The sequence below is a fragment of the Proteus vulgaris genome (assembly GCF_033708015.1).
Classification (GTDB): domain Bacteria; phylum Pseudomonadota; class Gammaproteobacteria; order Enterobacterales; family Enterobacteriaceae; genus Proteus.
Map to the genome: position 1 here is coordinate 2,877,557 of NZ_CP137920.1, position 57,671 is coordinate 2,935,227.

General features: G+C 34.9%; 53 protein-coding genes and 2 pseudogenes (1 of these 55 cut by a window edge). 28 read left to right on the forward strand and 27 right to left on the reverse strand.

Annotated elements, in window-relative coordinates; all coding sequences use genetic code 11:
• Positions 1-25 precede the first annotated feature (25 nt).
• The 4 genes from SB028_RS13865 (at position 26) to SB028_RS13880 (ending at position 3,125) form a co-directional block, all read left to right on the forward strand.
• On the forward strand, positions 26-403 hold the full coding sequence (locus SB028_RS13865) for a hypothetical protein (protein ID WP_318859602.1): 378 nt from the start codon (positions 26-28) through the stop codon (positions 401-403).
• 50 nt (positions 404-453) lie between these two features.
• Entirely contained in the window at positions 454-672 is a 219-nt protein-coding gene (locus SB028_RS13870) for a DNA translocase FtsK (protein WP_318859603.1), read from the forward strand.
• A gap of 339 nt (positions 673-1,011) precedes the next feature.
• Positions 1,012-1,869: a hypothetical protein gene (locus tag SB028_RS13875; protein WP_318859604.1), complete on the forward strand. Its 858-nt coding sequence runs from the start codon at positions 1,012-1,014 to the stop codon at positions 1,867-1,869.
• Between the two features lie 218 nt (positions 1,870-2,087).
• Complete coding sequence (locus tag SB028_RS13880; RefSeq protein WP_318859605.1) at positions 2,088-3,125, forward strand: hypothetical protein; 1,038 nt, start codon at positions 2,088-2,090, stop codon at positions 3,123-3,125.
• Between the two features lie 222 nt (positions 3,126-3,347).
• Here SB028_RS13880 and SB028_RS13885 read toward each other — a convergent pair whose 3' ends face one another.
• Entirely contained in the window at positions 3,348-4,073 is a 726-nt protein-coding gene (locus SB028_RS13885; RefSeq protein WP_318859606.1) for a hypothetical protein, read from the reverse strand.
• 657 nt (positions 4,074-4,730) lie between these two features.
• On the opposite strand from SB028_RS13885, the gene SB028_RS13890 reads away from it, so the two are divergent.
• From SB028_RS13890 to SB028_RS13905, 4 genes and pseudogenes are all read left to right on the forward strand, one after another.
• Complete coding sequence (locus SB028_RS13890; protein WP_286138838.1) at positions 4,731-5,057, forward strand: hypothetical protein; 327 nt, start codon at positions 4,731-4,733, stop codon at positions 5,055-5,057.
• Between the two features lie 224 nt (positions 5,058-5,281).
• The gene (locus SB028_RS13895; RefSeq protein WP_286138837.1) at positions 5,282-5,584 is read left to right on the forward strand and encodes an IrmA family protein; all 303 of its coding nucleotides are present in this window, start codon (positions 5,282-5,284) and stop codon (positions 5,582-5,584) included.
• 28 nt (positions 5,585-5,612) lie between these two features.
• Positions 5,613-5,779: pseudogene (locus tag SB028_RS13900) on the forward strand (DnaB-like helicase C-terminal domain-containing protein); the annotation flags it as partial.
• Positions 5,780-5,969: 190 nt separating this feature from the next.
• Positions 5,970-7,325, forward strand: a complete 1,356-nt coding sequence (locus SB028_RS13905) for a DUF726 domain-containing protein (RefSeq protein WP_069730281.1) — start codon at positions 5,970-5,972, stop codon at positions 7,323-7,325.
• Positions 7,326-8,195: 870 nt separating this feature from the next.
• On the opposite strand, the gene SB028_RS13910 is transcribed toward SB028_RS13905, so the two are convergent.
• The 3 genes from SB028_RS13910 to SB028_RS13920 all read right to left on the reverse strand — a co-directional run bounded on the left by SB028_RS13910 (position 8,196) and on the right by SB028_RS13920 (position 10,561).
• Positions 8,196-8,609 carry a hypothetical protein gene (locus SB028_RS13910; RefSeq protein WP_069367786.1) on the reverse strand — a complete coding sequence of 138 codons (414 nt, stop codon included), beginning with the start codon at positions 8,607-8,609 and terminating at the stop codon, positions 8,196-8,198.
• A gap of 367 nt (positions 8,610-8,976) precedes the next feature.
• Positions 8,977-9,864: a PhzF family phenazine biosynthesis protein gene (locus SB028_RS13915; RefSeq protein WP_069367785.1), complete on the reverse strand. Its 888-nt coding sequence runs from the start codon at positions 9,862-9,864 to the stop codon at positions 8,977-8,979.
• A 115-nt stretch (positions 9,865-9,979) separates the two neighbouring features.
• The gene (locus tag SB028_RS13920) at positions 9,980-10,561 is read right to left on the reverse strand and encodes a histidine phosphatase family protein (protein WP_069367784.1); all 582 of its coding nucleotides are present in this window, start codon (positions 10,559-10,561) and stop codon (positions 9,980-9,982) included.
• Between the two features lie 507 nt (positions 10,562-11,068).
• On the opposite strand from SB028_RS13920, the gene SB028_RS13925 reads away from it, so the two are divergent.
• Positions 11,069-12,619, forward strand: coding sequence for a methyl-accepting chemotaxis protein (locus SB028_RS13925; RefSeq protein WP_069367783.1), 1,551 nt, complete (start codon positions 11,069-11,071; stop codon positions 12,617-12,619).
• Between the two features lie 107 nt (positions 12,620-12,726).
• Here the strand turns inward: SB028_RS13925 and SB028_RS13930 are convergent, their stop codons facing one another.
• The 3 genes from SB028_RS13930 to SB028_RS13940 form a co-directional block, all read right to left on the reverse strand.
• Complete coding sequence (locus tag SB028_RS13930; RefSeq protein WP_069367782.1) at positions 12,727-13,305, reverse strand: NAD(P)H-dependent oxidoreductase; 579 nt, start codon at positions 13,303-13,305, stop codon at positions 12,727-12,729.
• Positions 13,306-13,663: 358 nt separating this feature from the next.
• A complete protein-coding gene (yafC, locus tag SB028_RS13935; protein WP_069367781.1) occupies positions 13,664-14,563 on the reverse strand; it encodes a DNA-binding transcriptional regulator YafC in 900 nt (299 codons plus the stop codon).
• Between the two features lie 248 nt (positions 14,564-14,811).
• On the reverse strand, positions 14,812-15,102 hold the full coding sequence (locus SB028_RS13940) for a putative quinol monooxygenase (RefSeq protein ID WP_069367780.1): 291 nt from the start codon (positions 15,100-15,102) through the stop codon (positions 14,812-14,814).
• 296 nt (positions 15,103-15,398) lie between these two features.
• On the opposite strand from SB028_RS13940, the gene SB028_RS13945 reads away from it, so the two are divergent.
• The 5 genes from SB028_RS13945 to SB028_RS13965 all read left to right on the forward strand — a co-directional run bounded on the left by SB028_RS13945 (position 15,399) and on the right by SB028_RS13965 (position 22,815).
• The gene (locus SB028_RS13945; protein ID WP_069367779.1) at positions 15,399-16,559 is read left to right on the forward strand and encodes an MFS transporter; all 1,161 of its coding nucleotides are present in this window, start codon (positions 15,399-15,401) and stop codon (positions 16,557-16,559) included.
• A 1,750-nt stretch (positions 16,560-18,309) separates the two neighbouring features.
• Positions 18,310-19,836 carry an L-lactate permease gene (locus tag SB028_RS13950; RefSeq protein WP_069367778.1) on the forward strand — a complete coding sequence of 509 codons (1,527 nt, stop codon included), beginning with the start codon at positions 18,310-18,312 and terminating at the stop codon, positions 19,834-19,836.
• Between the two features lie 119 nt (positions 19,837-19,955).
• Positions 19,956-20,675 (forward strand): (Fe-S)-binding protein, encoded by a 720-nt coding sequence (locus tag SB028_RS13955; RefSeq protein WP_069367777.1) that lies wholly within the window; start codon positions 19,956-19,958, stop codon positions 20,673-20,675.
• Positions 20,676-20,687: 12 nt separating this feature from the next.
• Positions 20,688-22,109, forward strand: coding sequence for a LutB/LldF family L-lactate oxidation iron-sulfur protein (locus SB028_RS13960; protein WP_069367776.1), 1,422 nt, complete (start codon positions 20,688-20,690; stop codon positions 22,107-22,109).
• A 1-nt stretch (position 22,110) separates the two neighbouring features.
• A complete protein-coding gene (locus tag SB028_RS13965; protein ID WP_069367775.1) occupies positions 22,111-22,815 on the forward strand; it encodes a LutC/YkgG family protein in 705 nt (234 codons plus the stop codon).
• A 123-nt stretch (positions 22,816-22,938) separates the two neighbouring features.
• Here SB028_RS13965 and umoC read toward each other — a convergent pair whose 3' ends face one another.
• Positions 22,939-23,343 carry a lysozyme inhibitor LprI family protein gene (gene umoC / locus SB028_RS13970; RefSeq protein WP_069367774.1) on the reverse strand — a complete coding sequence of 135 codons (405 nt, stop codon included), beginning with the start codon at positions 23,341-23,343 and terminating at the stop codon, positions 22,939-22,941.
• 453 nt (positions 23,344-23,796) lie between these two features.
• Here umoC and SB028_RS13975 point away from each other — a divergent pair, with 453 nt between their 5' ends.
• Together SB028_RS13975 and SB028_RS13980 are read left to right on the forward strand one after the other, a co-directional pair.
• A complete protein-coding gene (locus SB028_RS13975) occupies positions 23,797-24,141 on the forward strand; it encodes a DMT family protein (protein ID WP_069367773.1) in 345 nt (114 codons plus the stop codon).
• A gap of 406 nt (positions 24,142-24,547) precedes the next feature.
• Positions 24,548-24,931, forward strand: a complete 384-nt coding sequence (locus SB028_RS13980; RefSeq protein ID WP_069368025.1) for a YkgJ family cysteine cluster protein — start codon at positions 24,548-24,550, stop codon at positions 24,929-24,931.
• A gap of 473 nt (positions 24,932-25,404) precedes the next feature.
• Here SB028_RS13980 and SB028_RS13985 read toward each other — a convergent pair whose 3' ends face one another.
• From SB028_RS13985 to galE, 10 genes are all read right to left on the reverse strand, one after another.
• Positions 25,405-25,983, reverse strand: a complete 579-nt coding sequence (locus SB028_RS13985; RefSeq protein ID WP_069367772.1) for a DUF1287 domain-containing protein — start codon at positions 25,981-25,983, stop codon at positions 25,405-25,407.
• Between the two features lie 217 nt (positions 25,984-26,200).
• A complete protein-coding gene (locus SB028_RS13990) occupies positions 26,201-27,367 on the reverse strand; it encodes an MFS transporter (RefSeq protein WP_069367771.1) in 1,167 nt (388 codons plus the stop codon).
• 399 nt (positions 27,368-27,766) lie between these two features.
• Positions 27,767-28,594, reverse strand: coding sequence for an alpha/beta hydrolase (locus SB028_RS13995; RefSeq protein ID WP_286138834.1), 828 nt, complete (start codon positions 28,592-28,594; stop codon positions 27,767-27,769).
• 144 nt (positions 28,595-28,738) lie between these two features.
• The gene (locus tag SB028_RS14000; RefSeq protein WP_069367769.1) at positions 28,739-30,778 is read right to left on the reverse strand and encodes an IreA family TonB-dependent siderophore receptor; all 2,040 of its coding nucleotides are present in this window, start codon (positions 30,776-30,778) and stop codon (positions 28,739-28,741) included.
• Positions 30,779-31,029: 251 nt separating this feature from the next.
• Positions 31,030-32,664 carry a sodium/sugar symporter gene (locus SB028_RS14005; protein ID WP_069367768.1) on the reverse strand — a complete coding sequence of 545 codons (1,635 nt, stop codon included), beginning with the start codon at positions 32,662-32,664 and terminating at the stop codon, positions 31,030-31,032.
• Positions 32,665-32,983: 319 nt separating this feature from the next.
• Positions 32,984-33,994 carry a substrate-binding domain-containing protein gene (locus SB028_RS14010; protein ID WP_069367767.1) on the reverse strand — a complete coding sequence of 337 codons (1,011 nt, stop codon included), beginning with the start codon at positions 33,992-33,994 and terminating at the stop codon, positions 32,984-32,986.
• Between the two features lie 183 nt (positions 33,995-34,177).
• Complete coding sequence (gene galM / locus SB028_RS14015) at positions 34,178-35,248, reverse strand: galactose-1-epimerase (RefSeq protein WP_069367766.1); 1,071 nt, start codon at positions 35,246-35,248, stop codon at positions 34,178-34,180.
• The gene (galK, locus tag SB028_RS14020) at positions 35,248-36,408 is read right to left on the reverse strand and encodes a galactokinase (RefSeq protein WP_069367765.1); all 1,161 of its coding nucleotides are present in this window, start codon (positions 36,406-36,408) and stop codon (positions 35,248-35,250) included. Before galK ends, galM begins: the two co-directional genes overlap by 1 nt.
• A 128-nt stretch (positions 36,409-36,536) precedes the next feature.
• Complete coding sequence (locus SB028_RS14025) at positions 36,537-37,592, reverse strand: UDP-glucose--hexose-1-phosphate uridylyltransferase (protein ID WP_069367764.1); 1,056 nt, start codon at positions 37,590-37,592, stop codon at positions 36,537-36,539.
• 45 nt (positions 37,593-37,637) lie between these two features.
• Positions 37,638-38,654 (reverse strand): UDP-glucose 4-epimerase GalE, encoded by a 1,017-nt coding sequence (galE, locus tag SB028_RS14030; RefSeq protein ID WP_069367763.1) that lies wholly within the window; start codon positions 38,652-38,654, stop codon positions 37,638-37,640.
• 539 nt (positions 38,655-39,193) lie between these two features.
• On the opposite strand from galE, the gene ghrB reads away from it, so the two are divergent.
• A complete protein-coding gene (gene ghrB / locus SB028_RS14035) occupies positions 39,194-40,153 on the forward strand; it encodes a glyoxylate/hydroxypyruvate reductase GhrB (protein ID WP_069367762.1) in 960 nt (319 codons plus the stop codon).
• Between the two features lie 80 nt (positions 40,154-40,233).
• Here ghrB and SB028_RS14040 read toward each other — a convergent pair whose 3' ends face one another.
• Positions 40,234-41,148 carry a cation diffusion facilitator family transporter gene (locus SB028_RS14040; protein ID WP_069367761.1) on the reverse strand — a complete coding sequence of 305 codons (915 nt, stop codon included), beginning with the start codon at positions 41,146-41,148 and terminating at the stop codon, positions 40,234-40,236.
• A 534-nt stretch (positions 41,149-41,682) separates the two neighbouring features.
• On the opposite strand from SB028_RS14040, the gene SB028_RS14045 reads away from it, so the two are divergent.
• On the forward strand, positions 41,683-42,120 hold the full coding sequence (locus SB028_RS14045; RefSeq protein ID WP_069367760.1) for a universal stress protein: 438 nt from the start codon (positions 41,683-41,685) through the stop codon (positions 42,118-42,120).
• Between the two features lie 89 nt (positions 42,121-42,209).
• On the opposite strand, the gene eco is transcribed toward SB028_RS14045, so the two are convergent.
• Positions 42,210-42,689 (reverse strand): serine protease inhibitor ecotin, encoded by a 480-nt coding sequence (gene eco, locus SB028_RS14050; RefSeq protein ID WP_069367759.1) that lies wholly within the window; start codon positions 42,687-42,689, stop codon positions 42,210-42,212.
• Positions 42,690-42,953: 264 nt separating this feature from the next.
• Between eco and SB028_RS14055 the strand changes: the two genes are divergently transcribed.
• Positions 42,954-43,169: a DUF465 domain-containing protein gene (locus tag SB028_RS14055; RefSeq protein ID WP_069367758.1), complete on the forward strand. Its 216-nt coding sequence runs from the start codon at positions 42,954-42,956 to the stop codon at positions 43,167-43,169.
• A gap of 109 nt (positions 43,170-43,278) precedes the next feature.
• Complete coding sequence (locus SB028_RS14060; RefSeq protein ID WP_069367757.1) at positions 43,279-43,518, forward strand: YecH family metal-binding protein; 240 nt, start codon at positions 43,279-43,281, stop codon at positions 43,516-43,518.
• Positions 43,519-43,635: 117 nt separating this feature from the next.
• Here SB028_RS14060 and SB028_RS14065 read toward each other — a convergent pair whose 3' ends face one another.
• Positions 43,636-43,881, reverse strand: coding sequence for a DinI-like family protein (locus SB028_RS14065; protein ID WP_036934877.1), 246 nt, complete (start codon positions 43,879-43,881; stop codon positions 43,636-43,638).
• A gap of 177 nt (positions 43,882-44,058) precedes the next feature.
• Between SB028_RS14065 and SB028_RS14070 the strand changes: the two genes are divergently transcribed.
• Positions 44,059-44,409: a nitrous oxide-stimulated promoter family protein gene (locus tag SB028_RS14070; protein ID WP_069367756.1), complete on the forward strand. Its 351-nt coding sequence runs from the start codon at positions 44,059-44,061 to the stop codon at positions 44,407-44,409.
• Here the strand turns inward: SB028_RS14070 and SB028_RS14075 are convergent.
• Both SB028_RS14075 and SB028_RS14080 read right to left on the reverse strand, forming a co-directional pair.
• Positions 44,387-44,944 carry a GNAT family N-acetyltransferase gene (locus tag SB028_RS14075; RefSeq protein ID WP_069367755.1) on the reverse strand — a complete coding sequence of 186 codons (558 nt, stop codon included), beginning with the start codon at positions 44,942-44,944 and terminating at the stop codon, positions 44,387-44,389. The genes SB028_RS14070 and SB028_RS14075 overlap by 23 nt on opposite strands.
• Before the next feature lie 81 nt (positions 44,945-45,025).
• Positions 45,026-45,541, reverse strand: a complete 516-nt coding sequence (locus SB028_RS14080) for a bactofilin family protein (protein WP_128860467.1) — start codon at positions 45,539-45,541, stop codon at positions 45,026-45,028.
• A 1,184-nt stretch (positions 45,542-46,725) separates the two neighbouring features.
• Between SB028_RS14080 and SB028_RS14085 the strand changes: the two genes are divergently transcribed.
• Both SB028_RS14085 and SB028_RS14090 read left to right on the forward strand, forming a co-directional pair.
• The gene (locus SB028_RS14085; RefSeq protein ID WP_069367753.1) at positions 46,726-47,562 is read left to right on the forward strand and encodes a helix-turn-helix transcriptional regulator; all 837 of its coding nucleotides are present in this window, start codon (positions 46,726-46,728) and stop codon (positions 47,560-47,562) included.
• A gap of 84 nt (positions 47,563-47,646) precedes the next feature.
• The gene (locus SB028_RS14090) at positions 47,647-48,522 is read left to right on the forward strand and encodes a T3SS regulon anti-activator ExsD domain-containing protein (RefSeq protein ID WP_248619862.1); all 876 of its coding nucleotides are present in this window, start codon (positions 47,647-47,649) and stop codon (positions 48,520-48,522) included.
• A gap of 58 nt (positions 48,523-48,580) precedes the next feature.
• Here the strand turns inward: SB028_RS14090 and SB028_RS14095 are convergent, their stop codons facing one another.
• Together SB028_RS14095 and SB028_RS14100 are read right to left on the reverse strand one after the other, a co-directional pair.
• Positions 48,581-51,283 (reverse strand): hypothetical protein, encoded by a 2,703-nt coding sequence (locus SB028_RS14095; RefSeq protein WP_069367751.1) that lies wholly within the window; start codon positions 51,281-51,283, stop codon positions 48,581-48,583.
• Between the two features lie 5 nt (positions 51,284-51,288).
• Positions 51,289-51,792, reverse strand: a complete 504-nt coding sequence (locus SB028_RS14100) for a hypothetical protein (RefSeq protein ID WP_248619863.1) — start codon at positions 51,790-51,792, stop codon at positions 51,289-51,291.
• Positions 51,793-52,229: 437 nt separating this feature from the next.
• Here SB028_RS14100 and SB028_RS14105 point away from each other — a divergent pair, with 437 nt between their 5' ends.
• The 3 genes from SB028_RS14105 to SB028_RS14115 all read left to right on the forward strand — a co-directional run bounded on the left by SB028_RS14105 (position 52,230) and on the right by SB028_RS14115 (position 54,006).
• On the forward strand, positions 52,230-52,778 hold the full coding sequence (locus tag SB028_RS14105) for an NAD(P)H-dependent oxidoreductase (RefSeq protein ID WP_318859612.1): 549 nt from the start codon (positions 52,230-52,232) through the stop codon (positions 52,776-52,778).
• 504 nt (positions 52,779-53,282) lie between these two features.
• Positions 53,283-53,492 (forward strand): sigma-S stabilization anti-adapter protein IraP, encoded by a 210-nt coding sequence (locus SB028_RS14110; protein WP_069367749.1) that lies wholly within the window; start codon positions 53,283-53,285, stop codon positions 53,490-53,492.
• 310 nt (positions 53,493-53,802) lie between these two features.
• Positions 53,803-54,006: a hypothetical protein gene (locus SB028_RS14115; protein WP_069367748.1), complete on the forward strand. Its 204-nt coding sequence runs from the start codon at positions 53,803-53,805 to the stop codon at positions 54,004-54,006.
• Positions 54,007-54,414: 408 nt separating this feature from the next.
• On the opposite strand, the gene SB028_RS14120 is transcribed toward SB028_RS14115, so the two are convergent.
• Positions 54,415-55,965, reverse strand: a complete 1,551-nt coding sequence (locus SB028_RS14120; RefSeq protein ID WP_318859614.1) for a methyl-accepting chemotaxis protein — start codon at positions 55,963-55,965, stop codon at positions 54,415-54,417.
• 439 nt (positions 55,966-56,404) lie between these two features.
• The gene (locus tag SB028_RS14125; protein ID WP_069367746.1) at positions 56,405-56,887 is read right to left on the reverse strand and encodes a GNAT family N-acetyltransferase; all 483 of its coding nucleotides are present in this window, start codon (positions 56,885-56,887) and stop codon (positions 56,405-56,407) included.
• Between the two features lie 153 nt (positions 56,888-57,040).
• On the opposite strand from SB028_RS14125, the pseudogene SB028_RS14130 reads away from it, so the two are divergent.
• Positions 57,041-57,106 (forward strand): annotated as a pseudogene (locus SB028_RS14130) (integrase); the annotation flags it as partial.
• Between the two features lie 185 nt (positions 57,107-57,291).
• Positions 57,292-57,671, forward strand: the 5' portion of a protein-coding gene (locus tag SB028_RS14135; protein WP_069367745.1) for a DUF2251 domain-containing protein. 25 nt of this gene lie beyond the right edge of the window; only the first 380 of its 405 coding nucleotides appear in the window; the start codon lies at positions 57,292-57,294; the stop codon falls past the right edge of the window.

Genomic DNA, 57,671 nt, shown 5'->3' on the forward strand with positions numbered 1-57,671 from the left:
TGATTATTTATTAAGGATTATAAAAATGAAAACAATTTCTGCTTTATCATTTCTAACACTATTTATATTAACAGGCTGCGATGCTGGAACACCAAAATGCAATAGTGAAGACGCTCGTGAATTGGTCGTTAAAATTGCCCATGAGAATCATGGACAAAAAGCATTATATAATGCGTTGGTAAGAATGGGACTTCCTGTTGGTACTAAATTTAATGATGTCAATTTTTCAGTAATAAATATCAGAACAACGGGCAATAATTCGCAATTAAACATTTATCAATGCGCGGCTGATTTAGAACTTTCGCACAGAGCTGCTCGAGAAAAAAGAAGCATCCCAATTACATACCAAATACAGAAAACTGATGATAGTAATCAGTTTTATATCAATGTATACGGACTGTAGTGTTTTCACCCGTTTAGATTCAGGAACAATTGAATAATTGAGAGTGAATTATGCATAGTCTTCTAAAACTTATGGAAAAACATGATCAGCAAGATTTTTTAATGCAATCAGCTAGGGAATGGATAACTCAAAATCAGTTTACTGATATCTCTATTTCTAAAATACAACGGCATTTTCGTATTGGTTACAATCGTGCGGCTAATATCCTTGATATGCTAGAAAGAGAGGGCCATATTAGAAATAAATTCATGGAGGATAATTATGAGTAAAGTGGCACAGGAGGCATCGCTGATGCTATACCTTATTCCTATTCTATTTCGGTAGAAAAACATCGCTCAAAAAATTGCGACAAGCAGATACAACAAATTAATAAAAATAGATGAAATAGATTCGACTATTTAAATGTCGTTCAATCGGTATTTAAAAATTATCAATCTTTTATTGCGAAAATTAATATCAGAACTTGAGATTAATTAATAGAAGGCTATAACAGCGATTTTTTGTGTGATCGCCTGATAAAATAACAAAAATGAGATCTCCATCACAATAGAAAAACCCATCTAACACAGTAAACTATCTTCAACTATTTAAGATGATGTGAGGATGTGATGGCGCTACCAGAAAGACACTACTACCCATTAGCTATAGCAGCTAAAAAGTTAAAATGTGATGTAGATGACCTTCTCCATTATGCAGGTATTGGTTTACTAGAATTATGCATTTTAGCACCTAAATCTGAGTGTTCAGTTGAGGAATTAGAGAATAATGATGAATTAGTAAAAAAATGTTTTTCTCCTTCAATAAATTATATTGATAAAAGTATACCGAATGAAGATAAAAAGAAAGATGAAGATGAAGATGAAGATGAAGATGAAGATGATTACGACAAAATGATCAGCGTGATATATAAAACAGTTAATACAAAACTATTAACTCGGTATGGTCCTAAAAGCAATAAAATAGGTAGAACTACCATTACAGGTCTTCTAGCCATACCTTTTTTTGATGTAAAAAATATAGATTGCTCCGATAAAGATTTCATACAGCCAAATTATCTATATTTGCCAAGAACAAAAACAAAGTTCACTATCACAGAAAATATAGAAATAAATAACATTTATTTAAATAATGAGCTTACAATATGTCAGGAGCAATTTTTAATTACAGCAGAAGAATTAACTCTATTAAATAAAGGAGGTGAATTAATTGAGGACAAACGCCCCCTAAAAGCCAAACACGCTGACAATTCTGAATATTTCAATAAATCTCCTAAAGCTGAATCTAAAAAGTCTGAAAATTTAAAATCAGAATTTATTAAAAATCTATTATTAGTAAAATATGGCGATAAAGTAGCAGAAAATCCTCGCCCTTTCTTAGAAAATACCCATAGTGCTATCCGGAGAGACTTTGAAGAGAAAGGACTAATCCCGCCAAGTGGGGTTACAGTAAGTGAATGGTTAAAGTGACCTTTTAGCAAACTTAAAATCTACCTATGCAAAAATGATGATATTTTAATCAATATGATAGTATGCTAAAAACGAGAAATAGGCATTTTGTCGCCATCGTTATAACCTGGATGGCAGAGAGTATCGACGGATGGCTGTAAAAACGACTCAACTATCCTCACTCCAAACGCCTTACTAATGTATTTTAAGTTCATTATTTTGATAATTGGAAACTATTAATGGCAAACGAGAAAGTATTACCCACACTAGATGCAGAAAAATTACGTGAAAACGCTCTGCTCTCTATACAACTTGGTATAGAGGATTTTGAGCTATCCCAGCGAAAAATTGAAGATGGTGGAAATCCAGCACGAGCATTGTCTTCTGTAAGAAATCTGTTTGCAGGAATGCTTCTCTTGTTCAAATACAAAATCGCAACATCTGTTGATGAACCGGAGGATGCCTATACCCTGATATATAATCCACCGAGAATACTTCCTCGATCTGATGGTAATGGTGGTGTTGAATGGACTCCAGATGGCAATTTTAGATCTACTACAATTGATACAGAAGCAATCAGGCATAGATTCAAGGGTTTTGATATTGAGGTGGATTGGAAAGCAATCAAGCAACTTCAGGATTGCAGAAATGATCTTGAACATTTGCATCCAGAAAATACTTTGGGTGAAATTGCTGGATTTGTTGCAGATCTTTTCCCTGTGCTTAGTGACTTCATTACACAGCAACTTGGAGAAGCACCACTCCCATTACTAGGTAGTTCTTGGGAAATTATGCTTAAACATAACTCTCTTTACGAGGCTAAACGCAAAGAATGCAATGTGTCATGGTCTTCTGCCGATATTCCTAAACATATGGAACGTTTCCTACCAGAATGCAAATGCAACATGTGCCATTCAGATTTACTTGCTGCTTCAAACGATAGTCTTGACGGTGGGTACAGTGTCGAAAGCAACGAGGACGAATTTAAATATAGATGTCTTGCCTGCGGGTATACAGACCTTATCACACCATTACTCATGCAAGCACTCTATGATGAAGACGATTATGACTGGCGAAGTGGTCAGGACTCGAATATTGAGAGTTGCTTCCAATGTGGACACGACACATTTTTAATCGCAGAACAAGTATGCGTTTGGTGCGATGCGACTTTAGACTATGAAGAATGTAGTATCTGTGGTGAGCATTTGAAACAAGACGATCAAGATAATAGTGGTTTATGCAGTTATCATTATCATCTTCATACAAAAGATGACTAAGCCGTAACAGAAACTTACTTTATATGTATTACCCACGACTTGATGTCACAATGCCTACTATAAGACACGATGAAACCTGACTGTTCTGTCATAATCAGGTGTAATCGGCCTCTTAACTTTCTCCCAATGCCAGAGTCCAGCTAAACCAAACTAATACTCTAGCCCATGTTTCTGTACCAGAATAAGCTGTAATTACGTCTCAAATGAATCAAAAATCCTAGGTCATTCTTTCTTCCAATACACTGTTGGATCGATAGCAAATGGATTAGGTTTTAATCTGACCATTTTTCGCCCATCGGTATTATCGAACCATTTATTCAATCCAGCAATTTGAGACGGAGTCAATGCTAGTTTCTCATGAAGATAACTCCGCAGACTTTCAACATAGCTTAAATCTTTTTCCTGATTATCTTGAATAAATTGATTGATCCAAAATTCGCATGCATAAAGAGCCTGCAAATTTTTAAGCGAATATTCTGGAAAAGAGTTACTGCCTATTAATTTTTGCAGAAAAATAAAATCGCTATCTGTTAAGCTAGCCAATTGGTATCGCTTATAAATAGCATCGAGTTTACTGTATTTAATTTTAGGGATACTTTGAAGTTTTTTAACACGCAATAACAGATATGCGATGGCGTTTTGTTTGCCACGTTCATCTATTGTAGAAGCAGCTCTCACTCTCCCGTCGTTACCTTTAAGCCGAGAACTTGATGCTGCCCCATCATCTTCACTGTCAGGTTCTAAACATCCCTTCGTCAGATCAGGAACTTTTTCCTCTGGATTACTAACATAATCAGGATTGCGCGCGCAATTAGGACCAGAGAACCCTTCGTTACCTTCATTATCAACAACGACATATCCCTTACCTGATGTGATATAGTGCGTCTTGCTACCGAAAACACAAGCACAACGCTCAGTGAAATCAATACGAACAACTTTCCATAGCATAGAGCTGCTCCCATGGTAATAGAATTCTTGCCTTAGATATATTCAACCTACATTGCTATAAACAAATAATTAATAGAATGATACCTAAAACCTTGAAGAACCCAGACCTGCGGCGACTGACGAGGTTCAGCCAGAAGCTATATTTAGAGCGAACCAAAATGTAATTCAAGGTTTCTTCTATTATAATTATAATACCACTATCATTGTAGAATATGGTTTCATAAACAAAATTCAAAGCAATATCAATACACATTAACTAAATTCATCATACATTTCTTGCATGCTTTTTTAAACAATCATATTGATGATTTTGAGTTATAGTTATACGTTTAGTTATACAAATAAAGTTGAACTTAAAATTAACAATTAATATCAATAAATTAAAAATTAAATTCAACTTACGCCAGCCACCAAATTATCTTCTAAGGACGTCCAAAGAAGACTGAAAAGCCCGCTAACTCAATGAGTTGCGGGCTTTTTTATGTCCTGCGCAGTCTGATGTCACCTAATTAAATCCAGTCATCTTAGGCACCTTGATAGGCACCTCGTTAACCTTTATCGTTTTTGAGGCGCCTAAATCAAAAATAGCAAGACAAACCAAACCGTTATCAGTAAAAGAGAACGACGTGGCAAAGCTAAAACAGTAGTTGTAAGATCGTGGGCTCAACCAAGCATTATGTTGCTGTACTGAATCATAAATCCGCATCAGGTTGCGCATTTGGTGATTTTTATATCGTGGCAAGAACTGGCGGAAACTGGCAACAACGCGATACGGGCACTTGTAGCCCGAATGCCTACGTTCAAAAAGGAACCATTAATAATGGTCAGTACTCTTCGGTCGATATTGGTGTTGGCGGGACGATTGTAGCCCGTTACCCCATTGGGTATTGGAGTATGCAAAAAGAGTTCTCAGGCAAGAACCGACCACGCTGGAAAGAAAAAGACCGTACTAAAGGTGGGTTGCAACCAATCAACAATAAATAATATTCTCGCTGCCATCAATGGCGGTAGCGAGAACGATAAAAGGTAACTGAAGATAACGTAATGAATAAGATAAAAAGCCTATTTGCGATAGGGCTATTGGTAGTGAGCACATTTAGCTTGGCTGAAGAGCAACAGTGTTATGCAAGTATCACACATACGAGCTCAAATTTTATTAACCAAGGTTACTGTAGCTACTCTTTACCCTCGATAATGGCGGTAACCATATGGTTCTAGACCACGCGGAGTTTGGTGCGCTTGAGATAACCTTGAGAATGAAAGATGGGCAAGGAAAAGCATTAGTGGATACGGTACTGGAAGTGGAACCTTTTGGCGACTCTAGTGCCACTTTTGCTAGATTGGAAATACCTTGTAAAGATGTTGCTGAGTTTGAAGTGGTTAAAGCGGTGGAAGATCAAAACGGGCGTAAGGTTGAGTTACCGCTATCGATTTTTCAGGCTAATAATCCAGAGCTGGCGAAAAATAATTTTTTAGTTATTCACCAAAGAGACGTGTGGCAGATTAAATGATCTCCCATTTTTTTGATTAGTCGGCTTTGAGCAGGATGCGGACCTTATCATGTTTATCTATCGTGACGAGGTCTACATCAAGAACAGTGAGCACAAAGGAGGGGACAGAAATCATTCTGGATAAGTAGCGAAATGGACCTATCGGATTCGATGCACCAGCCCTTCAATGCTCAGCGGTCACGACTTGATAACTACAGTGACCTCAATCCGAAGAATATTAACTCTGTTAGCCAGGTTGCCCAGGCTTACTCAATTTCCTCTCTCAGATTGCTCTCATTACTTACTCTATATATTCCATCTAAAAACTTAAATATAATGGCATTTCAAATTTGAAATGCCATTATATTTAAGTTTTTACTATTTTCAGAATTAATAAAGGAATGTCATGAAAGAGGATATTTTTTTTGAGCGTTGTGGTAATGGGCAAGGGAATACCTTGAATATTTTTATTCATGGTTACTCTGCCGCTTCAACTGAAAGTGATAGAGATAAGCTAAAAAACCATGTGGCTAAAGTAAATACAAGTGATTCTAATATCTTCGCATTTTGGCCTAGCGGTTCGATATTGAATAATTTCTCTGTCGCAGACCTTTTAGGGGTTGCCTTAAAACCAAACCCCTATCTTTTAGCCGTGAGTGCTATATCATCTCAAATTGGTGGATTTAAAGCGATCGAACAAAGTATCAATAACTTGAAATATAAATTTTACGTTTTATTAGTTCGTTTTTTAAAAATAAATAGCAATAAATATGAGGCTATAAATATATATTCTCATTCTCTTGGTGCTAGGTTAATCATTGAGTCTATTTTAGCAATGAGTGATGAATTTAAAAGTATAAATATAAATAATTTAATATTCATGGCAGGTGCAAGAAATCTAAGTAATGTTGAATGCAAAAAATTACTAACCGTGATATCTGGGAATATATACAATATCCACTCAGATGCCGATCTTGTTTTAAAAATCAAGCCCGACTTTGAAAAATGCATAGGCGCGCATCCGATTGTGATTGATGAGGAACTAAAAGGAAGAATTATGAACAGACCGTTTCACTTGCTAGGTCATCTTGATTATTGGGATAATGTTCATAAAATAATTAATCATTTGGATTTTAATAACAACTCAAGAAAAGAAGTCATGGTTGTCAATAATAATAAACCCATTGAGTTCTGCTTGAAAGATGAATCTCTCTATAACGTAATATATTACTCATCAAACAAGGAAAGAGAGGTAATAGCTAAATTATTAAATAAAAGAAATAGTGCCTTTTCGAATAAAGAGCTTGAAACCCAGGCTTTAACAAATGAAATACAGTTGATGGGCGGAGATTCCATCGTAAACAAACTAAGAGGGAATGGTGTTAAATACAATGAAATATTGCGAGACATTTCTGATGAAATTGGAATAAAAAATATAAAAGAAAAAGCAGATTTCGAAATAGAAAGTATGATACTTGATGTAATGATGAATGATTTTAAAAAGGAAATATTAACAAACGGCATTAATAAGGATAAGTGTGAGGCAATTGTTAATGCTATTGATACTTATTTGATTGGTAGTGACAATGATTTTATCGATGTGAACGTTTTCAATGATATTTATGATGTAACAGATAGGTTTAGAACTATCCATTTTACTGGGCCTGCAACCCAAGTGTTGATTCCAATAGTTATTTTAATAAAGATCCTCAGAGACCGCATTATTAAAAATAATGACTCTTTGATTAATTTTGTAGGATAATTTACTGAGATATTTGAAGTGTAACAACTGCTGACCAGTCAAGCTCATAAGAAAATCACCTGTAAATGAGGTCAGCTAAGCATAATACGTGCATAAGGGGGGGACTCCCCCCCAGAGCAAGCAACATAACAAGCATGAAGAACTGTGCAAGTGACCTTCAATGGTTACAGTTTGTCTATTGTTCTGTACCACAATACAACTAATACTAAAACCCAGCCGCCAGAGAAACTTCCCAACAGCAGCCTAAATATTACTGCTTGCTATTTCTAGCAAGTTTGCCACAGATGAAGGTACTGGGCTATGAATGAGGTTTTTAGCAAATGCTAATTCATTTAATGTTTTCTTTGACCCCGTCACGAAAGATATTTCATTTATCATGCTCAATATTTCCGGTAAAAACAGCCTATCTATAAATTGAATTGGAATAATATTCTTTACTGAGACCGTAATTTTATCTGTTCAATAGCCCAGTGTCCTGCAAAATCATTATTAAGACCGACAAAGCTTCCATTAATAGCATTAGCTATGCCACGAGATTCAATTTACGCGCCATGCCCCGCCTCATACATACATTCAGTTTGACTCCTACGATACAGATGAGATGTGGGGAGATCTGCAAGAAAATAATAGGCGAACATCTATTGTTGAACTATCAGCACGAGGAAGCACAATTGACAAAATAATAGAATCCAACCCATCCATTACAGTATTAGATATAATAAAAGAATTAAATTCCAGATCTAAACGGATGTCAGAAATGGCTAATTTATTGAAAAAAACAGAGTAGTGCCGATACTCGATGAAACAGACCGAGTTATATAATCAATCAGCTATCAATTTCTGGTATCTTACTCGTGTCCTAATTTTATATCACTTAAAAACCCCAGAACTTAAATCAATAAAATGCTCTAATGATAATTTACCTTCAAACTGTTCCCCATATTCCCGATTCATTGTTTGTATATCTAATTTGAAAGATATATTCCTAAATTTACCTGATTTATTTATGGGAATTAATTTATTATCTAAAAAAAACTTAATAACTTTTTTATGCCCTTCAACATCATCAATATTTAAGTAAAAACACGCTACTCCAGATCCAGCGTTATTCGTATATTTACAATGATCTACCACACTATTTAAAATTGCTTTTTGACATATTTTATTTGTAAATTCCACATCATAAAAAAAATACATCCATTTGCCAATTTTTTCGCTATTTTTGTTATTACTGTCATTATCAGATGAAAAATAAACCCAAAAATCATTTTCTTTAATTTTCATAAAACACCTAATTTAACGATGGTAAAATTTTAGTGTAGTACTACTTTATTATATTAACGTTCCTCTTTCACTTTCTGTGCCTCCTTTCTCACATTTTCACCTTATAGATCGAACCTTCTGACATCTGTACATAGGCAGAAATAAATCTACTAGTTGGAATATCAATGGGATCTCCATCGTTGAAACTCTCAATCTCATTACTCGCAACCTACGGGGTAAAAGGAGAGAATCGATAATCAAAAATGTAAGTAGATAATGATTTTTTCTTATTACCTTTACTGTATGACTTGACTTGAATTGATATTCCATAAAATCCATATACCGACTGAAAAACTTTTTGTAATATATTCGTCCATGAATTTTATATTTAAAACTTAACTATTTTCGAGCCTATCATTGTCGCTTTTCCACCTACTCTTACTCGACGAATTGTATTTTCTGTTGAATCAATAATAACGTGAATAAGAGAAGAACATTGCATTGCACGCCCCTGCTCTAATAAAAAATGTGTTTTGTGAGGGAATACATGCTTAACAAGATAACAACCTAAAGCACCGCTAGAACTTCCTGTCGCAGACTCTTCATTGATACCATATAAAGGGGCAAAATTACGGCAATGGGCAGTGATTTCTTCATCTTGGCTTAGCTCAAAAACATGAAAACCAATCGTATTAAATTCACGACTTAAGTTTGCAATTGCATCAAAATTAGGTTTTAGATTATCTAATTGTCCCAATTGTACGGGGATCAGCATATCAGGTAATCCCGTTGAAAATATCTCAATGGGTAAGCCTGTTTCAGAAATAGTTTCGCAATTTACGCCCAGTGCAGCAGCGACAATATCGACATTTGGAGCTTGTCGAGAAACAGGTAATGTTTGCTCCATAACGATATTTTCAGTATCAATTGCGACGCTTAAAATGCCCGCTTTCGTTTTTTGTGTGTAATGACCCGCTGCTAATAAATTAAGTGAAGATAAAGTAAAAAATAGCGCCAATGTAGCATGACCACAAAAATCGACTTCTCCTTCAGGGGTAAAAAAATCAACTTTAAAATCAGTCTCTTCACCTTGATAAACAAAAGCGGTTTCAGAAAACCCAACTTCTTTAGCGATAGCAATTTTCTGCTCATCACTTAATTGAGGAGGATTAAGTACCACGCCAGCAGGATTGCCACCTTTATTATCTCGAGTAAATGAGTTTACAAGGTGCACTTTGATCTCGTGCTCTACTGAGCGTATCGCTTTATTTTGCATATATTTCCCGCATAGCTTCAAATAATATTAAGTCTGTGTGTAAATACAGAGTGTACTAAATCTATCTTATAACGTTCGATTTTAAATACTTTTTAAGTGTTAGATAAAACACGCGCTAATTAGCGCAAACATCCGACACGCTATCTAACCCTTGCTGTCTTTGTTCAAATATGACGCTTTTCTTATCACCCTCTCGGATTATTTTTAAGATATAAATACTATCAAAATCACTGCTTTTCCATTTAGGTATTAATTTAGGATCCCCCCCTTCTTGCTTCATGATATCTCGTGCCACTTTAACTAAATTATCATGCTCCCATGCAATAAAAATCACTGCATTTTCATATTTCATACTTAACAGATCTTCACGCAACTCTTTTATCTCTTTAGCATGATATTGAAGATGAATAGGCAATGAGGTTTTAATAGCAATAGGTGAAATCGTTTGGAGTGAACGTAATGAATTTCCTAGCTTACTTTGTTTAGGTGCTGCGGCAAATAAGGCATCAGGTTTGCCAAATTGATTGATAAGCACATTAGGTAGGGCTAGTGCTCTATTTAATCCTTTACAGGTCAGTTGCCCACTATCATTATCAGGTTTTTCACCATGTCTTATAAAGACAAGTGTTTGCTCAGAATACGCCATATGACTAAATCCTAAAATAAATATGCTCAAAAATATAAATACACTGCGCATACAGCGTTACCTTTAAGTCCATTGAGTATAAGTCCATGAGTAAGTTAAAATACATCTAACATTAACCATAAACTCACCTGTTTTAAGTCATCCAGTTTATCATAGTCAAACGTATTTCAGAGGGGGAGCAAACCTTAGATAGCGTCCATTTAACCACGCTTATATTCATTGACGGTTATTCTACTTTCTAAACGCCCTAAAATTAATTAACAAACATTAAAATAGAACAAACAATTGTTAACGGAAAATAAAGAATATCTTTAATTTTTCATTACTTTTCATCCAGCTTTACAAAATTAAATGAAACTTAAATACTCAGCACATTTAGATAAAAAAAGGGAGCCAAACCCTTTTTTACAATAAAAATAATGTGTTAAAAATCAATGCAAGTCTTTTTATCTCCTTTTATTTCGTTTAATGACTAAAGTTCTTTCACTGCTTACCGATACTGTTTGTTCTTAAATAAGTTACCAATACTTATTAATTACTATTTATCCAGGGTTAAGCATGTTCTTTAAAAACTTTAAAATTCGTACAAAGTTAACCATCGCATTTACAACTTTTGTGATGTTAATTATGTTAGGTTCTGGTTTTGCACTAATGGGTTTAAATAGTGCGAATCAAGATATTCATGATGTCGTTGATGATATCTACCCAGCCACAGTAAAAGCCAATTTGCTGATTAATAATTTCAATGAGTTTATTATATTTCAGCAACTCACTATGCTTGATGAGCAAGGGAGTTTAGCCGCTGAGCAAGAGAGCAAAAAAGCAGAGATCACCGCTAAGATTGCGCAATTACTGAAAGAATTAGACGAAACCACACACGATGCTGAGTCAAAAAAAATCTTAGCTGAAGTTTATGATATTCGTCAGCAATATATCACCTCTCAAAACTTCGTGGTGAAGGCATTTAATGAAAATAATAGACACGCAGCCGTCAATGAACTAATAACAAAAACGTCCGCTATTCAGTTAAGGTATCGCGATAAAATCTTAGCGTTTATTGAATTGCAAAATCAAAAAATGGAGAAAGCGGGTGACGCTGTTGAGCGTGATTTTATTGAGAAAAGAGTATTTTTAGTATTATTAACCCTCGTCAGCATTATTGTGGGCAGCATTTTAGGGTGGTTTATTACTAGAGGTATTACTCTTCCATTAGAAAAGGCAATAAACTTTGCCAAAGCGATTGCCAGTGGTGATTTAACACAAGATGTTAATACTGATTACCATGATGAAGCAGGAATATTATTACAAGCGCTTGCTGACATGAAAATGCACCTATTAGACGTGGTGCAAAATGTACAAAATGGTGCTGAAAATATTTCGTCAGCAGCAGAACAAATTACGGCTGGTAGTCAAAATTTAGCGGCAAGAACAGAAGAACAAGCGACATCAGTAGAAGAAACAGCAAGCTCGATGGAGCAAATGACGTCAACGATTAAAAATACCGCTGCTCATACTCATGATGCCATTAATGTTGCTGAAAAAACTGAAATTGTCGTCCATCATAATGGCGAAATGATGCTTCAGTTAACTGAAAAAATGAGAGCAATAAATAGTTCATCATCTCAAATGACTGATATTATTAATTTAATTGATGCCATTGCATTCCAAACGAATATTCTTGCGCTAAATGCCGCGGTTGAAGCCGCTAGAGCGGGTGAACATGGTAAAGGTTTTGCGGTTGTTGCTGGTGAAGTCAGGTTACTCGCACAAAAAAGTGCAGATTCCGCTAATGATATACGCACCCTTATCGATAATTCATCAACTCAAACACAAGAAGGCATGGAGTTAGTTGAACAAGCAGGCTCGCAAATTCAGAAAATGATCACTGATGTCGAGGAGATCAGTGCATTATTACGAGAAATCGGGCAAGCAAGTAATGAGCAAAGCGATGGTATATCGCAAATCAATAATGCTATAAGTCAGCTTGATTCAACGACACAACAAAATGCGGGATTAGTCGAGGAGTCTGTCGCTGCCGCCGGTTCACTCAATGAACAGGCAGTAAACCTCAATAAATTAGTTAATTACTTTCAGATTAAAAATATCTAATATTTAGTTGAATAAGTTTATAAAAAATAAAGGTCACTAACCTTCTACCATAGTGACCTTTACATATGCTTTATACATGCTCTAAACGACGATATAAATCAATCATCTCAGCCAAAAACATGAGTTAAATGCGCTTTATATTCAATAATATCTTGATCAACATTTGGCTCTTTGATCACATCATTTGTCATAAAAGTAGGTAATTGAGACAGCCCTAAAAATTGTTGAGATTTGTGGAAAGCAAAATAAACACCATCAACACCTCTACCATCAAAGAAATTACCAAATTCATTAAAAGCTTCAACTGGCGCATTCCAAGTTACGGAAATCATATATTGTTTTCCTTGTAGCAAACCGCCTGTACCATATTGTTTTTTAGGATCACGACGTGTACGCCCATCGTTCTCATACAATTTACCGTGTCCTAAGGTGTAGACATCATCCATATACTTTTTCACTTTCCATGGCATCATCATCCACCAACCTGGCATTTGATATACAATAGTGTCAGCCCATAAGAATTTTTCAATTTCTTCTTCGATATCATAGCCTTCCTCTATTTGAGTTTCTTTAACACTATGACCTAATGTTACTAAATGCTCAGAGGCAATATCATGTAATGTACGGTTTAGTCGACCTGCAGAGTGACCAAAGTTTTGACCACCATTGATCAGTAAAATATTCATTTCAACTCCTAAATTTTTTCTTTCGATACGTCTAATGGAGTTAATTTAACAGGAAATGAACAGGTTAGCACACAACATAAACCCCCAAATTAATTTTTAAATTCAGAGTTACAATCTTTATATTTAATCGAAATAAGATTATATAAAAATAAAAAACCAAAAATAATCGTTTTTACGATTATGTATATTAATAATAACGATTATTGCTTTTTAGGTAAAAGTCTATTGTTGCTCAGGCTATTTTTTTAAACGGCAGACTGTTATAACATTAATTAGAGCACCTTCTAACCTGATAAGAGAGTATTACTCTCATATTAAAATCAGCGGTAAGAACCTAAGCGTATTAGGGGACTCGAAATTACAACTTTAATGTGTCAGATAAATATTGAGTTAAACTGTCAATAAAAACGCGAATGCGCTGACTCACCACGCGATCACTATAATAAACCGCATGAAAAGGTAATGGGATCGACTGTAATTTATCACTAAATAGCTCAACTAATTGACCTTCTTGAATATCTTTATTCACCATAAAATCAGATAAACAAGCAATCCCTTCACCACTCACACATAATTGCCTTAATGTTTCACCACTGTTTGAAGATATTCCTTTTGTTACCGTAATTAATTCATTCTTTTCGATTTCTAAAGGCCATGTATTTAATGAAACAGGCTCTGTAAATGTTAAACAAGTATGCTCGCTTAACGCTTGTGCTGTTGTCGGAATTCCTTTTTGCTCTAGATACTTTGGCGAAGCAATAATTTTACGATAGCTATTAAATAAAGGGCGTGCACGTAAACTTGAATCAGTTAAATGACCTACTCGTATAGCCACATCCACTTTACGCTCAATTAAATTTACAAAAGTTTCTGATGAAACTAGGGATAAAATAATATCAGGGTATTGTTGACGAAAAATAGAAATAAAAGGGATCAAGAGATGTAATACAACAGGGGTAGCCGCATCTATTCGTAATAAACCTTTAGGTGAGCTTTGTGTACCATATAACTCATTTTCAGCGGCTTGCATTTCCTGCAAAATCACTTTCATCCGTTGAAAATAAAGTTCTCCTTCTACGGTAAGATCAATTTGGCAAGTCGTTCTATTCAATAAATTAACACCTAATTTATCTTCTAATTTTTTCACTGTACGGCTGACGGCTGAGTTAGCCAAATTCAGTTTATCTGCAGCTTTTGTAAAGCTTTTATGTTCAACAACTTCAACGAATACTCTCGCTTCTTCTGATGTTGCTTTCATACAATAAGTCTCAGTGCTATTAGGTAGTATATTGAGATTTAAGGATACGGATATTTTTTTATTATTGCAATTAAGTTAACAGTGAGAAGTGAATAGTGTGTTATTGAGAATAGTGCGAATGATATAAAGAAACGTGACGACATAAAAAACAAGCAGATATACATCATGTACACCTGCTCCAATCATGATTTATACATGAAAATATTTAATTAAAAATAATGAGACACATTAACAGAGGGTAAATAAAATTAAGCTAATTTTTCAATAAATTTGATATCTAACAATTCAATTTTATCTTTTAGATTTTCAACAAACGCTTTCATATGTTCCGTCTCGTTATGTTTATCAATAGCGTTCTGGTCTTTCCATATTTCAAAGAAAATAAATGTTCTTGGTTGAGTAGTATCCTTATGAAGCTCATATTGAATGCACCCTTCATCTTTATGACTCGGTTTTATCATTGCTTTGCAAGCAGATAACACTTCATTTTCATGATTTTCCTTTGCCACAATTGTGGCAATCAATCTGATATTGTTCATATGAAATCCTGTATTCCAACATAAATATAAATGACAAATAAATAACGACCTGAAATGACTCTAGCACAATTTTTTATTTCATTATTTACATTTAGGCAAAAATAAGTTGCTGATACAGCTATTGTCATTACGATTATTATTTCTTTAAAAATCTATTCAATAAAATAAACACCATATTTATTATTGCTATTTAAGCAATAGTCTATTGTTTTTTTCCTTATTTATTGCTTTTAATCACTTTATTAAACTAGCGCCATATCAATTTTTGAGCTCTGCTCTTTTTATTAGGAATAATAATGAAAGCTTTTTTCCCTCTATTAGCACTCGCAACCGGTGCTTTTGCTATCGGTGCAACAGAATTTACGCCTATGGGGTTGTTACCGAATATTGCCTCTGGGTTAGATATCTCAATAACAACAGCGGGGGGATTAATTACAGGTTATGCCGTGGGTGTTATGGTAGGCGCGCCTATTATGACATTAGGATTAGGTCGGTTAACAAAACGACATGCCTTAATTTTTCTATTATTGCTCTTTATTGCAGGTAATTTATTAGCCTCGCAATCAAATAGCTATTTGGGATTAATGATTGCCAGGCTAATAACGAGCCTTAATCATGGTGCTTTTTTTGGTATTGGGTCGGTCGTAGCGGCAAGCCTTGTTGAAAAACATAAACAAGCAGCTGCCGTTGCTGCGATGTTTATGGGATTAACACTTTCAAACTTAATCGGTGTTCCTTTAATGACTTGGATTGGTCAAGTTTATGGCTGGCGTTTAGCCTTTATCCTTATTTCTGGATTAGGTATTGTGACATTGATAGGTTTATTAATGCTTCTACCTTCGATGCCCAAAGGAAATAAGCCGAATATCAAATATGAATTAAAAGTACTCACTCGTTTACCTGTTGTGTTAGCACTACTAACGACTGTATTTGGCGCTTCTGCTCTTTTTGCGCTTTATACATACATTGCCCCTTTCCTTATTAATATCGTTCATGTCAGTGAAAGTGATGTGGCAATGCTACTTATTGTGATTGGATTAGGATTTACCGTAGGTAATTACCTAGGGGGGAAATTATCGGCAAAAGGAATTGATAGAACATTGGTGATATTTTTTGTATTACTGATTGTGTCTATGCTCATACTCCCGCTTGTTTCAAGTAACCTGTACCTAACAGTGATCACTCTCTTTATTTGGAGTGCAGCAAGTTTTGCACTTGTACCTCCATTACAGATAAAAACAATGCAAATAGCTCATGATGCTCCGGGTTTAGTCTCATCAGTGAATATTGGTGCATTTAATTTAGGTAATGCTATTGGAGCTATTATTGGTGGAGTTGCTTTAAAGTACGGTTATAACATTGTCCCTTTAAGCGCGGCATTAGTTGGGATCGTGGGTTTATTACTGGTTTTTTCTCAATTTAAAGTGAAAAGAGAACCACAAAACAGCTTGGCTTAGTCTTTAACGTCTATTTACACTCACTCAAAAAAGGAACCTAGCTCACACTTTGGTTCTTTTTTTTATGTGTAACAACGTCGCCAATAAAATGTAAACAATTTTACTAATATCAGACAAACTATTTGTTTTCGCCGACTTATTTTGGAGGTTATGGATAGCGGCAAATGTTAAATCCTAAAACATTACTAACATAATCGCTGATTTCTGTTATCAAAACAGAGCCATTTAATGATGAAAATAACCTTTTCACTATTAATACACTCACTATAATCTCAGGGTAATCTCTCTTATTGTGAGATAAGCTTATAGCGCTAAAACAGACAGCAACACATTTATACGCTAAAGAAAATACCCGCTATAGATTATTACGTAGTTAAAAAAACAGAAATAATTATCTGCAAACTCACTTTTTAACCACGGTTTTACTTTGATTATTTGTATGACAATTATCTTAGGAAAACTTAATATCACATCTAAAAATGAGACTGTTACTTTAAAAAAATTTCATGACTTATCTTTGCTCTAGAATAATCAATCAAAACACTTTAAAAAGGTAAGAAATACCTTTAAATAACTCTTTTTCTGTTTTTAAATAGCGTTTATTTGGCACTTTTTCAGCGATAAAGAATAAGAAAAATAAACTTTTTGTTTTTATCAATACGTTTAAGATCACCTCAATCATGTCTTTAACTAAGAAACGTTAGAAAGAACTATTCTCAATTACTATTTATCTCACTCATTATAGAACCATTATCTTACTGATTTGTATTACAATTAAACACTATTTAAAAGACAGTAATCATGCACATCTAGGCACAAAAAGAAGTCAATCAATGATGAGGAAATTATATTGGCATTTTTTTAAACAGTTCATATAAAAATATGAATTTTGTATAGTGAGAATTAAAAATAAACAAAAATAAATTAATGAAAATAAATTATTTTTATACTATATAAAAATAGTTATAAATGATGAATGAAAAAACGCCCTATTTTATAGATAAATTTATAAAATAAAAAAATGAGAAACAAAAAAAAAGAAAGAGAAAAAATAAATATAGAAATAAAAAAATATAAAAAAACAAAAACAATAGCAAATTAAAAATAAATAATATTGATAACAAATAAAGATATTATAAAAAATAAGATAAAAGATAATTTAAATAATTAGAATAACAAAATTTAGAATAATCAAATATTGAAATAAAAAAAACTTTCAGTCTATTTGTTAATAAAATACACCCAAAAGCAATTGATTAATTTAATTTATGTTTAATGTAAGGTTAGCTCGTCGTTTCTAGGCTAAAAAAGCGCATTTTAAACATAAACTCATCTTTTTATTACATAGCGAAAACCATCAATATCGCTCTTTTTTTCATCAAAAATCAATTTAATAACAACATTAGCAATTTAATTACATTGATGAACGTCAAAAAAATCGACAATTAACAAGCAACTAATGAGAAAAAAGGAATTTTTTTATATTTGTCACACAATTGATTTTATTCTATTACATCTCAATAAATATTCCCTACAATAGCCAACTAATCTAACCTGACAATTTCCTAAGTGATGATATTTTTCATTGTTTAGGTTAGTAACTATCTTTTTTTATTTATGATTTATCGTTTCAGCAAAGTAGAGCATTAATAAAACCTAGTACCCTACACAATTATATAATGACCAACTTATAGGTTTGCCAACGCAGTTATAAACGATAAAAATTGCAAACTTAAGGATAAAAATAATCATGTCAGACTATCTCTCATTCTTATTAGGCATTGTGCCTTTAGCCGTGTTGATTTTTATGATCTTAAAAATGAAATCAGCCGTTCACCATGCCGTGCTTGTATCTTTAGTGATAACTGTTGCGCTTGCTATTTTCCATTGGAACAACACCATTCAATTTGCTTCAGTCTCTATCCTTTATGGTGCAGTTAAAGGATTGTGGCCAATCATTATCGTTATTCTGGCTGCTATTTATAGTTATAACTTAATGCTAAAAACAGGCGGCATGGATGTACTTAAAGATGTACTCGCTGGCATAAGTGATGATAAGCGTGTGCAAGTTCTGCTTATCTCATGGTGTTTTGGTGGCTTTCTTGAAGCGGTTGCGGGTTATGGTACTGCGGTTGCCATTCCTATCGGCATTTTAATTGCACTTGGATTTGATCCTTTTAAAGCAGCCGTTGCCTCTTTGGTAGCCAATACAGTCCCTACTGCTTTTGGCGCAGTCGGTATTCCTGTTTCGATTTTGGCGCAAAACACTGGGCTTGATGTATTAGTGTTGAGTAAAACGATTATTATTCAATTGGGATTATTTAATATCGTATTGCCTTTTGTCATCGTTGCCATTGCTGGTGGCGGAATTAAAGCAATTAAAGGTGTCGGATTTATTACCTTAATGTGTGGTATCAGCACACTGATCCCTCAATATATCGTTGCGGCTAATTTAGGTGCTGAATTACCCGCGTTTGCAGGTAGCTTAGTCAGCTTAATTGTAGTGATTTTTCTTGCTAAACGCATGAAAAACAGCGGTGGTAAACAAAAAAGTGTAAAAAAACATACGGGTAAAGAGTTGTTAGTCGCAAGCTCTATTTATCTGTTTACCTTTATCTTTATTTTAGCGTGCTCACCTTTATTCCCTACGATCCAAAGCATGGCGGGTGCGATATCCACTAAGATCCCATTTGTATTAAGTGACACACAAACGGAATATCAAACCATTGCTTGGTTAAGTACACCGGGGGTATTAATTATACTCGCCAGCTTTGTCGGGGGCACCATTCAAGGTGCAAGCGTTTCAACACTTATCTCTGTGCTAGTTAAAACAACTATCCAACTGAAAAACTCCATTATCGCTATCACAGCAATCGTAGCGATGGCAACCGTCATGGATTTCAGTGGCATGATTGGCAGTATCGCTGAAACCTTAGTCGATTTCACAGGTGCAGGATTTATCTTTATTGCACCAGTAATCGGTGCATTAGGAACCTTCGTAACCGGTAGTGACACCAACTCTAACGTACTGTTTGGTAAGCTACAAACCAGTGCCGCAGCTAAACTTAATATTGATCCATTCATTCTCGCTGCGGCTAATACCTCTGGCGCAACAGGCGGTAAAATGATTTCACCACAAAGTATCGCCATTGCTGTTTCAGCGACAAAAATGGATGGTCAAAGCAGTGCCATTATGCGTGAAACCTTAAAATACTGTATCGCCTATATCGTTATTCTTGGGGCGAAGATCGGCATTATTTATCATCTAATGAACTAATTAATAAGGAAAAGGGAGCGTGTTCACTCCACTCTCTTTTCCTCCTATAACGAAGCAATAAAAGAATTTTATCTTTAGTAAAAATGACAACATCTGAGCGATGTTTTGGAGTTCGATTAATGAAAGTTAATTTTTATGCGACTTGTCTTGGTGATGTGCTGAAAGCAGATTCAGCCCGAGACACCGTCTTGTTACTTGAAAAATTAGGCTGTGAAGTCTTATTTCAAGAACGTCAAGGTTGCTGTGGTCAGCCAGCGCTTAATAGCGGTTATGTTAATAACGCAAAACCGGCCATGAAATCGTTAATTGAAACATTGGAAGTAAACGACTATCCCATAATTTCACCCGCTGGCTCCTGTACTTATGCCATTAAAGGTTATCCAACGTATCTTGCAGATGAACCACAATGGGCATTACGGGCACAAGGTGTTGCCGATCGCCTTATTGATTTAACCAGTTTTATTGTTAACACCCTTGGTGTTGTTGATGTAGGTGCTCGCCTACCGGGTAAAGCGGTTTATCATCCATCTTGCAGTTTAACCCGAAAATTAGGTGTCGTTAGTGAGCCTTTAACACTGTTAAAACATGTTGAAGGCCTTGAAATTTTGCCTTTTGCAAACTCAGAAACCTGCTGTGGCTTTGGGGGAACTTTCTCCGTGAAGATGTCTGAAATTTCAGGCGAGATGGTAACTGAAAAAGTAAAACATATTATGGAGGTAAGCCCTGATTATGTCATTGGTGCCGATACAAGCTGCTTAATCAACATTCAAGGTCGTTTAAGTCGTGAAAAGCGCCCTGTAAAAGTGTTGCATATTGCACAAGTTTTAATGAGCCAATAAGGGAGCCTGCTTATGTCTATCAAAACCAGTGATATCGATTTCAGACCTCGTCTAGAACATGAAATGAAAGACACAATCATGCGTAATGCGGTTGTTATGGCGCAAGAACGCATAGGGGCTAACCGTCAAATCATGGTAAAGGAACTGGGTAATTGGGAAGAATGGCGCGATCGCGCTGAACAAATCCGTAACCATGTTCTCGAAAACTTAGATGCTTATCTCTATCAATTATCTGAAAAAGTGACTGAAAACGGAGGCCATGTTTATTTTGCTAAAACAGCAGAAGACGCCTCTCGTTATATTTGTGACGTTGCCAAAAAGAAAAACGCGAAGAAGATTGTAAAATCTAAATCAATGGTCACCGAAGAAATAGGGATGAATAAAGCCTTACAAAATGAAGGTATTGAGATCATCGAAACTGATCTGGGTGAATATATTCTTCAATTAGATAACGATCCGCCGTCTCATATTGTGGTTCCGGCGATCCACAAAGACCGTTATCAAATTCGCAAAGTCTTAAATGAAAAACTCAATTATGAAGGCAGTGAAACGCCTGAAGATATGACACTTTTCATTAGACAACGTATCAGACAAGACTTCCTTTCTGCTGATATTGGTGTTACTGGCTGTAACTTTGCCGTAGCTGAGACAGGTACTGTCTGTTTAGTCACCAATGAAGGTAATGCACGGATGACTACAACATTACCTAAAACCCATATAGCAGTTATGGGTATGGAACGAGTGGCACCCACCTTTGAAGAAGTTGATCCGTTGATCACCATGTTATGTCGTAGCGCCGTTGGCTCACGTTTAACCAGTTATAACACTTGGGTGACTGGCCCACGTGAAGCAGGCAATGCTGACGGCCCAGAAGAGTTCCATTTGGTGATTGTAGACAATGGCCGTTCTGAAATTTTAGGGTCACAATTTAAAGATATTTTGCGTTGTATTCGCTGTGGTGCTTGCCTTAATACGTGCCCTGCTTATCGTAATATTGGGGGGCATGCTTATGGCTCAATTTATCCAGGCCCAATCGGTGCAGTAATTTCTCCGCTATTAGGCGGTTATAAAGATTTCCACGATCTTCCTTATGCATGTTCACTATGTAATGCTTGTAATGTGGTTTGCCCAGTCAAAATTCCTTTAGCACAACTGATTTTAAAGCATCGCCGAGTCATGGCAGAAACAGGCCTTACACCAAAAGCAGAACGTCGAGTCACCGGTATGTTTAATTATATCAACTCACATCCTGCCCTTTGGAAAGTAGGTATGAATGTTGGTGCGAAAATGGCGGGATTAATGATCAAAAATGGTTCTACACCAATCAAAATCAGTGTTCTTAACGATTGGATGAGATCACGTGATCTTCCTAAACCGGATGGTTATAGCTTCCGTAGTTGGTTTAAACGCCATAAAGCAGAAGGGAAAAAATAATATGTTAAACGAACAAAATCGTAATGAATTTCTGCAAACTATTGCCGAAAAATTAGGGCGTCCTATTGCGCATAAGCCACAACCACAACCTGCACCTGTGAATGATTTAGCAAAAACACGCTTAACTAACTTGACTCAAGATGAATTATGCAACGCGTTCACTGACTTTGCACAAACTCAAATGGTGAAATGTGTTGTTAGCAAACCTGATGAAGTTATTAATAGCCTAATTGAGCTATGTGAAAGTTATGATTGTAAAGGCTCGGTGGTAATAAGTGGTGATGAGCGTTTAAATGCACTTGGCGTCACAAAAGCCGTTAGCGAAAAATACGAAACTTATGTTTGGGATCCCGCTCTTGGTCATGAAAATATAATTCATGCTGAACGCTCTCAAATCGGGATTGTTTTTGCTGAAGCCGGCTTAACAGAATCTGGTGGGATCGTTCTATTTTCGTCTCCAGAGAAAGGGCGTGCCGTGAGTTTATTACCTGAAACCTCAATTGTTATCCTACGTAAAAGTGATATTTTGCCTCGTGTGGCTCAAATTGCTGAGCGTTTACATAAAATGGCTCAAGAAGGAATGAGAATGCCGTCTTGTATCAATTTAATTGGTGGTGCAAGTTCTACTGCTGATATTGAATTGATTAAAGTATGGGGGGTTCATGGCCCTGTTCATGCGGCTTATTTGATTATTGAAGATTGCTAATTCAAGATAAAACGACGTTAAAACGATAACAAAATAGCGCACAGTCAGAGTTAATCATCAATGCCTAAATCAAACCCAAAAGATAAGTTAATGGCTTTTGGGTTTTTCTCTATTATTAACCAATTAGTTATTCAATAATATTTTTGCTCTCCATTGATTTAATTTTATTTCACATGCGAGTAAAACATCGCCTGCCCCCGTTCCTCCCATTAATAGTGCAGATTGTCGTTGACATTCAGCACTTCTAAATTGAATAAAATGCTGTTGAGAACTCGCTAATGCATCAATGGCACTTTTTGCTGCAACAGAATCCGTATCTTCAAGATCACTCTTACTTTTGTCATAAATGACATTCATTTGCTGTTCTGCCAGTTTTAACTCATCCAATAAACAGGCTTGCACTGCTGTTCTTGGTTCGTTTGCGGTCACTTCATAACATTTGGCTAAAGGATCGTATTTACCTTGTGCCGAAGAATAAAAGCTAACTGTAAGTAAGCTACAAGAGATCAAAAATAGACTTATCTTCACACCAACTCCTTATAGATATTTATAATAAGATTTATGTTCAACATAATGTATAAAATAACGAATATCACATCTATTAGTGCGAATAACTTCATTTTAGGATATATCGTATCTGACTTGATAATTTTAAATTTCAATCAAATAATAATAAGAAGAAAACATAATTAATATTTTTTGATTTAAAAATATTTTGCTTATTTTTATCAAGTAAACATTATTTCACACAATATCAATAGATTAAAAATCCACCAAGGATCTTTAAAATAGTCATTTACTACTTTAATTTTTCTTTCAATTGATAAAATAACAAACTTTCGTATATTGAAAAAAATTCACCATTTCAATTTTCACTCTTTTTTTCTTAACGTAGCGATAGAAAACCCGCTTTTTTTGCAGTAATCTCATACCACTCTTATTGGCAATTTTTGCCTAAAAACGACCACTGGTATCACCGATATGTTCTATAAATTCACCCCTATTATTCTTCTCATAATTTCCAACGTTTTTATGACATTTGCTTGGTATGGACATCTAAAATATGGCAATAAACCCCTTATTATTGTCATTATTTTAAGCTGGCTAATCGCATTCGTTGAATACTGTTTTGCCGTACCCGCAAATCGCATTGGTCATAATTACTACAGTGCAGCAGAATTAAAAACCATACAAGAAGTGATTACATTAACCATTTTCGCTATTTTTTCTGTCACTTACTTAGGTGAAAATTTTACATTAAATCACTTTATTGGTTTTCTTTTAATTGGGGCGGGCGCGTTATTTATTTTTAAAGGTCCTTTTTAGAAAAACCTATCAATAGATATCGTCAGCGTGTTTTCTAAGCCTATTATCTACTTTTGTTTTATTATCGCCTTATCAAAATTGATAAGGCTTTTTTTATTTAAATCCGAATCTTTTGATTACTTTTAATACTATTTATAGTGTGGTTTTTACAAACGTTCAAATAACACCATTGTTTATCATTAAGTGATATAGTCTACCCATATGATTTTTACAAAATAATAACCTATTTTTTAATAAAAATATTCCATGTATAAAAACATTTATCTTGAAAAATATTTTTCATTTAGCGCATAATGACTACTCTAAGAGAAGCATCGTTTCTCTGTCTTTTTTTGCCTCTCTTAAACTGCCGCACCTGTAAAAGGTGCATTTTATCACTTTAACGTCAGATAAAATGGTATCTGGTATGAGCAAACATTCTAACGATTTTATTTATATGCAGGATAATCCCTGTATGCATTGTGGTGCTTGTTGCGCCTATTTTAGAGTTTCGTTCTATTGGGCAGAAATGGTAAGTGGTGGCGGTGTGGTTCCTGATGAATTAACAGAACCATTAACACCTTTTCTCTCTTGCATGAAAGGAACGAATTCTAAGAAACCACGTTGTGACAAACTGGTCGGTGAAGTTGGAGAGTGTGTAAGCTGTTCTATCTATGAACAACGTCCCTCTCCTTGTCGTGAGTTTCAACAATCTTGGGTAAATGGTGTCCCTAATGAAGCTTGTGATCGTGCGAGAGCGGCTTATGGTTTACCTCCATTAACTCATGTCACCTTACCTCACACCGCGTAAAACATCAGAGGGGTTAAGCCCCTCCTGATTATTGAGTTTCCTCCAACCTGTTTTTATTAAAAATAAAATAACAGCAAAAAAAAATCATTATTAAATAATATGTTAGTTTGACTTTATTTTTAAATAACCTAGTATATAAGGTAATGAATTAATAACGTGTATTTAGTGAGGTTTTTTATTTAAAAATAGCAACAAACTTGGAGGACATTATGATCAGTAGCTCTTTTTTTATCCTTTTCCTTTCTTTTATCTGTTCTACTGCTGTCGTTAGTATGTTACTCGGTGGCTTAGAGGAATAATTATGAATATTTCAGATGAAAATATTCTCCCACAGAAATAATGCCCATACTGATTTTCTATAAAGTATGGGCATTATTTTATTTACTGTTTAAATTTTATCTCTATTTTTACTATTATTATTTTTATTCTATTTTTATAAAAAACTAAACGCCTCAATTTTTTCGTTTACTTATTTAGTAGGTAAAATGCCCCGTTATTTTCCATGAAAATAAGACATCCTCAGCAACCTGCCCAAACCCAATATTATGCATAACTAGATAACGTTGGTTATCCCAGCTTTTCTTATTTACTACAATACCAATATGAGGTCGTCCATTATCTAAACGCCAGCTAACTATATCGCCTGGGACATAATCTTCTGCATTTTTTGTAATCGGTTTTACTTTTCCTTTTCGTGTAAAAAAGACTTCTAAATTGGGAACGCGACGGTGATCAATATTCGTATCAGGCTTATTCAATCCCCACATTCGTTTACTTGGATAAGCGGAAAAGTTTGCCTTAATATCTTCATGCAATAGTTTTTGTAAATCGATATCAATCCCACGATAACTACGAATAATCACATCACTACATACTCCTTTATAAGCAGGCACATCCCCCATTGGGTAATCTATTTTACGATAATCAGCATCGTAAAATACGGCTCTTGGTAAGTTGGCGGCATACTCCACCAGCTTTTTATTTTGTTCTGAGGTTATCGCTTGTGCACTTGAAAAAGGAATAACAAGTAAGAGTAAAACGCTTATTTTCATTATGTTCACTGTGTGTTCTCCATGAAAAAGTGTAATCCATTATTTAAGAAGGAAATAACGTTATCTGTTTATACTGATAAAGCACAGTATAAAAATATAAGGGAAGTCTTAATTCGTTTTGAGAATAGAGATAAAAAAACCGAGCCACCTTTACGGTAAGCTCGGCTGATGAATAAGAGCAAAAGAGCAAGAAAGAGAGTCAATAAAAGAAAACAGTTTAGTTCAACACAATATGGCTTTTACGGCGTAAACTTGCAAAGAGCATGTAAATTGCCGTCACTAATAACACCACAAAGAAAAAATTCATGATGCCATTGTTAGCTTGCGCCATAAACATTCCTGCCCCTAAAGGCCCAATTGCAGAACCAATGCTATAACTTAATAGCATCACTTGTGTAATCGCGACAATGTAACTGGCATTCACATGATCACATGCCAATGTAATAGCGATAGGATAAAGTGCAAAAGAAGACATTCCTAATAGCGCTAGTGCAATAATAAGCACTATATAATCACTAGAAAGATAAGTCAGTCCCATGGCAAAAACGCCCACTAAACACATCATCGCTAATAACAGTGTCTTGCTTATCATCACAGACAATTTACTAATAATAGGCTGAACCACCATTCCGCCTAAAATAATTGCTGCCATCAACACACCAATTTGGTCTGTTGTAAACTGTCCTTGATTTAAAGCCAACGGCATCATGCCATAAATACTGCCCATCACAATACCAGATACCATGCAGCCCACTAAAGCCGCCTTATTTAATCGGCTCATCTGCTTGAGTGACAAACCTTTATGATCATGCCCTTGTGGTTGTCCTTGTTTAAAAAACAGAGGCGGTAATACGGCGATTAATAACAAAACTAATATCGCCATAAATGGGATAGCCCCTTGCGCACCAATTGCACCAATCGCCAATTGACCTAATGTTGTACCACCATATAGCGAGGTCATATAGAAGCCTAAACGTTTAGCTCGCTCTTTAGGATTATCGCCAATTAATAGCCACGACTCGACAACAACAAATATACCTGCGACCGCCATACCACCAATAAAACGGAAAACCATCCATGCTGATAAATAAGGCATTAAAGGCAACACACCGACAGTCACCGCCAGTAATAATAAAAATACAACGAAAGAGAGGCGATGCCCTATTCTTGCAATAATAGGTTCTATCATGACTGAACCTATTAACAGTCCAATAAAATAAATACTTGCTAACCAACTGGCATAAAGTGTATCCATTCCAAAACTGCTCATAGACAGTGGAATTAAACTCATTAAATAGCCTGACGCGATAGCAAATACCGTTAACCCAGCCACAGGTACTAATGTACTGTCGCCTTTGCGTACCAAAGTAGTGTTCTGTTTCACTACCCTCGTCTCCACAATCAAAACGGTTGATGATGCGCTGTTTTCTCGATGCCTGATAGAGGCCGTTTTTTTATCTAGGAAAGATAAAAAAACAAAGGTGAAAACAGTGGATGGCGTCCCTAAGTTCAGGAGACGCGAATATAGCGTTTAAATGATAATAAATAAAATTATAAAATCTAATGCCAGAAAACAATTTTATTTATCTCAAACAGGATTATCACCTTTTTCTGCTAAAAAGAAATAGCGTTAATCTAATATTTATTTTTATTAAAAGATAAGTATTTTTTTATTAAGAACCATTACGCGGAAATACGTACTAAATAAAATAAAAATAATAAATATTCATAGCTATCCTATTGTTACCCGCTAAGATAGCTAAAAATAAAGCGATTTTTTTGTTTATTCGGCACTTTTTTCTAAAGCAATGTTAATGGCATCAGGAATTGAGCCACCATGGCCTTTACCTTCAAACAGATAAAACTCACACTGTTTTCCTGCTTCCGATAAATAGTGACATAACTGGCGTTGCGTTAACCAACTATTGCGCTCTTGATAATTTTTCTGCTGCTCTTCATTTAATTGGCTTAAATCTGGTTTTTCTTCTTTTTCACCCAAGGTTATTGAAATCGAAACATCATCAGGAATAGCATACCATTGCGCTTTTCTCACCCACTCGCCCTTTCCCCACCATAATGATGGACTTGCTGCGATATAACGTTGAAATGTTTCTGGATGATTGAATAAAACATAAAGCGTGAATACACCACCAAAAGAGTGACCAAACAGAGATTGCTGAGTAACTGAAATTTTTTCTTTAGCAAGTTGAGCTAACGCGTAAGGTCTTACTTGAGTTAAGAAAAATTGATAAAAATACTCTGCGTTTCCACCTTGGCTAAATGCTTCTCCTTTTACATTCGGCGTATAGTCATGCGTTCTTTCTGCAATAAAATAAGCTTTATCTCCCACATATCCCACACTGATAATTGCAGGCAGCGGTTTATTTTTCTGCTTTATGGCTTCGTTTATCATCAACGGAAATTGCGCATTTCCATCAACACCATAAATTAATGCTGTTTTAGTTGTATTTTTAGGAATAGCAAGAAAGAGGCGATATTGTTTTCCTTCATATGCCACTTCTTTATTTGTAATGTGATAATAGGCGTGAGCTTGAGACTCAATTTCAGGCACTTCTTGGTTAGGTCTAGCTTGAGCTACTGCAGATAACATAATCATTCCACATAACATTAGTATTCGCATAAATCAGATACTCTATCGGTAATTAAAAAATGAACCGTTAAGATGAAAATAATAGAGAGAGATAAAAAAATAAACCCCATATGAATTACGGGGTTTATTTTAATTTAGACTTGATTAGAAGCTATATTTAAGATTCGCCCAATAACGACGACCTTCATCAACAACCCAGTTACCGCCTTTATCATTTACAGCAGGGCCTGTTTCATCTGTAATATTCAATACGGCAAAATTAAACATCGTATTTTTATTAAAGTTGTAGGTCATCCCTAAATCAAAGGTTGTGTACCCACTACGATAACGTGCCCCAGTGTAGCCGTTACGTTGTGCCGCCCAAATTTGTTTTCCAGTATAAGCCGTATTGGCATAAAAACTGGTTGCTTCATCAAACTGCCAATCCACTCGCGCATTGGCACTGTGTTTGGGTGTCATATCAAGTGGATAACCTTTTAAAGATTCACCTGATGATAATTTCTCATCATCACTTTTACGTTCTGAATCAATATAAGTGTAGTTTGCATTCACATGCCAGTTCTCAGCAATAGGGAATCCCACAGCCGTTTCAATTCCTTTAATATTTGCCTTACCAACATTATCGTATTGATACAATTTTAAACCTGTAATTGGATCTAGTTCGCCTGTATCGTAGTTTGTTAGCTTATCTTTAAAATCGGTATTAAAGAAAGTCACACTTGCGGTAACGCCATCCCCATTATCATAACCAATACCAATTTCTTGGCTGACTGATGTTTCAGGTTTCAAATCACGATTACCGTACATAATCGCACGGCCTTTTTCAGTTGAAGTGCCATATTCAGGGCTGATTTCACGTAAACTTGGTGCTTTAAAGGCTTTCGCCACACCGCCTTTTAAAGTGAATTCATCAGTTAAATGATAAACGGCATAGGCTCTTGGACTCCAGTGATTACCGTAATATTCGTGATCATCAAGACGCACACCGCCCGTCAATGCCAAATTATCTGTAACGCTATATTCATCTTCAATAAATAATGCTTTTTGATCAGCCGTAATGGTCGATTGTTTTATATCTTTGCCTCCAAGAGAAGATTCATCTTTTAAACGTGAATATTGATATTGACCACCAAAGGTCATCACATTATCAGGCAAAAATGCGGTAAATTTCGCATCAAAAACAGTATTGGTAATTTCAGGGCGGCGATCTTCATAATATTTCTCACGCTCTTTTGTCACCTTATCAATCATTTCTGTTTTGGTGATACGTTTAGTCTGTTCTTGATAAACACTTAATTCCGAATGCAGAATATCGAACTGATTCTTATAGGTTAATGCCCAATGATTACGGTCATTATTGGTTTCCAACATTTTATTTTCATCTGCTTTTCCACCGCGGATCGTAAATTCGCTCATGGATTTACCCGGCGTCGTTGTTCTCTGTAACGTATTGCGACCCGCTTCTAATAAAATGGTTTGATTATCTGTCGGTGTGAATGCCAATTTTGCCGTAATATTTTTATTGTCATTACGACCTTGACCATAAGTGATTTTATCTTCAGCACGTAAATAACTACTGCCGTAAAGTTGTAAGCCTAATTTATCTTCAATTAAAGGCCCTGAAAGATAAAAATCACCATTAATAGAATCGCCTGCATCACGGTTATGTTGCAATGTCCCCCCAAGAGCAACAGAGCCATGCCACTCTTTTGTTATTGGTTTAGTGATAATATTGATAACACCGCCCATCGCATCTGAACCATATAGAGATGACATCGGTCCACGAATAACTTCGATACGTTCAATCGCCTCTGCAGGTGGAATAAAACCACCTTCATATCCCCCGCTCCCATTAGGACGCGACTCACGGCTATTTTGGCGACGACCATCAACAAGGATCAGTGTGTATTCGCCTGGTAAACCACGCATGGTGATTTCCTGTTTATTCGCATTACCATTAATGCTAACGCCTTCAACACCTTTTACGGCATCGGCCAAATCATGAACGGGTTTCTTTGCGAGTTGTTCTTTGCTGATCACGGTGATACTTGCTGGTGCATCTGTAATTTGTTGAGCAAACCCTGATGCTGATACAACAAGTTTTTCTTCTTTATTTTCTTGTGCATACAGCGGGTAAGACGCAGATAAAATACAGGCTGTTAAAACACCCATTTTAAAGTTCATAGCATTTCCCTGAATTAATAACAGTTATAGTAATGAGAATGATTAATATTATCTTAATCAAATATTCATGAGAATGATTTTCTTTTCATATTTAGTGTTTTTTTTTAATCTGTATCAAAGCAAATGAGTGCCATTCCTATTAAGCACAGAAATCGTGAGAGCATAAAAAAAGCAGATGGCATAACCATCTGCTTTGTCTTGTTTGTAGCGTATTTTTAGATTTAGAAAATTAACAAATTACAATGTTGTTATTACCAGAATACAGCATAAAGCACACACAAGATGATCATAATGGCGTAAGAAGCAATATTGAATCCACTTTGTGTTTTAAAGGTTTTATCTGTTAATACAATCGCCCCAGCGCTGTCATCCGTTTTAGTCGAGGTTAAACTCACTAAACCAATCACAACCGTTGTAAACATAAAGGTGTACATCATTTGATCAAGGAATGGCATACCTAATGGCATTAATTTTAAGAACAACGCAAACGGTATAGATAAAACCACACCAATGATTGCACCTTTTGCATTTGTCTTTTTCCAGAATAAACCTAAGAGGAATACCGCTAAAATTCCAGGGCTGACTAAACCTGTATATTCCTGAATATACTGGAATGCCTGATCGATACCACCTAATAATGGCGCAATAAAGCAAGCAATAATTAAAGCAACAACGGCACTGATACGTCCTACATTCACTAAACGCGTTTCAGAAGCTTTTGGTCCAATATATTCTTTATAGATATCCATCGTAAAAATAGTCGCGATAGAGTTAAGCATAGATGCCAAAGATGACACTATTGCAGCCGCAAGTGCAGCAAAAACAACACCTTTTGCCCCTACTGGTAGGAATTGAGTTAACCAAGGATAGGCTTTATCTGCTTGTGATAACGTTGGAATATGCTCTTGTGCCATGGTACCTAAACCCGCCATTAATTCAGGGTTTGTGGTAATAACAAATGCAGCAATACCCGGCACAACGACAAGAATAGGTACGATAAGTTTTAAAAATGCAGCAAATACCAGCCCTTTTTGTGCTTCATTGATAGATTTAGCGGCTAAAGCACGCTGAATAATGTATTGGTTAAAACCCCAATAATAAAGATTAGCAACCCATAAACCACCAATCAGTACTGCGATACCCGGTAAGTTCATAAATTGTGGATTATCTTTCTCTAAGATCATTTTAAAGTGATCGGGGGCGGCTTGTGTCATTTTACTCAAACCTTCCATGATCCCACCATCTCCACCGATATAGCTAACAGCTAATACAGTAGTAAACAAACCACCAAGGATAAGGAAGAATACTTGTACCACGTCTGTCCACGCAACAGCAGAGAGTCCACCATAGAGTGAATAGATAACAGCAAATAATGCTAAACCAATAATGGCATACATCATTGGCACACCAAGAATAGTTTCTAATGCCAATGAGCCTAAATAAAGTACCGATGTTAAGTTAACAAAGATAAATAATGCCAGCCAGAACACGGCAAGAATAGTTTTTAAGTTACGGCTTTTAAAACGATTCTCGACAAATTCTGGAATGGTATAAATACCTTTTTCGATAAAAACAGGTAAAAAGTATTTAGCAACAATAATTAATGTCAGCGCGGCCATCCATTCATAAGAGGCGATTGCAAGCCCAATGGAGAAACCAGAACCAGACATACCAATAAATTGTTCTGCTGAAATATTAGCGGCAATAAGCGAAGAACCAATTGCCCACCAAGGAAGGGTTTTTCCTGCTAAGAAATAGTCCTTTGTGCCTTTTTTCTCACCTTCTTTTGAACGAGAAACCCATAATCCTAGACTAATAATGATAACGACATAGAGGGCAAAAATTGCATAATCTATTGTGCTTAACCCAACACCTTCTGTATGCATAATATTTTCCTTTCAGACCCGTAGAGATAATAGGATTTTAATGTAAACGTTTTCACGATCTTTTTCCGTTACTCTGTTCACAAATTTATCGCCTATGTTACGTAAATGGATCATAAAATAGAAAAACAAACGATTACTATGGTGAGTTAAGTAAAATACAAGCTTAAACTAGGACAATAATTTTATTTAACAAATTGCAGATATTCAAATAACCATTTAAAAAAAGTAAAAGTGATAACGATTACACAAGTTAATTAAGTATGACCTCTTAATGTAAACCATTAAGAGGATCGACAAGATAAAAATGCAGATGAGACCATTAAGAGAGGTGACTAAGGTTAAAAACAGAATTACGTTGCACTAATGTTGGCGAAAAAATACGTTGCTTTTGTTCAAGTATTTCACCTTTAGAAAGTCTGATGGCGAGTGTTGCAGCTTGTTCTGCCATCATTTGTACAGGATAACGCACAGTGGTTAAACGAGGGTGAATATAGCGAGCGATTAATACGTCATCAAAGCCAATAACGGAAATTTTTTCAGGTACAGGAATTTCATTTTCATCAAGAACAGATAAAGCCCCTGCTGCCATAAAGTCGTTGTAAGTTACTACGGCTGTAAAATCGATTGATTTCGTTAGTAAATGCATCATTGCTTTTTCACCACCTTCACCTTCAGGCTCACCATACTCAATATAGCTTTCAGGTAATGAGATATGATTAGCTTCTAATGCCGCTTTATAACCAGCAAGACGCTGAGTTGTATCTTCAATATGATGAGTAGATGAAATATACGCGATTTTAGTATGACCTTGACGAATAAGATGCTCTGTTGCCATCCAAGCCCCTTTATAGTTATCTAAAGCGACACAACGTTCGGCAATATCAGGAATAAAACGGTTAATCAATACCATGCTTTTCACTTCATAAGCATAAGCCAGCAACTCTTCATCAGAAAGTGCCTTTGAATGGATCACTAGACCATCACAGCGACTATTAATCAATAATTCAATAGATTGTCGCTCATCTTGCGCATCATGATAACCATTACAGACCAAGATGTGTTTCCCTGATTGTCTTGCAATATTATCAACCGCTTTAACGAGTGTACCAAAAAAGGGATCAGAAACGTCATGCACTAAAACGCCCAAAGTTTGTGTACTTTGACTCACTAAAGCCCTTGCTGCCGCATTAGGTCGATAACCTAGCTTTTGCATCGCAGCATTAACGGTTTCAATAGATGATTGACTTGCTTTTGGCGAGTTATTAATGACTCTAGATACAGTCGCGACAGAAACCCCCGCTTCCTTCGCTACATCTTTGATAGTCGCCATATCCACTCCTTATGGATCACTTTTATTCATGGTGAAGAAATAACGCACCGTTAATCTACAAACAAAGAAAAAAGAGAGTAATAGAATTTAAGTGGCTTGATTATCAGCGAAGAAGTGAAATTTAAAAAGTAAAAAGATCAAATAAATAGTGAAAAGGAAAGCGTTTACACTTTCCTTTTGTTGTTACAAGTAAAACTTATAGATTGTTTGGCTATTCCACGCTGTATTTGCAGGTAAAATACCTTGGTTTTCATGCCATTCTGGATGATTAGGACCATCAGGAAAATATTGTGTTTCTAATGCTAATCCTGAGTAATTGCCATAATGACGACTCTTTCCACGCGTTCCTACCAGAAAATTGCCGGTATAAAACTGAACCGAAGGCATGGTTGTAAAAACATCCATTTTCAGTTCACCTTCAGGCGCAATAACAGTCGCAATAGGCATTTTATTCTCAATCACGCTCTTATCTAAAATAAAGGCATGATCGTAACCATTTGCAGCTTTTTGACACTCATCTGCCATAAAATCAACGCCAATACGTTTTAATTTACGAAAATCAAACCCTGTTCCTATTACGCTGGCAAACTCACCCGTAGGGATATTGCCTTCGCCATTTTTTAAATAATGAGTCGCACAAATTTTTAAATCATGCTCAAGTGCAGTACGCTCAGTATTTTCACCTGCAAGATTGAAATAAGCATGATTAGTTAAACTTAATGGCGTGGTTTTATCGCTCATCGCCTGATAATCGATGTATACCTCATTATTATCGGTCAGTGTATAGGTCACACTCACTTTCACAGTACCAGGAAAGCCTTGATCACCATCATTTGAAATCAATGAAAACGTGACGGATTGAGAAGATTGCGTGGTGATCACCCAGCGAAGATGGCTAAAGTTTTGTTTACCACCATGTAAGGTATTTTTACCTTCATTCGCATTAATTTTATATTCTTGCCCCTCTAATACAAACTTAGCTCCGGCGATACGATTAGCAAAACGTCCCACCGTTGCACCTAAATAGGCTGTTTGTTGTTTATGGGCATTCATATCTGCAGAGCCTAATAATACATCTCGACGATACCCATTAACCGGCACAATACAGGTTAACCAAGTCGCACCAATATCCATTAAAGAGATAGACATACCAAAACGATTTTTAAGCACCACTATTTGCGCAGGTTTTCCATCTGATGCAGGTTGTGCTGTCATTTGTTCAGGTTCAAGAAAACGAAGCTCATTAGTTGCCATTATTTTGCCTCCGAATAGCCCGCTCCTTGGCTTGCAGAGCAGACATAGATTGTTTCTTTTAATCCCGTTTTAGCTTCGTATTGCGCCTTAACAGAGTCAACGACTTTATCAACTAAATCTGGTGTCACTAATGCTACGACACAACCGCCAAATCCACCACCTGTCATTCTTACACCACCACGATCACCAATCACTGATTTCACGATTTCAACCAATGAATCAACCTCTTTGACGGTGATTTCAAAATCATCACGCATTGAGTGATGTGATTGCATCATTAACTGGCTCAATGTGGTTAAATCACCATGGCGTAAAGCTTCTGCAGCCTCTAATGTACGATTGTTTTCAGTAATAACATGGCGTGCTCGGCGATAAACCACTTCACTCATTAATGCTTTTTTAGCAACTAAATCGTCTAATGTGGCATCTCTTAATGCCGTTACATTTAAAATATGAGCAGCTTCTTCACACTGTTGGCGACGGGTATTGTACTCACTATCAACTAATCCACGTTTTTTATTAGTATTGATAATCATCACAACCATATTTTCGGGCATTGTGACTGCCGACGTTTCTAATGAACGACAATCGATTAATAGTGCATGATTTTCTTCACCACAAGCCGAAATAAGCTGATCCATGATGCCACAGTTACAACCAACAAATTGGTTTTCTGCTTTTTGACCGTTTAATGCAATCTCTTTTTGACTAATAGGTAATTGATAAAGTGTCTTAACTGTTTGACCAATAGCAACTTCTAACGCAGCAGAAGAGCTTAACCCCGCACCTTGGGGGACATTTCCAGATATCGCGATATCCATACCATGAAAGGCATAGTTATCTTTCTGTAGAAAGTGAATAACACCACGAACGTAGTTTGCCCACATTTTATTAGGTAAAAACTCAATAGTATTATCGAGACTAAATTCATCAACTTCATTTTGGTAATCAACCGCAATAACACGAATAGTATTATCTTCTCGTTTTGCTGCGGCAACGACCATTTGATAATTAATAGCACAAGGTAAAACAAACCCATCATTATAATCAGTGTGTTCACCAATAAGATTTACCCTACCAGGCGCTTGAATAAAATGTGTAGGTGCGTAACCAAAAATAGATGAAAATGAACGAGTCACATTATGAATAAGTGCCTGCATAATAAATCCTTAGATTAAAATTAAGTAATAAAAATCCCATCACATCATTATGTCAATAATGAGATGTTTGATTTAATTTGTGCTCAAAAAAGCAGATTAATTAAAAAACCTTGCCATATTGCAGGTTATTAATGCTGCTCTTTATAATGAATGTCACTTAATTGACGTAAATTATTCGCAGCTTGTTCTGGCGTTAAGTCTCTTTGCGATTCTGCCAGCATTTCATATCCCACCATAAATTTACGCACTGTGGCTGAACGTAATAATGGCGGATAGTAAAGCGCATGTAATTGCCAATGATCGGTATTTCTATCATCTTTAAAAGAAGGTGCAAAATGCCATCCCATTGAATAAGGGAAAGAACAGTGGAATAAATTGTCATAACGACTTGTTAACTTTTTCATTGCAATAGCAAGATCATCTCGTTGGGCACTATTTAATTCACTCATTCTTCGAATATGCGCTTTAGGTAATAACATCGTTTCATATGGCCAAGAAGCCCAATAAGGAACTACCGCCAGCCAATGCTCTGTTTCAACTACGGTACGACTTGCATCTTTACATTCGGCATCAATATAATCGATTAATAGATTACGCCCGTATTGTTCAAAATAAGCTTTTAATTGCGTATCTTTTCGCGCTAATTCATTAGGCAAGAAATCACTCGCCCAAATTTGCCCATGAGGATGAGGTTGAGAGCATCCCATCGTTTCGCCTTTATTCTCGAAGACTTGAACCCAAAGATATTCTTTGCTGAGTTCTTCTATTTGGTTATCCCAAGTATCAACAATTTTACGTAAGCTGCTGACAGATAATTCAGGGATCGTTTTTCCATGATCGGGTGAGAAACAGACGACTCGACTAATGCCTCTAACAGCTTGAGTTTGAAATAAAGGATTTGATGAAGGCTCAACATGATATTCGTCTTGTAATAATGCAGAGTGATCATTATTAAAGACATACGTTCCGGTGTAATCTGGATTTTTATCGCCAGAAACACGGGTGTTATTTGGACACAAATAACAGTGAGGATCATAAGAGGGAAGGGTCGCAATCTGAGGCTTTTCATCTTTGCCATTCCAAGGTCGTTTCGCTCTATGTGGTGAAACTAAAATCCACTGACCAGTTAGCGGATTATAACGACGATGCGGATGTTCAACAGGATCAAAAATCAGTTTCGACATAACCTTCTCTCTTAGTTATTCAAGATTATCTAAATACTTTAAATTTTATTTCAGATAACCATTTGGGTTCTGTAATTGCCAACGCCAAGCATCCGCAGCCATATCATCAATTGAACGGATCGCTTTCCAGTGTAAATCTTTCTCTGCTTTTGCAGGACTTGACCAACATTCAGCAATATCACCTGGGCGGCGAGCTTGTAATTGATAAGGGATTGGTTTACCACTCGCTTTACGAAATGCTTCAATCATTTCAATCACGCTAGTGCCGTTACCTGTTCCCAAATTATAAATATGTAAGCCCGCTTTTTTACCTAATGCATTTAATGCTGCAATATGACCATCAGCCAGATCCATCACATGGATATAATCACGAACACCGGTTCCGTCTTTGGTTGGATAATCATCACCAAAAACAGCCACTTGTTCACGACGACCAATTGCTACTTGAGAAATATAAGGAGTTAAATTATTGGGGATCCCTTTAGGATCTTCCCCCATCGTACCCGATGGATGCGCCCCCACTGGGTTAAAATAACGCAGCAAGCTAATCGACCAACTTTCATCAGCAACAAATAGGTCAGATAAAATACGCTCAACCATATATTTACTGGTGCCGTAAGGGTTAGTTGTCCCTCCTACTGGTGAATCTTCAGTAATAGGAACCACTTGAGGATCACCATAAACAGTTGCAGATGAGCTAAAAATAATACTTTTTACGCCTGCATCACGCATACAACGCACTAGCACCAATGTGCCATTAACATTGTTGTCATAATATTCAATGGGCTTCTGAACAGATTCCCCAACCGCTTTCAATCCTGCAAAATGAATAACAGACTGAATAGAATGCTTAGCAAAAATAGATGCTAATTGCTTGTCATCTCGAATATCACCGTTATAAAACAGAGGGCGTTTACCTGTTAGAGCTTCAACACGATTAAGCACTTCTTCATTCGCATTGCTAAGGTTATCTAAAATAATCGGTGTCATACCAGCTTCAATCATTTGTACGCAAGTATGACTACCGATATATCCCATACCACCTGTTACTAATATTTCCACATTCACCTCTTTTGATTCAATTCAAAGGAAAAGCGCAAGACGGTTTCTGTTCACTGACACAGAGTTTAGCAAGATCCACAAAATTATTTCGTGATCAACTCGACATTTAGTGTAAACGTTTACACGCTTTTCGCATAGACTCAAATTTTATAAAAAACTGTATTTAGAATTGCATTACAGCAAGTTAATATAATACGTAATACATTCCTTCTCTTTATCACTAAAAATAATATCCATTAAAAGTAAACGATTACATTCAAATCAATCAGTTAATTACATGATAAAACTGACATTCAATACGTTTTATCATACCTTATTAACTTCCCCGCTAATATGTTTAAGCGGTGTAAAAACACTCTCAATAAATACTTGCCATTTAATAAGTACTTTATTGTATAAATACTCTAAATAATTCACACCACAGCTAGATAGCAAGTGAATGAGTCGCTAGGCGCATACATTAGTATATGATTAGTGTGAATAAACACAGCCAACAATGCTGTGGTTTGAAGTATAACGAGTATTGAATGGAGAACATAATGAAACCGATTGTCTTACTCTACCAAGATCTCCCCGAAAAATTGTACAAAAAACTATCTGATTTCGCTGATATCAAACAGTTTAAAACACTCTCTTTAGACTCTAATGAGTTTCGTTCAGCACTTGCCAATGCCTCTGGATTACTTGGCGCGGGTGGTAATATTGATGAAAATTTTATTCGCCAAGCACCTCATTTAAAAGCCGTTTCAACGGTTTCTGTTGGCTATGATAATGTTGACGTTGATGCACTCACCAAACGTAATATTAAACTCATGCATACTCCAACTGTATTAACAGATACCGTCGCAGATACCATGATGGGATTAGTACTTGCCGTAGCAAGACGCATTCCTGAACTTGCTGATAATGTTAAACAAAACTTATGGGTTAAAAGTATCACTTCTGAGTGGTATGGTACTGATGTTCATCATAAAACCATGGGTATTATTGGTATGGGTAGAATAGGCAAAGCTTTAGCACAGCGTGCGCATTTTGGTTTTGATATGAATATTCTTTATCACTCACGTACAGAATATCCAGAAGTGAACGATAAATTTTCTGCAAAATATTGCGCTTTAGAAGCCTTATTACAACAATCTGATTTCGTATGTATCACGTTGCCATTAACATCAGAAACCCATCATTTAATAGGGCAAAAACAATTTGCAATAATGAAACCTGATGCTTATTTGATTAATGCTGGGCGCGGAGCTGTGGTGGACGAATTGGCACTCATTCGTGCATTAGAACAAAAAGAGATCGCGGGTGCTGGACTGGATGTTTTTGAAAAAGAGCCTCTATCTTCATCTTCGCCGTTATTAACGATGAAGAATGTCGTTGCTGTTCCACACATCGGCTCTGCAACAAAAGAGACTCGCTATGCAATGGCTGAATGTGCGGTAGATAATCTGATTGCCGCGCTGAGTAATCACGTAAAAGAAAACTGTGTCAATTTCTAAAGTGATAAATAGCGTTTTTGAGGTACAAAAAAGGTAATGAAAAGCTATCATTACCTTTTTTAATCGATGCTCAAATGAATTTAAGCGGGATCAACGTGAGCCATCACACTTAAGATCTGTTTATTTTGCAAAACCTTATTACGTGCATTAACAACAATTGCGTGGCTTTCATTGACGGTGAGATCACCTTTAATTTCAAGGTGTACATCTACAAGTAAATAATCCCCCGAACGACGTGTTTTTAAATCATGAACCCCTTGCACGCCCGGTGTTGAAACCAACATCTGTTTGATCTCTTCTAACGTTTCTTCATCTGCCCCTCTGTCCATTAAATCTTGTAGAGCTTGATAAGTGAAACGCCATCCCATACGACCGACAAAGAGTCCGACAATTAATGCAGCTAATGGGTCAAAAAATTTAAATCCAGCCAAACTTCCAATAATACCTATCGCAACAACTAATGAAGAAGCAGCGTCAGATCGTGCATGCCAAGCATTTGCGACTAACATATTTGAGTCCACTTTTTTTGCAACAGCGAGCATATAGCGGAATAATCCTTCCTTAGCCGCTAATGCAAGTAAAGCCACATATAAAGCAACACTGTGAACTTCAGGAATAGTCGATGGATCTATAATTTTATGAATGGCAGAAAACACCATACCTAAACCAACAATTAATAAAATTGTCCCAAGAATAAGTGATGCTGCATTTTCATAACGAAAATGCCCATAAGGATGATCAGCATCTGGTTGTTTCTGACTGCCTTTATTGGCAATTAAAACAACAAAGTCAGCAATAAGATCAGAAAGTGAGTGAATACCATCAGCAATTAAGCCTTGAGAATGTGAGAAAAAGCCCACTGTAATTTGCCAAATGGATAAAATGATATTGACAAAAACACTCACTAACGTACTTTTTTTAGCAGCCTTAAATTTTTCAGACTGCTTATTATCAGCCTGCTCCAACTCAATATCATCAATGTGATTATGTGTCATAATAATAATCTTATTTGGTTTTAAATAGCCTACTCTATTGCTATATATAAATAGAGTTCCATAGGTTATTTCAGGTTCCATAACTCATTGGTGAGGATAAAGGACGACTCTGAATAACAATCCAGTTTAGGGACTAAGATTGCTGTCCAGACATCATATTGAGATGTCATTGCCTATTAATATGCCATATTTAAATCTTTCTGTCTCTTATTTTTTTCAATAAAATCTTATAGATACAGAACAATAATATAATTGATAATCATTCTTTTATGCATTTTCTATTTTTAATAAGAAAAAGAGAAATTTATTTTTAAGACAATATTATTAATTTCTTTTCTGTCAACCAGTTAAGATGTATAACTTATTTTCATTATATTATTAATATTATTTTAGACCGTTTTCAACTTTTCATACTTAATAATGTAAAGCAGTAAATAATCATTCTCACTCTTATTTAAAACACAGATCACAGCTATTTTTTACCATTAAGCGATAATGGTAAATATTTTAAACTAACGCTAAGTGAGGTTTGTAATGTATAAGAAAATACTAGTTCCCATTGATATTTTAGAAGATGAACTTTCTCAGGAACTGATCACTCACATTGAACAAATAGCAAAGGTGGGTAAACCTGAGATCCACTTCCTCACCGTTATTCCTAATGCTGAACTTTTCTTTGGTATCGAGTTTGCAGCTATTCCTGAAAAATTCAAAGATTCATCAGAACGTACTCGCCTTGCTTTTGTTGCACTACAAGAAATGATTAAAGATGCAGAAATTCCTGATGAGCAAATTAAATGTAATGTTGGTGTCGGTAACGCAAAAGATGAAATTTTAGAATATGCCCGCCACATTGATGCGGATTTAATTGCGATTGCGTCACATAGACCTAATGTTTCCTCCTACTTATTAGGCTCAACGGCATCAGCAATTGTACGCCATGCCAAAATGTCAGTTTTAGTTATACGCTAATATATAGCTTAAATAGCAATAAAGCCCTTTGTCTCAACAACAAAGGGCTTTTTAGTAAAACGATAATCTATCCTAAATAGGGTTAATTATTATTTTTTAACTGAATCTTGAGTCGTCTCGGCCGCTGACCAAATACGATATTTCACATCAACATCTTTTGGTGTATAGACAACGATAGGTAATTTACTGTTATAACGGATAAAGGCATCTGAACCCATATTTGCCTGTACAAAAGCATCTTTTTTCGTATTGTCAGCACATCCCATCATTGTTGACATTGGACCATTCAAATCGCCAACAACATAATAGCTATAACCCCAACCTTCTAAATTCTTTTCATCTAATTTCGCACCGAACCACTGATGGTTGCAATCTACTTTAAGTTCTTTACCAATAATTAATTCAACTTGGTAATTGCTTTCATTATCTTTTTTCTCTAACTCGATAACATGACGAACTTGATTTTCTTGAGCCTTAGGATAAGGTGCAACTTTATCTAAACTGTCGGTAGCTTGTGCGCAGGCAGACAAAGACATTGCTGCGACTAAAGATAATATTACTTTGTTCATCACTCTCTCCATTTTTACAGCAAACCTTTCGCTGTTAATAAAATTAGTCAGATGTTTTTATTACTTATCATCTGAATACTAATATTTTTAGTACCTGAATGCTAACATCTTAGTAAATAATACTATGAGTGGATAATTCTGAATGTTTTAAAAAGAAAAATCACGTTTTTTCATGAAATGTAAATTTGTGATGCATCACCGTGCAGATAAGCTATCTATGATTATACTGAAATAGAGACCCAATTTCTTTTCATAGGAGGTTATATGTTCTCAGATCAACAATCCCTTGTTTCTCAATTAAGAAATAGTGATCCTCGCTTTGAAGCTCTCTACGATAAACATCATCGACTCGATCAAGAAATTGCTAAATTAGAAGGTCCTAACGGAGCTGGTTATAATGATGAAGTTGCCAAACTAAAAAAAGAAAAGCTTCATCTTAAAGATGAAATGCAAAAAATACTTCAACGACTTGAAAAATAAGGCTCTTTTTAAGCGATGATATAATATCATCGCTTTTTATGATTAAAAACAAAGATATCGCCCTATAAAGATGCATAATAAATATATCTTTTATTTTTAGGGGCTCAATATGTCATCAATACATGGTCATGAAGTTTTACAAATGATCCTTTCTTCAGAGACTGCATTTACTAAAATATCGCTGATTGAGGCTATCCATAAACAATTCGGCAATCACTCACGTTTTCATACTTGCTCAGCTGAGAATATGACAGCAACTGAACTAGTTGATTTCTTAGAAAGGAAAGGTAAATTTATTCCTGCTGAAGGGGGATTTACAACGAGTGAAAACAAGATCTGTCACCATTGATATTTAAAGCTCGATTGCCAGTGATTTCCTTTTCTATAGTATTGGCTTTTTATATAAATAAGTAAAAAGCCAATGTGTTCTGACAATCGTAATGACTTTATTTACATTTATGGCATTTTATTCATCGTCTGTTTGCAACCAACCATCATCTTCCCAAACACTTTGAATAAGCTCCATTATGTGTTCATGCTTTGTTTCATCTTTTATACCCGTAACTTGAATCGAGTTCATGCTACTAAAGGCGATACGAAACTGCATATCTGGATATTCTGGAATGATCTTTTTTCTTAGTTCGTGTTCTAAGAGCGGAAATAATGAGTCGGTTATCTTAGATTGTTTATTAAATAAAATTTCCACACGCATTGGTTTCACCATTTGAAGGCAAATAAACTGTATATAAATACAGTATTCTATTCTAAGAAAAAAGAAAAGTCTTTTTGATAAATTTTTTATCATTACGCACTAAATAATGTTTTAGCGTCTCTATCTGCTTAATGATAAAATGCATAATAAATGCAACATTTAATAAGAGAGAAAGCTATGTCAGGAAAAAGAATTAATCGCGAGAAAAAAACCATTCAAAAAATGGTTCGCCTTTATGCTCATTCGCATCCCGAAGCTGACTCAGATTATTATCAACAATTAATCAATTATTCCTATAATCGATTAGATAAATGTCGCTATGGTGAAGACAAGCCAGCCTGCAAACAATGTCCTATTCATTGTTATCAACCCACTAAAAGAGAAACGATGAAACAAATCATGCGTTGGGCTGGTCCACGAATGTTAATTTACCATCCAATCTTAGCAATACGCCATCTTATTGATGATAGAAAACCCGTTCCTCCACTTCCTGAAAAAAAACGCACTATTCGTTCGACTGAAAAGTAAAATCAGATTTCTTCATGCGGTATAAAACATGCTCAGCTAGTGGATGTGTTTTTTCTAATGCTGGATGAAAGAAATTATCAGACTGATGCATACCTAGTTTTTGCATTACACCTTGAGATGGAAGATTTGACATTGCGGTAAAAGCAACAACCTCGTCTAACGCCAATATTTCAAAAGCAAATTTAAATACTGCTAAAGCCGCTTCGTAGGTATAACCTTTTCGCCAAAATTTCTTTGCAATTCGCCAACCAATTTCTACACAGGGATTAAATGGCAAAGGTGCTACGGGAATATTTAACCCAACAAAACCAATAAACTCTTGAGTTTCTTTTAATTCAACGGCCCACATTCCCCATCCGTTTTGTTGAATAAATTTTTCACGAATAATCTCAACCATATTATCACTTTCCAATTGAGATAAAGTGCAAGGAAAATAGCGCATCACTTCAGGTGAAGAATTGATTTCAGAAAAAAATGGCGCTTTATCACTTTCACGCCATTCTCTTAAGTGCAGTCTGGGAGTATCTAAATTCATCGTTATTCTCTGTTTATATAAAATAAAGACAATAGCGATAAAATAGGATAAATAACGAACAATGAAAAGAAAAATGGTACTTTATTTTTTATTTTCTTTTAGATGATTTTCTACGGGAGCAACAACTTTATCTTTATTTGCATTAGCGCTTTCTTTTATTGAAACAACGCGTTGTTGGGCTACTGACTTTGCTTGATGTTCAACTTGTTCTGATTGCCCAGTAAAAATACCGCCACGCTTAATTGACATACTGCCACAACGACTAGTCCCACGTAACTCACCGTGTTCTAAGATATCTAAATTATTTGCAGCACAGATGCCTTTTACAAAACCATCAATAATAATATCAGGTGCTGTTAATTCGCCTTCAACTTGTCCTGCATGCATAACACGAATAACACCATCTTTGACATTAATATTACCCGCGACTTTACCCCAAATTTGGATGTCGCCTTCAACATTAATATCGCCTTGGAATACCGTTCCTTTTGCAATAATCGTGTATAGTTTTTGCTCTGGCATCGGTTTTTTCTCTTCTGTTATTACTGGTGCAACAGGCTCTATTGCTTTTGGTGTTTCAGTTTTACGACTAAACATAGCAGCTTTTTTTAACCTCAACGTCATAGAATAAATAATAATGCTAAAAATTAGGATTAGAATAATCAAAAACTCACCAGCCATCTGATAACGCCAAAAGGCAATTAAGGCAAGAGTCCAAATTATCCATATCCCGCTAAATATAATGTTTCTCAGTGTTCGCTTATTCTCCATAATTAGCTATATCCTTACCTCCCTGATAATAAATACACTTACGCATTCACCATTCTAATAAATAAGAAGGAAGCATAATGCCAGCAATAAGCCTATTATTACCTTTTAGTTTTTTGATTTGTTCCTTGAGTGAAATAAAGTTTAATTAAGAGATAAAACGATTATTTTAATAATCTACGCTTAATGTGAATAAATCGTGATAATTATCAGTTTATTTAGACCAATATTTTTCATTAAAAATTAACATTTGATACTTAACACCATATTTTTAAGAAAACTTATTCAAAAAAATTCAACATTCAGAAGGACATTTATTGGAGTTTTTTCGAAAAAAAATGAGATACACATCACGATTGCAATGAAAACAAAAAGTAAAGAATAAATCGAATAAGGAGAGGCTGAATTTCTTTGTGTATTATTTTTTTGATTTTATGACTTATTTCATATCATATGGCAATATGTATAATAACCTAACGGTAATATAACGTCAGTTGCATTTTTTTGTTTTTTTCAATTTTTATCTTCTTTATATTTTTATTTTAGACTCATTTTTTTAATATTTTTATAACATTTATTACTCATGTTCATTATACTTTAGAATTTGCAATAAAATTTGTATTTTAAATGCATTTATTATTTTTTACACTGTAAAGAAAAAGATATAATCAACTAACTGTTATATATGAACTTTATTTAACCCTGCATAAAGCGTAAATTATTAATTACATTAATACTCATACAATTACTTAACACTTCACAGAAAAAACCATCTTTATTTAATTTCTTTTTGCAATTTATAAAGAATGTTATTAAATTAACGAAATGACTTATCTTAAATTAGAAAAAAAATATAATGCCTAATATCTAAAAAAAAACCTCACCAAATTAAAGAAAACACTCTCTTTTTTATTTTTAATAACACTCAATAATAAAGAAGTGTTTTTATAAATATTTAGATATTAACCTATATAAAAACACAGTGATACTTATATAATAATTTTGGGCGAAAAATGAATACAATACAATGTGACAAAACCGATCGATATGATTGTGCTATTCAAAAAAGATCTTATTTTTATCCGCAATACCAAATACTAGAAAATGAACAAAAAGCGATCTTTCTTATCAGAAAGAATGCACTTATATTGCAAAACTGTACTGACACAGTGACAAGTAACGAAAACCAAGTTCTCTTTCTACAACAAGGTAGCTATACAATAAAAACACAAGGTGCAGAGCCGACTGATATTATTTATATCCCTCTTTCTGATGATTTCTTAAGAAATTTTATGTCTAAGTACAACGATATCTTATGCCAAATTGAAAGAGAGGACGAGTTTTCTAGTGCCTTCATTTGTTTTCAAAACTCACCCCTTATTCAGTTTTGCAGTAATGGCTTTGAATATCTTACGGCTCAATCTTGCCCTGAAGCCTTCACTCAGTTACGTATTGAAGAGCTTTTAATTCTATTGCTTTCAACTGAACAAGGTGCTGACTTAATGGCGTTATTGCGCCAACTTAGCCACCGTCAAGTTGACCGCTTAAAGATTTTTATGGAAAAAAATCATTTAAAAAATTGGAAGCTGAAACAATTTGCTCGTGAATTTGGGATGGGATTAACAACATTTAAAGAACTTTTTAATCATGTTTATGGCACTTCCCCCAGAACATGGATATGTGAAAGACGAATTATTTACGCACACCAACTGTTACTGACCACTGAAATGAGTATTGTCGATATTTCAATGGAATCAGGCTTTTCAAGCCAATCTTACTTTACACAAAGCTATCACCGTCGTTTTAATATGACCCCAAGTAAAGCGAGAAATATCAAATCAAAATTATAAAAAATCCGACCGAATATCATAATATCTAAAAGCCATTCATAGTTAGAATGATTGAAATTTATTCCTATGAGTGAGCTTTATATCGTGATCAAAGAAAACAAGTATACCCCACAAGCCCATTATTATGACTATTTAGCTTTACTAAAAAAAATGATGGCAACCTGCGATAGAAAAACTGTAGATGATTTATTTGATCTACAGTTTTCTTTCCATTCAAATGAAAATATTGTCACTGCATGTGATGTTAATGAACAACAAATAAAAATACTAGCTCGTGTTTTATGCCGTGAAAGCTTAGATAGTTTATTACAGTCCACTTGGTTTTTACGAAAAAAATACTGCTTTGTTGTTATATCTAAAGAAGAGGTACGTGATGTTGTTAGTTTTGCGCACTCTTTTCATGCAGAGCACCCACATTCAACAATAACCCCCGCAGATTGGGATAAATCATTAAAAGCGACGGTCAATATCAATGAACATATGCGTTTAATTCAAGCCGTCATAAAACCACTTTTTATTTGGTGGATCCAACATATCACTCCCCAGATTTTCATGCTTTATGACACAAAAAGAGAACTTGAATCTCAAATTAAGCAGTGTGAGAATATTAAGTCATTTGAAGAAAAACAATTATCAAATAAAAGTGATTCTTTTTTATCTTTAGATGATATTAATATTAAGCTTAATGCGGATAAAGTTAGACTAATTGTTATTGATGATTTATTACAACAAGATATCCAATTACTTCTCGATAATTGGAGAAATGAACCTATATTTAACGTTAAAATTAACAATACATTAGATTATATTAAAAAAATAACACCAAATTCTGAATTAATAAAACCATTATGGAATATTTTAAACAGCATTCCTGAACATCCTGAAAACTGTCAAAAACTAAAAAATTGGTTACTAGAAAGAGAACTTTGCTTAAAGAATGATGAATTTTTATGGCGATAATACAATTCAGCTCTTCTCTAAATAAAAAGAGAAGAGCTGACATTCTTTTTTAATGATTCTATTTAATATCTAAGATCTCAATTGTCACGATAGACATTGATTCTGGTGGCACTTGTCCAGGAACACCATTTTTCCCATAACCACCACCTGGTTTTATATAAATTTTGGCTTTACCATTGATACCTGCTTTTGCAATAAAGGTATTCAGTGGTAATGGCAGTTGACGGTAAGGTAAGATAAGTGGTTTAGTTTTATCATAACTAATCGTTACAGTACCGTCTGTCAATTCTTCATGCATTGTGAATACAACGGTTTTACCTGTAATTAGAGGCACGGGCTTACCCTGCTTTAATATTTTAAAATAGGTATTATCGTCATACTGTACATAATTTTGTTTTTGGATCTCAGCTAAAATTGATTTATTACGCTGAGCATTATCTTTTCCAATAATCGAATAAGCATAAGCAAGTTGTCCAGCAATCATTTGCCCTTCGCCTGCCATTTTATTAAGCTGATCTTTTAGCGTTTTATTTTCTTTTAAAATATTATTAGTATCTGTATTAACTTTTGCTAACTCTGCATCTTTTGCTTTAAGTTGTGCATTTAGTTTATCAATAGATTCTGTTTGCTGTTGCTTTAATAGACTAATTTGCTGTGTATTTTCTGTATTTTGTTTTTCTAATTGTTCTTTTGCTTCAGCTAATTGAGCACTTAATTTATCTGTTGTATTTTGCTTTTCAGTCAGTTGTTTTTCTAGCAATACTAGCGTTTTTTCACTCTCTGTTTTGCTCGCTGTGGCTTGAGCTAATACAATATTATTCTCTTTAAATTGTGTGTCTAATATTTGATATTTACTCGATAGCTCATTTTGCGCTTTCTCTAACTTGGCGATGAGATTATTTTTATCCGTAATTAAATTATCAATGGCCTTTTCACCAGCAGATAAACTCTTCTTCAAGTCAGCTAATTCATTGACTTTATTATCTAATTGTGATTTTAATTCTGGGATCGCTTTTAATTTCTCATCCACTTGCTCTTTTTGCTGTTGAACAGCTAAAAGCGATTTATTAAGCTGAGCCTGTTCTTGATTGCTTTTTTCAACTTGTGTTTTTAGTTGTGCTATTTCTTTGCGTTGTTCCTCAACAAGTTTGCTATTAGCATCTTGTTGCTTTTCTGCTTCAGCTATTTTTAATGAAAGTTCTTTAGATAAATCTTCACGTTCTGATGTGATCTTCAATAATGTGCTTTGTAATTTATCTATCTCTTTTTTCGCAGAGTCATCTTTTAGCAATCGTTGAGCTTGTGCAAATTGAGTCTGAACATCTTCTTTCTCTTTCTGTATTGTTGCTAATTGATTTTGTACATCTGTGAGTTGTTTAGTTAATTTTTCTTGCTCAGTCGTTATTGTTGATAACGCATTTTCTAATCTTGTTATCTCTTTATTTTTAGCAGCTTCTAAATCAGCTAATGCTTGTTCTTTTTGCTTATTGTGACTATTTAACAATTGCTGTGATTCAGCATATTGAGTTTGTATAGCGTCTTTTTCTTGTTCAACTTTAGTCAGTAGTGTCTGCTTTTCATTTAATTGGCTAATTAACTTATCTTGCTCTACGTTTATACTCTCAAGTGAACTTTGTAATTTATCAATCTCTCTTTTAGCGCTATCATCTTTTAACAGAGCCTGAGCCTGTTGATATTGAGATTCTAATTGTTCTTTTTCTTGCTCAAGTTGAGTATATTTCAGCTCTAAAGCTTTAAGTATTTCCGCTTGTTTTTCAAAATGCTGTTGTTGTTTTGCTAACTCGGTATTTTTTACTGTTGTTGCCTGTAATACGTCCTCTTTTTCAGCTAATTGCTTAACTAATAAGTCACGCTCTTTTTTGGTTGTTTCTAAATCGGTTTGTAACTTAGTAACAGCCTGTTTTAACGTGTTATCAGTTAGTAAGTTATTCGCTGTCGCTAATTTTTCTTCTGTTTCAGCCAGCGTTAATTCGAGTTGTTTTATTTGATTATTTGCATTTTGAATTTTTTCTAAATGCGCTTTTGTTATAGCTTCCTGCTCAGTGTATTTTTGATACAGCGTTTGGTATTGATTTCTCGTATCAGCCAAACGATTTAATAATTCTTTATTAAAAAGCGGCTGTTTATGCTCGAGAAAAGAGCGGTTAAATTGATATGCAAAATGAAAAGGAATGGCTGTAACGGAATAGAATGTTCCAGGAATAATATCTAACAACAAATTGTCATTACGTTTAGGCCTTGCATAGCTCTCTTTTGAATAAAGAGCTAGTGGGTTATAAACTATTGTATTATTTCTGTAGCTATAACGATTAAGATCCTCTGGTGTAAATTGTGGTTTAATCGGAACAAATGAAAGCAACGGCGTTAGATAACGAGTGTAATCATTCTTTAATTTTGAATAATCAGCAGATAACACAGGGCAATTTTCTGCCAGCGTGATATCAGGAGTCTTAACAGGCTCAACTGCCTGATTATCTGTTTTAGCTGGCGCAGAAGGTTTAACTCGTTGCTCTGTTTTTGTTTGTTGAGTCGCTGTTGTGGTGCGGTTTACTCCACGAGTAGCCTGATCGGTTCTCGTTGACGATGAAATTGTAGCAGATGTTTTAGGCTCAATTTTAATTGGCTCTTGTGTTTCAAAATAACGGTCAAAATCTTCAATAACAGAATTAAACTCATTATTAGCAAACGATAGTGTTGGAAACAGCATAAGAGCGAGACAAACACTCTGCTTTAATTTCATAGTAATTATTCACCTAATTTTTTCAATGTCGAATTAACTGACATAATCGACAAATAGCGAACTTTTGCACATAAAACTTCTGTTTTTGATTCAATACTCATTTTTAATAAATCTAAGCTATCTTTACTTGCTGTACTTTGAACACTACGGTACATCGCATTGATTTCGCTAATTTCTTTAAATGAGCTCATCATAGATTGATAGTCAGATGGAGAAAAAGTTTTCAAAGAATCAAGTTGTTTGATACAAGCACTTTGCGGTGCTAGCCCCAATTTTCTTGCATCTACACCACTGTCAGCAGGGTCTACTGCGGATGTCATGGGAATCGGTTGTGCAACAGCAACGGGTTGAGTAGTTGTAACAGGCTGTGTGGTTGCAACAGGCTGTGTAGTTGGCGCTGGCGTTTCAATTGGACGAGATTGATCAGTCCACGCACACCCAGAGAGGGCAAGAACGCTAGTTGCCATAAATACAGCGAGGACATTCTTTTTATTTTGTAATAAGGACATCATTTTTCCTTAATTCCGATCAGTCTTAAATAAAAGCATATGAGTTGTCGCATTTTAAGTCATTTTATTATAATTTTCTATTACCTACTGCATACTAAATAAATAGGCTAACACCCTTGCTTGCAATGAGTGTTCCTATCATTTCATTTGTTTTCTCTTAAAATACTACTTACATCACACTAAAAGTATCAAATCTTGAATATCGGATTGATTTAGTAAAAATGTTGCCATATAAACTGATCGTTTTTATATTGTTGGAATAGTACCAGATAATAAAAAAAATAATAATACTAATTTTATCATTTATTTACACAGTTTACGTGTGAAAAATACGCTTATATTCTGTTGCTGTTTTTTAATACCGAGATAAAATCAAAAAATGAATATCTAATATAGTCACTGATATTCATTTTATCCTTCAAAATAGGAGAACTAAGATGAGTCACTTTAAAATTGGTATCGTTGTCGGTAGTTTAAGAAAAGATTCGTTTAATAAACAAACAGCACATGCCTTAATTAAGTTATTTCCTCAAGAATTTACCTGCCAGTTTATCGATATTGGTACTCTCCCTCTCTATAACCAAGACGATGACAATCACACCCCCTCTTCTGTTATCGATTTTAAACAACAAATAAAAGCGTGCCAAGGCATTATCTTTATCACTCCTGAATATAACCGCTCAATACCTGGTGTGCTTAAAAATGCGATTGACCAAGCCTCTCGCCCTTATGGAACAAATGCTTGGAATAATATCCCCACAGGCATTATCGGTGTTTCAACAGGTAATATTAGTACAGCAATAGCTCAACAACATTTACGTAATTCGTTAGCCTTCTTGAATATGCCAACCCTAAATCAACCAGAATGTTATCTAAAATGGTATGATGGAATGGTTGAGAATGGGCAGTTTTCAGAGAAAACAGCCACTTTTATGCAAAACTGGGTCGATGCCTACGTTGCTTTTGTGAAACAAAATAATCAATAACCAAACTGACTAAAAAGAGCTTGATGTGAAATACATAAGCTCTTTTTCTTTTTTACCATCAGAATTAATATCATTTATTTGGTTATAATACCTCTATGGAAAAATAAAACTTTTAATATTTCATCGATAAAAAGTAACGATATTCATATTAACTTCAATATTAAATAATATAAGACAAAAATAGACCATCTTTAAAAGATATATTTTTATTATTAAAATTAAGAATTATTTATTATATAAACTAAAACAAAGGGGTAAATGGAACCAGATTAGAGATCAAGTTTAATCATTTGTCTTATTATTCTAGAGTTAAAGAATAGCAATAAGATTGTAATCTTATGTAGCATATAAAATTTACAATTTGATAATTATTTTTAATAATTTATATTAGGTTAAAACACTAACCACAATGTGCGATACACCTCTAAATAATGTGCTTCTATAATTGTGATAAACAAAAAAATTAACTATATTACTCATCCATTAAATACTGGCAGGTAAATCATGGATAAAAATTTAAAAGAAATTGAATGCGAAATTGCCGCTCTAAAAATCGTTATCAAATCTTTACTTTCTACACTAAATGACAAACAACGAAGGGATATGCTGGGCAATATATCTATAGTACTTGAGGATACATCGAACAAATACCCCCAGCTCAATGAAGTCATTAACTTAACTGAGCAATATGTGAAGAAGCTTACCCAAGCCTAATGAAAACGATATTTGCTATCGCTATTAATTTTATACCCTAAATTTTATAGGGTGCTCATAGCATCCTATTGATTATTTTATATAAGATATTCAGTAATTTTCCTTGTATTAATGCAATATTAAGTTAAATTTACTCAACATCCACTTTCCATATCTCAAATACCCCCACATTTACTATTCCAATGAAAAATTCGATAAAATTGTCAATTCTTTTATCAATTTAATTTTTTCTTGGATTTAATTAAACAATTAATTAATATGATAAATCATTTATCAAACAGCAATAAACGGTTGTTCTTTTGAGGATCTTATGGAAAAAAAAGTTGTCAATATAGAGTATGAAATTGCGGCAGTAAAAGTCGTTTTGAAAGCGTTGTTATTGACGTTGACAGATAAACAAAAAGAAGTTGTTATCCACGATATAAATAAAACCGTCAATGATGCCTATACCAATCATCCTCAATATCGAGATGTTATAAGTAAAACAGATCAATATATAAAAAAAATGCTCTAGACATTGAAGCTACATTTTTCAGCGCCCTCTCTTTGGTCTTATCTATATTAGAGAGGATATATAACAACATTATTATAAAATCAAATTGCTTCACGCTTTAACATAATCACTGATTGATTGATGATGATCGTTAAAATAGAAAGTACTTTTTGATTAATGCGTATAAACGAAATAACGCTATTATTTATGATTCGTTTAATTGGGGTAATAATTTTCTGTTTTTCACGATGATAATCATCACTTATTGCTAATTAAATACTCAATCAATGGCTAAGTTACACTTATTTCTATGTCTATATCTAAATAACAGGATGAATAATAAGAAGTTAAACTTTATATTTGTTATGTTTATGCGTCTAATGAGTAAAAACTTACCACCTTAGACACATACTTTATAAATTTTCTATATCAACGATGAGCAAGATGGAACTTTTGCACCGATAACTGTAATTCTTCTGTTTGTCTTTCTAATGAAATAGCTGCCGCTGAAACTTGTTCAACTAAAGAGGCATTCTGTTGTGTTACACCATCTATTTGAGTAATAGCCACACTCACTTGACCAATACCTTTACCTTGCTCTTCAGATGCAATAGAGATTTCTTTCATTATTGATGTTACCTGTTTAACGCCTGTCAGGATATCTTCCATCGTTTTTTCCATGTCACTCACTAATCTTGCACCTTTTTTTACACGCGTTGTAGAATCAGCAATAAGGACTTCAATTTCTTTAGCGGCTTTGGCACTATCTCCAGCTAAATTACGGACTTCATTGGCGACCACCATAAATCCTCGTCCGTGTGCTCCTGCCCTTGCCGCTTCTACCGATGCATTTAAAGCGAGTATATTTGTTTGAAATGCAATGTTGTTAATAACATTGGTGATATCTGCAATCTTACTTGCGCTATTAGAAATCCCATCCATTGTCGTTACAACAGATTCAGCTAATTCATTACCTATTTCAACAGTCACTGATGCGGCTTCAGCCAATTCTCTCGCTTGATAAGCATGTTTCATATTCTGGTTAACAGCAGCGGTTATCTCTTCCATACTTGTTGCTGTTTGCTCCAATGCCGTTGCTTGCTCTTCGGTACGAGAAGCCAAGTCGTTATTCCCTTTAGCAATTTCAGATGCACCACGATAAATACTATCACTTCCCATTCGGATCGTACTTACTGCTTCATGCAAATTATTTTGCATATCATTTAATAATGGTATTAATCGCCCAGCACAGTTATTACCAAAAGGCTCTAGTGGCTGACTCAGATCACCTTTTGTAATTTTCACAAAATGTTGGCGAATACTTTCGAGTGGTTTTTGTAACATTGCAACTAAATAGCGATCAGTGAGGATCAGAATAACGCCCCCTAAAATGGCGCTAATGATAATAACAAATTGCGTCACTTCAATAAGCTGATTCACCTCTTCAATAGTGCTATCAATTTTTATATTTGCAACATTATTAAACTTTTCACTCACATTACCTAATTCACGACTCAATGCTGGAGTTACATTTTTTGCATGATGTGTATATTGCTCGATAGTCCCATTGAGTGCTAATTCCATCTGCTTTTTTACGCCTTGTTCAAAAAGCGCTTGCCATACATCCATTAGTTCTTTTGATACTGTTTCATCCATCGGCCCAGGAGAAACAGATTTCATATATGCAATCTGTTTCTCCATATTTTCCATCGCCCGTTGTGCTTGTGTAAAATCGACGTTTTTACCTTCTGCTTTCTCACCAACGAGACGATTTAATCGCGAAGTGAATCGAAAATACTGATCATTTCCCTGACTGAGTGCCGCCATTTGTTTTATTATTTGATTATCAGATTGGTTGCCTTTAGATATTTGTGATAGTGACCATGCGCTATAAAGACTCACACTGCCAAATAACACACATAAAGTCCCCAGTATGATTATCATCATCAGACGAATAGTAATGTTACGAAGTTTCTGCATCGAATTTCTCAACTAACAAGATAAAGTAATCCCAATAGGGCGTAATGTACTCTTATCGACACTTTTTCAATTTATTTTAATTTTTTACTAAATTTTTTTATAAATTGATTTTTTATTTCTTATACACAAAAAGAGTTAGATGAACGAAGCAAAAACGTTACTTATATATCATTTTTTATAATTTAATATAAAAAAAAGAAAATCATTTAAAATCATAACGTTAATATAATCATTGTGATAGAAACAAATAAGGAGAGTTAAAGAAAGGATATTTGAAGGGAAAATAAATTTTAAGGTGTTCTTAATCTATTAATAAAACATGAGAAGGCGCAATGGCTGTCCATTTGACATTTTGCATACATTCTCTAATTAAGAAATAAGCATAAAGGAACAAAATCATGGCGATACAACCTGAATCGCCTATTTAATATGAACAGAATTAAACAACTCTATTTTTATCTAAATATAATCTGAAGCGCTGAAAACAAATATCGTCAAAACAAACTTCCCCATCAGGCTTAAATCCATAACGAGAAACCGTTTTTTCTACCTTTCTTGAATGAGGAAGTAAAATTGTGATGCTTTCAATATTCATTTCATCAAATGCTCTACGAATAATCTCAGCATAAATTATTTTACCTATTCCCCAAAAATTAGGATGAAGAACTAAGGCAAGATCTGCATCATCCCCTTCTTTTTGAAGTCCCCCCCATCCTGCAAACACATCATCAACAACAAATGCCCAAGGACCATATCCATTATCATCCCACTGAGAATCTTTAGCTTTTGCCCATAAAATACTTTTTTCGATATCAAAATCAGGGCTCCCCAGAGGCATTTGTCGTAAAACCGCAGGATGATTATTGAGTTCGACAATATGTAAGGGATCTATTTGTGAGAGTTTTTTGAACTCTAAATGCATATGATTTCCTAAGTAACATAATATGTTAAGTGAAGAATACCTTAATCTTATACTGATAAAAATACACTACATCATATCATCTTATTGTTTTTCAATCCTATTTCTAAAAATAAATCTATGTAAATCAATTTATTGTATAGCCTAAATAGTATAGATAACGAACGCATTATAGCTGAACGGATTAATGAGGCTAGTTATCAAATTAAGGTAGGTAAAGTGTAGGATAAAGCTATTTATTCGGTATGGAAGCGATATAACGATATTGCTGGAAAATTAAATATAAAATATAGGCTAGATATTTTAATACTTACAATAATTATTCGTTCAGCAAACGCTTTTTTACTAATCGTTGATGTGAACCATCTTACTTTCACTAATCTATTAAATAAATTAAGGAACCCTGTATGACAATTTTAGTTACCGCCCAAGAGCAAATTATTGTGGGGGAAGCTCACGTTATTGAAAGCCTAGCTCCTGATGGAGTATTTGCTGCGGTATTTGAAGATGATCGGCAAACTGGTTATTTTTACGCGATTGATGAATCTGTCGATGGTAACCCAATTCAAGATGCTCTCCATATTTATAACGTTGAAAATGTAACAGATAAAAATATTCCTTCTGATATAAAAATAGGTTGGTCAAAAGACAGTAAAAAATGCGTACTTTTAATTAATGGCTATCCGCACGGTGCGTTTGATTTTGAAGCTAAAAATGGATACTGCCGTAGTGGCTTTCCTCCCTCAGTCGGTCACGAGTGGTCTATTTTAGGGCATGAGTGGAATGA

What these genes read in the sequence shown, in the direction of transcription:
- SB028_RS14085 (WP_069367753.1), top strand. Translation starts at nt 46,726, where the DNA reads ATGAATACAATACAATGTGACAAAACCGATCGATATGATTGTGCTATT.
- SB028_RS13980 (WP_069368025.1), top strand. Translation starts at nt 24,548, where the DNA reads ATGAGCAAACATTCTAACGATTTTATTTATATGCAGGATAATCCCTGT.
- SB028_RS14110 (WP_069367749.1), top strand. Translation starts at nt 53,283, where the DNA reads ATGGATAAAAATTTAAAAGAAATTGAATGCGAAATTGCCGCTCTAAAA.
- SB028_RS13910 (WP_069367786.1), bottom strand. Translation starts at nt 8,609, where the DNA reads ATGAAAATTAAAGAAAATGATTTTTGGGTTTATTTTTCATCTGATAAT.
- SB028_RS14075 (WP_069367755.1), bottom strand. Translation starts at nt 44,944, where the DNA reads ATGAATTTAGATACTCCCAGACTGCACTTAAGAGAATGGCGTGAAAGT.
- SB028_RS13975 (WP_069367773.1), top strand. Translation starts at nt 23,797, where the DNA reads ATGTTCTATAAATTCACCCCTATTATTCTTCTCATAATTTCCAACGTT.
- SB028_RS13995 (WP_286138834.1), bottom strand. Translation starts at nt 28,594, where the DNA reads ATGTTATCTGCAGTAGCTCAAGCTAGACCTAACCAAGAAGTGCCTGAA.
- SB028_RS13945 (WP_069367779.1), top strand. Translation starts at nt 15,399, where the DNA reads ATGAAAGCTTTTTTCCCTCTATTAGCACTCGCAACCGGTGCTTTTGCT.
- SB028_RS13875 (WP_318859604.1), top strand. Translation starts at nt 1,012, where the DNA reads ATGGCGCTACCAGAAAGACACTACTACCCATTAGCTATAGCAGCTAAA.
- SB028_RS13870 (WP_318859603.1), top strand. Translation starts at nt 454, where the DNA reads ATGCATAGTCTTCTAAAACTTATGGAAAAACATGATCAGCAAGATTTT.
- SB028_RS14000 (WP_069367769.1), bottom strand. Translation starts at nt 30,778, where the DNA reads ATGAACTTTAAAATGGGTGTTTTAACAGCCTGTATTTTATCTGCGTCT.
- galK (WP_069367765.1), bottom strand. Translation starts at nt 36,408, where the DNA reads ATGCAGGCACTTATTCATAATGTGACTCGTTCATTTTCATCTATTTTT.
- eco (WP_069367759.1), bottom strand. Translation starts at nt 42,689, where the DNA reads ATGAACAAAGTAATATTATCTTTAGTCGCAGCAATGTCTTTGTCTGCC.
- SB028_RS13960 (WP_069367776.1), top strand. Translation starts at nt 20,688, where the DNA reads ATGTCTATCAAAACCAGTGATATCGATTTCAGACCTCGTCTAGAACAT.
- yafC (WP_069367781.1), bottom strand. Translation starts at nt 14,563, where the DNA reads ATGAAAGCAACATCAGAAGAAGCGAGAGTATTCGTTGAAGTTGTTGAA.
- SB028_RS13920 (WP_069367784.1), bottom strand. Translation starts at nt 10,561, where the DNA reads ATGCGCAGTGTATTTATATTTTTGAGCATATTTATTTTAGGATTTAGT.
- SB028_RS14120 (WP_318859614.1), bottom strand. Translation starts at nt 55,965, where the DNA reads ATGCAGAAACTTCGTAACATTACTATTCGTCTGATGATGATAATCATA.
- galM (WP_069367766.1), bottom strand. Translation starts at nt 35,248, where the DNA reads ATGGCAACTAATGAGCTTCGTTTTCTTGAACCTGAACAAATGACAGCA.
- SB028_RS13915 (WP_069367785.1), bottom strand. Translation starts at nt 9,864, where the DNA reads ATGCAAAATAAAGCGATACGCTCAGTAGAGCACGAGATCAAAGTGCAC.
- SB028_RS14070 (WP_069367756.1), top strand. Translation starts at nt 44,059, where the DNA reads ATGTCAGGAAAAAGAATTAATCGCGAGAAAAAAACCATTCAAAAAATG.
- SB028_RS13955 (WP_069367777.1), top strand. Translation starts at nt 19,956, where the DNA reads ATGAAAGTTAATTTTTATGCGACTTGTCTTGGTGATGTGCTGAAAGCA.
- SB028_RS13965 (WP_069367775.1), top strand. Translation starts at nt 22,111, where the DNA reads ATGTTAAACGAACAAAATCGTAATGAATTTCTGCAAACTATTGCCGAA.
- SB028_RS14025 (WP_069367764.1), bottom strand. Translation starts at nt 37,592, where the DNA reads ATGTCGAAACTGATTTTTGATCCTGTTGAACATCCGCATCGTCGTTAT.
- SB028_RS13865 (WP_318859602.1), top strand. Translation starts at nt 26, where the DNA reads ATGAAAACAATTTCTGCTTTATCATTTCTAACACTATTTATATTAACA.
- SB028_RS13885 (WP_318859606.1), bottom strand. Translation starts at nt 4,073, where the DNA reads ATGCTATGGAAAGTTGTTCGTATTGATTTCACTGAGCGTTGTGCTTGT.
- SB028_RS14060 (WP_069367757.1), top strand. Translation starts at nt 43,279, where the DNA reads ATGTCATCAATACATGGTCATGAAGTTTTACAAATGATCCTTTCTTCA.
- SB028_RS14125 (WP_069367746.1), bottom strand. Translation starts at nt 56,887, where the DNA reads ATGCATTTAGAGTTCAAAAAACTCTCACAAATAGATCCCTTACATATT.
- SB028_RS13950 (WP_069367778.1), top strand. Translation starts at nt 18,310, where the DNA reads ATGTCAGACTATCTCTCATTCTTATTAGGCATTGTGCCTTTAGCCGTG.
- SB028_RS13925 (WP_069367783.1), top strand. Translation starts at nt 11,069, where the DNA reads ATGTTCTTTAAAAACTTTAAAATTCGTACAAAGTTAACCATCGCATTT.
- SB028_RS14040 (WP_069367761.1), bottom strand. Translation starts at nt 41,148, where the DNA reads ATGACACATAATCACATTGATGATATTGAGTTGGAGCAGGCTGATAAT.
- ghrB (WP_069367762.1), top strand. Translation starts at nt 39,194, where the DNA reads ATGAAACCGATTGTCTTACTCTACCAAGATCTCCCCGAAAAATTGTAC.
- SB028_RS13895 (WP_286138837.1), top strand. Translation starts at nt 5,282, where the DNA reads ATGGTTCTAGACCACGCGGAGTTTGGTGCGCTTGAGATAACCTTGAGA.
- SB028_RS14055 (WP_069367758.1), top strand. Translation starts at nt 42,954, where the DNA reads ATGTTCTCAGATCAACAATCCCTTGTTTCTCAATTAAGAAATAGTGAT.
- SB028_RS14105 (WP_318859612.1), top strand. Translation starts at nt 52,230, where the DNA reads ATGAGTCACTTTAAAATTGGTATCGTTGTCGGTAGTTTAAGAAAAGAT.
- SB028_RS14045 (WP_069367760.1), top strand. Translation starts at nt 41,683, where the DNA reads ATGTATAAGAAAATACTAGTTCCCATTGATATTTTAGAAGATGAACTT.
- SB028_RS14005 (WP_069367768.1), bottom strand. Translation starts at nt 32,664, where the DNA reads ATGCATACAGAAGGTGTTGGGTTAAGCACAATAGATTATGCAATTTTT.
- SB028_RS13940 (WP_069367780.1), bottom strand. Translation starts at nt 15,102, where the DNA reads ATGAACAATATCAGATTGATTGCCACAATTGTGGCAAAGGAAAATCAT.
- SB028_RS13905 (WP_069730281.1), top strand. Translation starts at nt 5,970, where the DNA reads ATGAAAGAGGATATTTTTTTTGAGCGTTGTGGTAATGGGCAAGGGAAT.
- SB028_RS13880 (WP_318859605.1), top strand. Translation starts at nt 2,088, where the DNA reads ATGGCAAACGAGAAAGTATTACCCACACTAGATGCAGAAAAATTACGT.
- SB028_RS13930 (WP_069367782.1), bottom strand. Translation starts at nt 13,305, where the DNA reads ATGAATATTTTACTGATCAATGGTGGTCAAAACTTTGGTCACTCTGCA.
- SB028_RS14065 (WP_036934877.1), bottom strand. Translation starts at nt 43,881, where the DNA reads ATGCGTGTGGAAATTTTATTTAATAAACAATCTAAGATAACCGACTCA.
- SB028_RS14100 (WP_248619863.1), bottom strand. Translation starts at nt 51,792, where the DNA reads ATGTCCTTATTACAAAATAAAAAGAATGTCCTCGCTGTATTTATGGCA.
- SB028_RS14080 (WP_128860467.1), bottom strand. Translation starts at nt 45,541, where the DNA reads ATGTTTAGTCGTAAAACTGAAACACCAAAAGCAATAGAGCCTGTTGCA.
- SB028_RS14095 (WP_069367751.1), bottom strand. Translation starts at nt 51,283, where the DNA reads ATGAAATTAAAGCAGAGTGTTTGTCTCGCTCTTATGCTGTTTCCAACA.
- SB028_RS13985 (WP_069367772.1), bottom strand. Translation starts at nt 25,983, where the DNA reads ATGAAAATAAGCGTTTTACTCTTACTTGTTATTCCTTTTTCAAGTGCA.
- SB028_RS14010 (WP_069367767.1), bottom strand. Translation starts at nt 33,994, where the DNA reads ATGGCGACTATCAAAGATGTAGCGAAGGAAGCGGGGGTTTCTGTCGCG.
- SB028_RS14115 (WP_069367748.1), top strand. Translation starts at nt 53,803, where the DNA reads ATGGAAAAAAAAGTTGTCAATATAGAGTATGAAATTGCGGCAGTAAAA.